General features: G+C 62.5%; 51 protein-coding genes and 2 pseudogenes (2 of these 53 only partly in view). 37 read left to right on the top strand and 16 right to left on the bottom strand.

Annotation, left to right across the window (positions count from 1 at the left end; translation table 11 throughout):
* Positions 1–780 carry the 3' portion of a polysaccharide deacetylase family protein gene (locus tag AX760_RS08195; RefSeq protein WP_071832410.1) on the top strand. Its footprint begins 252 nt before the window's first position, so 780 of the gene's 1,032 nt are visible here — the last part of the coding sequence; its start codon lies off the left edge, out of view; its stop codon occupies positions 778–780.
* Positions 781–803: 23 nt separating this feature from the next.
* Here the strand turns inward: AX760_RS08195 and pdxH are convergent, their stop codons facing one another.
* Positions 804–1,436, bottom strand: a complete 633-nt coding sequence (gene pdxH / locus AX760_RS08190; protein WP_280950764.1) for a pyridoxamine 5'-phosphate oxidase — start codon at positions 1,434–1,436, stop codon at positions 804–806.
* Positions 1,437–1,565: 129 nt separating this feature from the next.
* Here pdxH and AX760_RS08185 point away from each other — a divergent pair, with 129 nt between their 5' ends.
* The 4 genes from AX760_RS08185 to AX760_RS08170 all read left to right on the top strand — a co-directional run bounded on the left by AX760_RS08185 (position 1,566) and on the right by AX760_RS08170 (position 4,985).
* The gene (locus AX760_RS08185) at positions 1,566–2,021 is read left to right on the top strand and encodes an RT0821/Lpp0805 family surface protein (protein ID WP_071832412.1); all 456 of its coding nucleotides are present in this window, start codon (positions 1,566–1,568) and stop codon (positions 2,019–2,021) included.
* 217 nt (positions 2,022–2,238) lie between these two features.
* Positions 2,239–3,345: a DnaJ C-terminal domain-containing protein gene (locus AX760_RS08180; protein WP_071832462.1), complete on the top strand. Its 1,107-nt coding sequence runs from the start codon at positions 2,239–2,241 to the stop codon at positions 3,343–3,345.
* Positions 3,346–3,561: 216 nt separating this feature from the next.
* Positions 3,562–4,380, top strand: a complete 819-nt coding sequence (gene fabI / locus AX760_RS08175; RefSeq protein WP_071832413.1) for an enoyl-ACP reductase FabI — start codon at positions 3,562–3,564, stop codon at positions 4,378–4,380.
* Positions 4,381–4,400: 20 nt separating this feature from the next.
* Positions 4,401–4,985: a histidine phosphatase family protein gene (locus tag AX760_RS08170; RefSeq protein WP_071832414.1), complete on the top strand. Its 585-nt coding sequence runs from the start codon at positions 4,401–4,403 to the stop codon at positions 4,983–4,985.
* Between the two features lie 45 nt (positions 4,986–5,030).
* On the opposite strand, the gene AX760_RS08165 is transcribed toward AX760_RS08170, so the two are convergent.
* Positions 5,031–5,291 (bottom strand): DUF1344 domain-containing protein, encoded by a 261-nt coding sequence (locus tag AX760_RS08165; RefSeq protein ID WP_071832463.1) that lies wholly within the window; start codon positions 5,289–5,291, stop codon positions 5,031–5,033.
* Between the two features lie 254 nt (positions 5,292–5,545).
* On the opposite strand from AX760_RS08165, the gene AX760_RS08160 reads away from it, so the two are divergent.
* The 3 genes from AX760_RS08160 to ribB all read left to right on the top strand — a co-directional run bounded on the left by AX760_RS08160 (position 5,546) and on the right by ribB (position 10,697).
* Positions 5,546–8,248 carry a bifunctional diguanylate cyclase/phosphodiesterase gene (locus AX760_RS08160; RefSeq protein WP_071832415.1) on the top strand — a complete coding sequence of 901 codons (2,703 nt, stop codon included), beginning with the start codon at positions 5,546–5,548 and terminating at the stop codon, positions 8,246–8,248.
* A 220-nt stretch (positions 8,249–8,468) separates the two neighbouring features.
* Complete coding sequence (gene aroC, locus AX760_RS08155) at positions 8,469–9,566, top strand: chorismate synthase (RefSeq protein WP_071832464.1); 1,098 nt, start codon at positions 8,469–8,471, stop codon at positions 9,564–9,566.
* 33 nt (positions 9,567–9,599) lie between these two features.
* Positions 9,600–10,697, top strand: a complete 1,098-nt coding sequence (gene ribB / locus AX760_RS08150; protein ID WP_071832416.1) for a 3,4-dihydroxy-2-butanone-4-phosphate synthase — start codon at positions 9,600–9,602, stop codon at positions 10,695–10,697.
* Positions 10,698–10,734: 37 nt separating this feature from the next.
* Here the strand turns inward: ribB and AX760_RS27130 are convergent, their stop codons facing one another.
* The gene (locus tag AX760_RS27130; RefSeq protein ID WP_175552034.1) at positions 10,735–10,899 is read right to left on the bottom strand and encodes a hypothetical protein; all 165 of its coding nucleotides are present in this window, start codon (positions 10,897–10,899) and stop codon (positions 10,735–10,737) included.
* A gap of 243 nt (positions 10,900–11,142) precedes the next feature.
* Here AX760_RS27130 and AX760_RS08145 point away from each other — a divergent pair, with 243 nt between their 5' ends.
* The 10 genes from AX760_RS08145 to AX760_RS08100 all read left to right on the top strand — a co-directional run bounded on the left by AX760_RS08145 (position 11,143) and on the right by AX760_RS08100 (position 22,276).
* Entirely contained in the window at positions 11,143–12,906 is a 1,764-nt protein-coding gene (locus tag AX760_RS08145) for a methyl-accepting chemotaxis protein (protein WP_071832417.1), read from the top strand.
* The gene (locus AX760_RS08140; protein WP_071832418.1) at positions 12,906–13,385 is read left to right on the top strand and encodes a chemotaxis protein CheW; all 480 of its coding nucleotides are present in this window, start codon (positions 12,906–12,908) and stop codon (positions 13,383–13,385) included. The genes AX760_RS08145 and AX760_RS08140 overlap by 1 nt, the downstream gene beginning before the upstream one ends.
* A 295-nt stretch (positions 13,386–13,680) precedes the next feature.
* Positions 13,681–14,631, top strand: a complete 951-nt coding sequence (locus AX760_RS08135; RefSeq protein WP_071832419.1) for a hypothetical protein — start codon at positions 13,681–13,683, stop codon at positions 14,629–14,631.
* 144 nt (positions 14,632–14,775) lie between these two features.
* Positions 14,776–15,840 (top strand): LacI family DNA-binding transcriptional regulator, encoded by a 1,065-nt coding sequence (locus tag AX760_RS08130; RefSeq protein ID WP_071832465.1) that lies wholly within the window; start codon positions 14,776–14,778, stop codon positions 15,838–15,840.
* Positions 15,837–16,859, top strand: coding sequence for an ABC transporter substrate-binding protein (locus AX760_RS08125; protein WP_071832420.1), 1,023 nt, complete (start codon positions 15,837–15,839; stop codon positions 16,857–16,859). The genes AX760_RS08130 and AX760_RS08125 overlap by 4 nt, the downstream gene beginning before the upstream one ends.
* A gap of 94 nt (positions 16,860–16,953) precedes the next feature.
* A complete protein-coding gene (locus tag AX760_RS08120) occupies positions 16,954–17,781 on the top strand; it encodes an ABC transporter permease (RefSeq protein WP_071832421.1) in 828 nt (275 codons plus the stop codon).
* Positions 17,778–18,557 carry an ABC transporter permease gene (locus tag AX760_RS08115; protein WP_071832422.1) on the top strand — a complete coding sequence of 260 codons (780 nt, stop codon included), beginning with the start codon at positions 17,778–17,780 and terminating at the stop codon, positions 18,555–18,557. The genes AX760_RS08120 and AX760_RS08115 overlap by 4 nt, the downstream gene beginning before the upstream one ends.
* Positions 18,550–19,572 (top strand): ABC transporter ATP-binding protein, encoded by a 1,023-nt coding sequence (locus tag AX760_RS08110; RefSeq protein WP_071832423.1) that lies wholly within the window; start codon positions 18,550–18,552, stop codon positions 19,570–19,572. Before AX760_RS08115 ends, AX760_RS08110 begins: the two co-directional genes overlap by 8 nt.
* A 5-nt stretch (positions 19,573–19,577) precedes the next feature.
* Entirely contained in the window at positions 19,578–20,501 is a 924-nt protein-coding gene (locus AX760_RS08105) for a nucleoside hydrolase (protein ID WP_071832466.1), read from the top strand.
* A complete protein-coding gene (locus AX760_RS08100; RefSeq protein ID WP_071832424.1) occupies positions 20,498–22,276 on the top strand; it encodes an adenine deaminase in 1,779 nt (592 codons plus the stop codon). Before AX760_RS08105 ends, AX760_RS08100 begins: the two co-directional genes overlap by 4 nt.
* 27 nt (positions 22,277–22,303) lie before the next feature.
* Here AX760_RS08100 and AX760_RS08095 read toward each other — a convergent pair whose 3' ends face one another.
* The 3 genes from AX760_RS08095 to AX760_RS08085 form a co-directional block, all read right to left on the bottom strand.
* A complete protein-coding gene (locus AX760_RS08095; RefSeq protein ID WP_071832425.1) occupies positions 22,304–23,242 on the bottom strand; it encodes an MYG1 family protein in 939 nt (312 codons plus the stop codon).
* Positions 23,243–23,381: 139 nt separating this feature from the next.
* Positions 23,382–23,864, bottom strand: coding sequence for a transcription elongation factor GreA (gene greA / locus AX760_RS08090; protein ID WP_071832426.1), 483 nt, complete (start codon positions 23,862–23,864; stop codon positions 23,382–23,384).
* A gap of 105 nt (positions 23,865–23,969) precedes the next feature.
* The gene (locus AX760_RS08085; protein WP_071832427.1) at positions 23,970–25,142 is read right to left on the bottom strand and encodes a M20 aminoacylase family protein; all 1,173 of its coding nucleotides are present in this window, start codon (positions 25,140–25,142) and stop codon (positions 23,970–23,972) included.
* Positions 25,143–25,333: 191 nt separating this feature from the next.
* Between AX760_RS08085 and AX760_RS08080 the strand changes: the two genes are divergently transcribed.
* The gene (locus tag AX760_RS08080) at positions 25,334–26,011 is read left to right on the top strand and encodes a phosphoribosyltransferase (RefSeq protein WP_071832428.1); all 678 of its coding nucleotides are present in this window, start codon (positions 25,334–25,336) and stop codon (positions 26,009–26,011) included.
* Between the two features lie 37 nt (positions 26,012–26,048).
* Here AX760_RS08080 and AX760_RS08075 read toward each other — a convergent pair whose 3' ends face one another.
* The gene (locus tag AX760_RS08075) at positions 26,049–27,380 is read right to left on the bottom strand and encodes a dicarboxylate/amino acid:cation symporter (protein WP_071832467.1); all 1,332 of its coding nucleotides are present in this window, start codon (positions 27,378–27,380) and stop codon (positions 26,049–26,051) included.
* A gap of 225 nt (positions 27,381–27,605) precedes the next feature.
* Between AX760_RS08075 and AX760_RS08070 the strand changes: the two genes are divergently transcribed.
* The 3 genes from AX760_RS08070 to AX760_RS08060 all read left to right on the top strand — a co-directional run bounded on the left by AX760_RS08070 (position 27,606) and on the right by AX760_RS08060 (position 31,847).
* Positions 27,606–29,534: a sensor histidine kinase gene (locus AX760_RS08070; RefSeq protein ID WP_071832429.1), complete on the top strand. Its 1,929-nt coding sequence runs from the start codon at positions 27,606–27,608 to the stop codon at positions 29,532–29,534.
* A gap of 4 nt (positions 29,535–29,538) precedes the next feature.
* Complete coding sequence (locus AX760_RS08065; RefSeq protein ID WP_071832430.1) at positions 29,539–30,885, top strand: sigma-54-dependent transcriptional regulator; 1,347 nt, start codon at positions 29,539–29,541, stop codon at positions 30,883–30,885.
* 74 nt (positions 30,886–30,959) lie between these two features.
* Positions 30,960–31,847 carry a dihydrodipicolinate synthase family protein gene (locus tag AX760_RS08060; protein WP_071832431.1) on the top strand — a complete coding sequence of 296 codons (888 nt, stop codon included), beginning with the start codon at positions 30,960–30,962 and terminating at the stop codon, positions 31,845–31,847.
* 6 nt (positions 31,848–31,853) lie between these two features.
* Here AX760_RS08060 and AX760_RS08055 read toward each other — a convergent pair whose 3' ends face one another.
* Positions 31,854–33,044 (bottom strand): winged helix-turn-helix domain-containing protein, encoded by a 1,191-nt coding sequence (locus AX760_RS08055; protein ID WP_071832432.1) that lies wholly within the window; start codon positions 33,042–33,044, stop codon positions 31,854–31,856.
* Positions 33,045–33,176: 132 nt separating this feature from the next.
* On the opposite strand from AX760_RS08055, the gene AX760_RS08050 reads away from it, so the two are divergent.
* The 8 genes from AX760_RS08050 (at position 33,177) to dxs (AX760_RS08015) (ending at position 41,163) form a co-directional block, all read left to right on the top strand.
* Positions 33,177–33,854 carry an energy-coupling factor ABC transporter ATP-binding protein gene (locus AX760_RS08050; RefSeq protein ID WP_071832433.1) on the top strand — a complete coding sequence of 226 codons (678 nt, stop codon included), beginning with the start codon at positions 33,177–33,179 and terminating at the stop codon, positions 33,852–33,854.
* A complete protein-coding gene (locus AX760_RS08045; RefSeq protein ID WP_071832434.1) occupies positions 33,851–34,459 on the top strand; it encodes an energy-coupling factor transporter transmembrane component T family protein in 609 nt (202 codons plus the stop codon). Before AX760_RS08050 ends, AX760_RS08045 begins: the two co-directional genes overlap by 4 nt.
* A gap of 25 nt (positions 34,460–34,484) precedes the next feature.
* Positions 34,485–35,051, top strand: coding sequence for a biotin transporter BioY (locus tag AX760_RS08040; protein ID WP_071832435.1), 567 nt, complete (start codon positions 34,485–34,487; stop codon positions 35,049–35,051).
* A 280-nt stretch (positions 35,052–35,331) separates the two neighbouring features.
* Positions 35,332–36,258, top strand: a complete 927-nt coding sequence (locus tag AX760_RS08035) for a histone deacetylase family protein (RefSeq protein WP_071832436.1) — start codon at positions 35,332–35,334, stop codon at positions 36,256–36,258.
* A gap of 2 nt (positions 36,259–36,260) precedes the next feature.
* On the top strand, positions 36,261–36,512 hold the full coding sequence (locus AX760_RS08030; protein ID WP_071832437.1) for an exodeoxyribonuclease VII small subunit: 252 nt from the start codon (positions 36,261–36,263) through the stop codon (positions 36,510–36,512).
* Positions 36,513–36,636: 124 nt separating this feature from the next.
* On the top strand, positions 36,637–38,004 hold the full coding sequence (locus tag AX760_RS08025) for an APC family permease (RefSeq protein ID WP_071832438.1): 1,368 nt from the start codon (positions 36,637–36,639) through the stop codon (positions 38,002–38,004).
* Positions 38,005–38,166: 162 nt separating this feature from the next.
* A complete protein-coding gene (locus tag AX760_RS08020; protein ID WP_071832439.1) occupies positions 38,167–39,090 on the top strand; it encodes a pirin family protein in 924 nt (307 codons plus the stop codon).
* Positions 39,091–39,252: 162 nt separating this feature from the next.
* A complete protein-coding gene (gene dxs, locus AX760_RS08015; protein ID WP_071832440.1) occupies positions 39,253–41,163 on the top strand; it encodes a 1-deoxy-D-xylulose-5-phosphate synthase in 1,911 nt (636 codons plus the stop codon).
* A gap of 31 nt (positions 41,164–41,194) precedes the next feature.
* Here the strand turns inward: dxs (AX760_RS08015) and AX760_RS08010 are convergent, their stop codons facing one another.
* The 3 genes and pseudogenes from AX760_RS08010 to AX760_RS28145 form a co-directional block, all read right to left on the bottom strand.
* Positions 41,195–42,337, bottom strand: a complete 1,143-nt coding sequence (locus tag AX760_RS08010) for an OpgC family protein (protein WP_175552035.1) — start codon at positions 42,335–42,337, stop codon at positions 41,195–41,197.
* Between the two features lie 293 nt (positions 42,338–42,630).
* Positions 42,631–43,926, bottom strand: a complete 1,296-nt coding sequence (locus tag AX760_RS08000; protein ID WP_425348826.1) for a methyl-accepting chemotaxis protein — start codon at positions 43,924–43,926, stop codon at positions 42,631–42,633.
* Positions 43,924–44,361: pseudogene (locus AX760_RS28145) on the bottom strand (MCP four helix bundle domain-containing protein); the annotation flags it as partial. The pseudogene AX760_RS28145 and the gene AX760_RS08000, both read right to left, overlap by 3 nt.
* Positions 44,362–44,854: 493 nt before the next feature.
* Here AX760_RS28145 and AX760_RS07995 point away from each other — a divergent pair.
* Complete coding sequence (locus AX760_RS07995) at positions 44,855–45,655, top strand: TlyA family RNA methyltransferase (RefSeq protein ID WP_071832443.1); 801 nt, start codon at positions 44,855–44,857, stop codon at positions 45,653–45,655.
* Positions 45,652–46,902 carry a class I SAM-dependent RNA methyltransferase gene (locus tag AX760_RS07990; RefSeq protein ID WP_071832444.1) on the top strand — a complete coding sequence of 417 codons (1,251 nt, stop codon included), beginning with the start codon at positions 45,652–45,654 and terminating at the stop codon, positions 46,900–46,902. The genes AX760_RS07995 and AX760_RS07990 overlap by 4 nt, the downstream gene beginning before the upstream one ends.
* Positions 46,903–46,955: 53 nt before the next feature.
* Here the strand turns inward: AX760_RS07990 and AX760_RS07985 are convergent, their stop codons facing one another.
* Together AX760_RS07985 and AX760_RS07980 are read right to left on the bottom strand one after the other, a co-directional pair.
* Positions 46,956–47,417: a MarR family winged helix-turn-helix transcriptional regulator gene (locus AX760_RS07985; protein ID WP_071832445.1), complete on the bottom strand. Its 462-nt coding sequence runs from the start codon at positions 47,415–47,417 to the stop codon at positions 46,956–46,958.
* Positions 47,414–48,574 carry an Acg family FMN-binding oxidoreductase gene (locus tag AX760_RS07980; RefSeq protein WP_071832446.1) on the bottom strand — a complete coding sequence of 387 codons (1,161 nt, stop codon included), beginning with the start codon at positions 48,572–48,574 and terminating at the stop codon, positions 47,414–47,416. Before AX760_RS07980 ends, AX760_RS07985 begins: the two co-directional genes overlap by 4 nt.
* A 64-nt stretch (positions 48,575–48,638) precedes the next feature.
* On the opposite strand from AX760_RS07980, the gene AX760_RS07975 reads away from it, so the two are divergent.
* Both AX760_RS07975 and AX760_RS07970 read left to right on the top strand, forming a co-directional pair.
* On the top strand, positions 48,639–49,799 hold the full coding sequence (locus AX760_RS07975) for an Acg family FMN-binding oxidoreductase (RefSeq protein ID WP_071832446.1): 1,161 nt from the start codon (positions 48,639–48,641) through the stop codon (positions 49,797–49,799).
* The gene (locus AX760_RS07970; protein WP_071832445.1) at positions 49,796–50,257 is read left to right on the top strand and encodes a MarR family winged helix-turn-helix transcriptional regulator; all 462 of its coding nucleotides are present in this window, start codon (positions 49,796–49,798) and stop codon (positions 50,255–50,257) included. Before AX760_RS07975 ends, AX760_RS07970 begins: the two co-directional genes overlap by 4 nt.
* A 53-nt stretch (positions 50,258–50,310) precedes the next feature.
* Here the strand turns inward: AX760_RS07970 and AX760_RS07965 are convergent, their stop codons facing one another.
* Both AX760_RS07965 and AX760_RS07960 read right to left on the bottom strand, forming a co-directional pair.
* Positions 50,311–51,561 (bottom strand): class I SAM-dependent RNA methyltransferase, encoded by a 1,251-nt coding sequence (locus AX760_RS07965; RefSeq protein ID WP_071832444.1) that lies wholly within the window; start codon positions 51,559–51,561, stop codon positions 50,311–50,313.
* Positions 51,558–52,358 (bottom strand): TlyA family RNA methyltransferase, encoded by an 801-nt coding sequence (locus tag AX760_RS07960; protein WP_071832443.1) that lies wholly within the window; start codon positions 52,356–52,358, stop codon positions 51,558–51,560. The genes AX760_RS07965 and AX760_RS07960 overlap by 4 nt, the downstream gene beginning before the upstream one ends.
* A gap of 493 nt (positions 52,359–52,851) precedes the next feature.
* On the opposite strand from AX760_RS07960, the pseudogene AX760_RS28270 reads away from it, so the two are divergent.
* From AX760_RS28270 to AX760_RS07945, 3 genes and pseudogenes are all read left to right on the top strand, one after another.
* Positions 52,852–53,289, top strand: a pseudogene (locus tag AX760_RS28270) (MCP four helix bundle domain-containing protein); the annotation flags it as partial.
* Positions 53,287–54,582, top strand: a complete 1,296-nt coding sequence (locus AX760_RS07955; protein WP_425348826.1) for a methyl-accepting chemotaxis protein — start codon at positions 53,287–53,289, stop codon at positions 54,580–54,582. The pseudogene AX760_RS28270 and the gene AX760_RS07955, both read left to right, overlap by 3 nt.
* Positions 54,583–54,875: 293 nt before the next feature.
* Complete coding sequence (locus AX760_RS07945; RefSeq protein WP_175552035.1) at positions 54,876–56,018, top strand: OpgC family protein; 1,143 nt, start codon at positions 54,876–54,878, stop codon at positions 56,016–56,018.
* Positions 56,019–56,049: 31 nt separating this feature from the next.
* Here the strand turns inward: AX760_RS07945 and dxs (AX760_RS07940) are convergent, their stop codons facing one another.
* Positions 56,050–56,726 carry the 3' portion of a 1-deoxy-D-xylulose-5-phosphate synthase gene (gene dxs / locus AX760_RS07940; protein WP_071832440.1) on the bottom strand. It continues 1,234 nt past the right edge of the window, so the window shows 677 of its 1,911 coding nt (coding positions 1,235–1,911); its start codon lies off the right edge, out of view; the stop codon is at positions 56,050–56,052.

The following is a 56,726-nucleotide window of genomic DNA, read 5'->3' as shown; positions in this document are numbered from 1 at the left end:
GGCCATCTTGCGTCCCGCGATCCGCAGCCCGTTGCAGTCTTCACCCTGGACGATGGCTACCGCAACAATCTGGAATTTGCCGCCCCGGTCTTTGCCCGCCAAGCCGTACCCTTCACCGTCTTCGTGACCGGCGGCTTCATCGATCGCACGCACACGCTGTGGTGGGAGACGCTGGCAGACCTGATCGAGAGCAGGCAACACCTCAATTTCGATTTTGGCACCGGCGAAACGACGCTGCCCCTGTCGAACCAGTCGGAAAAACAGGCGGCCTTCGACCGCATCGCCGCCTTCATCCATGAGGGCAGCGAAGCGCTTGCCGTGGCGCAAGTGAACCGCCTGGCGGAAGGCCAGGGCATCGACCCGCTCGGCATCACGGAGAGGCTGACTCTGGGGGAGGCGGGCCTTCGAACACTGGTGGAAAACCCGCTGGCAAGCCTTGGCGCGCATACGATCAGCCACCGGGCACTGGCGCGACTGACTGAGGAGGAAGCACGCCATGAGATCGCCGCTTCCGTTGCGCGGGTCGAACGGATCATCGGCCAGCGGCCGCGCACACTGGCCTATCCCTACGGAGAGCGTTTCGCGGTTTCGGCGCGCGAAACCCGGCTTGCAGAAGCGCTTGGGCTTGCCGTCGCGGTGACGACACAGCCGGGAACGCTCGCCTCCGATGCGCCGCAGACCGCCCTGCCCCGCATCTCGCTCAACGGCTTCTACCAGAAACCGGCCTATGTCAGCGCGCTCGCTTCCGGTATCGCCTTCCGCATGATGCGGCGCGGCTGAACCGCGCCGTCATCGCCATGGCGCTACGGATACATGCGCAGTTTTTCCCAGTTGACATCGCCGTCCCTGCGCCGGAATTCGATGCGGTCGTGCAGCCGGAACGCGCCATCCTTCCAGAACTCGATCGACGTCGGCCTTATGCGGAAACCCGACCAGTGATCGGGGCGCGGAATCTCGCCGACGGCATAGCGCAGGCCGAATTCCGCAACCGCTTTTTCCAGTGCAAAACGGCTCTCCAGCGGGCGTGACTGTTTCGAAGCCCAGGCGCCGATGCGGCTGCCGCGCGGGCGGGTCTTGTAGTACTCGTCGGCTTCCTCGTTGCTGACGATCTCCACTGGGCCGCGCAGGCGCACCTGCCGCCGCAGCGATTTCCAGTGGAAACAGAGGGCCGCCTTCATGCTGCCGAGGAGCTCCTGCCCCTTCTGGCTTTCGAAATTCGTGTAGAAGACAAAGCCGCGTTCATCAAAGTCCTTGAGCAGCACCATGCGGACATTCGGCAGGCCATCGGCATCCACCGTTGCCAGTGCCACGCCGTTGGGATCGTTGATCTCGCTGGCCTTGGCCTCGTCCATCCATGTGCCAAAAAGCGAAAATGGTTCGCTTTGCTCTGTGAAGTCACCAGTTGTTAACCCAGTCTCGCTCATATTGTCTTCCAATGCCGTGACGTGTTGTGCGGCCTGCAATCCGGATCTCCGGATTGTTCGCCCAGTGTGAACAGTGAGGCCCCGCAGATCGCGCCTTGACCGGGCCCTTGCGACCTTTTCTCCGAGTCTTACAGGTATGCCGTGCAAGACATAGCAAAGTGTAGTGATCACACAAAGGGGCTATCCCGTCGCAGGGCAAGCCTCGCTACGCTGTGCCTGATCACGCTCTGTCTCTCGGGCTGCATGAGCGCCGGGCTTGATCTCGCCGACACGGCCAGTGTCGATACCTCGCTTTCGACAGGCTCGGTGCCCCAGTCCGTCAATCGCGACAGCCTGTCCGACGAAGTCACGGTGCGCAATGCGGTGTCATCGGCCGACGTTGAAACAACCGGCGGCAATCCGATCCCCTGGGCCAACTCGAATTCGGGTAGCGCAGGCGTCATCAGCAGCATCGAGGAAGACCGCTCGAACGGCCAGGTCTGCCGGCGGTTCACCACGACACGCCACTCCTACCAGGGCATAGCCAAGTTCGATGGCAACACCTGCCTGCTCGGCAATGGCGAATGGTATCTGACGCGCTTTGGCAAACGCAGCTGAAACCTGACGTTAACCACAGTTTCGCAAACATCCCCCAGATTGCCGTTCAAAGCCTGTTCCAGCCCGCCTAAGCGCTTGCGGCTAACTGATATTTAGCAACTCCTTTGCATCATCGCCTCTCGAGAAACGGAACGCCGATCAGGCCTTGCGTCCTCTTTTCAACAGGCTGGAAGGGTCGCTGGATGCGGCTTTCGGGAGCTCAGAGCCGATGACAACGATGCGCGACCCCTATTCTATTCTTGGCGTCCGGCGGAATGCCGGCCCGGACGAGATCAAGGCCGCCTGGCGCGCCATGGCCAAGGCCGTGCATCCCGACCAGAACCGCGACGACCCGATGGCAACGGCGCGTTTCGCCGAGGCCGGTCGCGCCTATGAAGTGCTGAAAAACCCCAAGCTCAGAAGCCGCTATGACGACGCGCGCCGCGAGGCCGAGCTGCGCCGCATGGAGGAATTGCACCGCAAGCCGCGCGAACCCGAGCAGCCGATCGGCGACGTCGATCCGGAAACGGCGGAGGAAATGGTTTCTCGTATTTTCGGAAGCGAACCGCGCGCCCGAAAGCCAGAACCGGCGGCAACTGCCAGCGCGCCAGTGCGCCCGAAGACACCGACGAAGCCGGACGCCAAGCCGGAGCCGAAAGCCGAGGCTAAGCCCGACATCGCCGCAGACGCCAGGCCCGAGACCAAGCTGGAGACAAAAGTCGACATCGTCGAGAAACCGGCGCCCTTCGCCATTTTCCCACGGTCTGCGGCGCCGGCAGCCGAACTCGTCTCGGCGATCGTGCGACGCATCCGCGGCGCGGCCAGCAAGGCCGTCGAAAAGGTCCCGGACATCGCCTGCGAAGTGACCGTTTCGGTCGAGGACCTTTTCAACCGCACCAAGGCGACGGCGACATTGCCGGATGGCCAGACACTGAAGGTCGCCCTGCCCGGCGGCACCACCGATGGCAGCCTCCTGCGCATGAAAGAACTGGGCTACCGCCTCAACGGCATGCTGCGCGGCGATATCGTCGTGACCGTGCGGGTCCGCCAGGACGGGGCTATGCGCACCGAGGGCCTCGACCTGCGCACGACGCTGCCGATCGACATCCAGAATGCCGTGCTCGGTTGGGAAACAAAGGTCATGACCCTGACCGGTCCCGTCGATGTTACCGTGCCGGCCTGGTCCGGGTCCGACAGGGTCATCCGGCTTGCCGGGCACGGCCTTGCCGATGCCGACGGCAAGCGCGCCGACCTTCTCGTCGAACTTCGGCTGATGCTCTGGGAGAACCCGGACGAGAAGATCACCGACCTGATGCGCAGCCGCCAGCAGGGCCTGTTCCTGTAACGGATTCTTGACGGTCTGACCCATTATTACGGGGACTAACAGTTCCTGATCCGCGCCGTGCTTGAACCACCGGGGTGGCTATGCCATAGGCAATGCTCCAAAAGACGGGCCGCCGTGATTTGACAGTCACAATGGCGCTCGCAGCAGGTTCAACACATGCGGACTTTCCGATCGGCCCTGGCTGACGAAAAGCACAGGCAATAGCGGGGGCATACCATGTCGCAAACATCCGGATTGATGAAGGGTAAGCGCGGCCTCATCATGGGCGTCGCAAACAACCGTTCCATCGCCTGGGGCATCGCCAAGGCGATCCATGCGCAAGGCGGCGAGATCGCCTTCACCTATCAGGGCGAGGCGCTGAAAAAGCGTGTCGAGCCTCTCGTCGCGGAAGTCGGCGGCCTTCTTGCCGGCCATTGCGACGTCAGCGATGAAGCAACCATCGATGCCGTGTTCGACGGACTGGAAAAAACCTGGGGCAAGATCGATTTCATCGTTCACGCCATCGGCTTTTCCGACAAGGACGAACTGACCGGCCGCTATGTCGACACATCCGCCGACAATTTCGCCAAGACCATGCAGATTTCCGTCTATTCCTTCACATCGGTTGCACGGCGTGCCGAAAAGCTGATGACGGATGGCGGTTCAATGCTGACGCTGACCTATTACGGCGCCGAAAAGGTCATGCCGAACTACAATGTCATGGGCGTTGCAAAGGCAGCACTCGAGGCGAGCGTGAAATATCTGGCGGTCGATCTCGGCCCGAAGAACATCCGCGTCAATGCGATCTCGGCCGGCCCGATCAAGACGCTGGCCGCCTCCGGCATCGGCGACTTCCGCTATATTCTGAAGTGGAACGAGTACAACGCACCGCTGCGCCGCACCGTGACGATCGAAGAGGTCGGCGATGTCGGCATGTACATGCTGTCCGACCTGTCGCGCTCGGTAACCGGCGAAATCCACCACGCCGACAGCGGCTATCATGTCATCGGCATGAAGGCCGTCGACGCGCCGGATATTTCCGTCGTCAAGGACTGACGGACTTACAGGGGTTTCCCGTGCTCATCTATGTGATCCGCCACGGCCAGACCGACTGGAATGCCGAACTCCGCCTGCAGGGGCAAAAGGACATTCCGCTCAACGACACCGGCCGCCAGCAGGCGACCGGAAACGGCCAGGCGCTGGCCGCCCGTCTCGGCGCAAAGGCCAGGCACTTCGATTTCGTCTCGAGCCCGCTTCACCGGACACGCGAAACCATGGAGCGCATGCGTCTCGCCATGGCGCTCGAACCCTCCGCCTACCGAACCGACGAACGCCTGATGGAAGTCTCTTTCGGCGACTGGGAAGGCCACACCATGGCCGAGCTGGAACAGCAGGTGCCGGAGCGTGTGGCGGAGCGCGAGGTCTCTAAATGGGATTTTATCCCGCCGGGCGAAACCGCGGAAAGCTACGAGATCCTGTCCTGGCGCGTCTCGGCATGGCTGAAAGATGTGACGACACCGACGGTCTGCGTTGCCCATGGCGGGGTCATCCGGGTGCTGTTCAGGATTTGCGGTGTGATGACGCAGGATGAGGCGTCGGTCGGCCCCATTCCGCAGGACCGGATCCTCAAGCTGGAAAATGGCATGATCGACTGGCTATAGGGTCGGCAGGGCCTGTGTGGGCCGCTGCCAGTCTGCAGGGGTGGATTACTGCACGATCTCGAGATCGTTGATGACGCGCTTGCCGTCGACTTCCGTATAGAAGACCAGGACCTTGACGCCTTCCTTGAGGCCATCGAAGTTGAATTCTTCCGGTGCCTGATAGTTCTTGCCATCATCCAGGGAGAGGCTCAGGCTCTCGGTATCGACGCCTGTGATAACGGCCTCGACATCGGCGCTCTCGGCAAACGCACTCAGCGGTGAGAACAACCCGGCAGCGGCCAAAAGTGCCACAACGACGAAACGCATCTGTCCTGCCCTCTTCAACGACTCGATCAATTTTGTTGTTCCGATCATTTGATCCCCGATTGTGGCAAAAATTGCCCGTGCCTGCGTGATTTCCGGATCTTGAGAAAACACAGCCTGTGGCTGCGCCGTCTCAAGGCCTAACAACCGCCCCTGCGGAAATGACGAATTTCATAACAGGAACAGGCTCTAAAGCCAATATTAAGACTCCGGTCCTACTGTGGCCGCGGGGGCTTTGGGGTGCATGAACATTGAGTATGATCGTCACAATCCGTCGCCACGCCAGCACCATTGCCCGTCTGGCAAAACCGTCTCTCGTGCCAGCCTTCATCGCAGCGGCAGTCGTGTTTACCGGTGGTTATTTCTTCGAGCAGCAGAACCGCGAGAATTTCGGCAGCGATCTTGAGATCAGCGTCCAGAACGAACTCAATCTGATTTCAACCCGCCTGCAGGGCGAGATCAACACCACCATCGCCGCACTGCGCGGTCTTGCAAACAGCGTGTCCGTTGCCCCCGACATGAGTGTCGAAAATTTCGACCGCCTGGCAGCCAAGATGCTGCTGCAGAATCCGCAGATGGTGCGTGTCAGCGCGGCACCCGATGCTGTCGTGAAAATGACCTACCCGCGGCAGGGCAACGAACGCCTGATCGGCACCGATTTCAAGCGGTTCGGCTCGTCGCGGCTGGCGACGGACCGGGCACAATCGAAGGCCAAGCCAATTATCGCCGGTCCCGTCCGGCTTCCCAGCGGCAAGACCGGCTTTAACCTGTTTTTTCCGGTGTTCTCCAAGGTCGGCGGCCATACCGGCTTCTGGGGCTTTATCGAAGCGATCGTCGACGAGAAGAAACTCTATGCGAATGCCAGCCTGATAGAGAAGACCGAGAATGAAGGTGGCGTGTCGTCAGACCATCGCCACATCGATCTGCACCTGGCGATCCGGGATATTTCTGTCGCCAACAGCATTCAGGATCCTTTCTTCGGGGACTTTGAAATCTTCAAGGAAGAGCCGGTGATCCGCAGACTGGCCCTTCCCGGCGGCGTCTGGGAACTGGCGGCGATCCCGGCCAAGGGCTGGGCACAGGAGCCGGGCAACAGCAACGGCCTGCGCATCACCATTCTGGTTGCCGCCGCCGTGGTGATCATCCCGATCTTCCTCACCGGCGGCCTCGTCAGTGAACGCCAGCGCAACCGTGCCAAGATCCGGGCCCGCGAAAACGAATTGCTGACCGTGTCGCACCGGCTCAACCTTGCGCTCGAATCCTCCAAGATCGGCATCTGGGAAATCGACCTTGAAACACAGTCCCGCACCTGGGACGAACGCATGTCCCATCTGCACGGCATGTCGGCGCAGGCGAGCCAGCCGACCTATGAAACATGGCGCAGGACCGTCCATCCCGATGACATCAGGTCGGCCTCGCTTTCCCTGTTCAAGACGCTGGATGAGGGCCTTGAATACCGTTCGCAATACCGCGTCGCCCTGCCTGACGGGACCTTCCGGCACATCCGCAATGTCGGTTCCACCCATGAAGGGCCGGACGGCAAGGCCAAGATCACGGGTATCAGCTGGGATGTCACCGATGACGTGCTGATGACCGAGGAGCTGCGCGCCGCCAAGGCCCTGGCCGACCTCAAGAATGACGAACTGGCGCAGGCGAAGGATCGCATCGAGCACAACGCCCTGCATGATCCGCTGACGGGCCTGGGCAACCGGCGCATGCTCGACAAGGAGCTGAAGGGGCTGTCCGGCGACGCCGGCCTCGTCGACATCGCCATCCTGCACATCGATCTCGACCGCTTCAAGCAGATCAATGACACTCTTGGCCACGCTGCCGGCGACGCGATGCTGGTCCACGCATCGGAAATCCTGCGCTCCAACATCCGCGACAACGACATAGTCGCGCGCATCGGCGGCGATGAATTCGTCATTGTCGTCAGCAATCCACCGGGCAATGTCTTCCTGTCGCAACTGTGCGAGCGGATCATCAGCCAGATGCGCCAGCCCGTCGATTACAACGGTTTTCCCTGCCGGTTCGGCGTCAGCATCGGCATCGCCGTTGCCCGCGAAAAGGCCGTCGACGAGCACAAGCTCCTGGTCAATGCCGACATCGCGCTGTACCGCGCGAAAGAGAATGGCCGCAACCGCCACGAATTCTTCACCGAGGTTCTGCAGGCGGAGATCATCAAGACCAAGCGGATCGCCGACGAGATCCTCGAGGGTATCGAAAAAAACGAGTTTGTCGCCTGGTACCAGCCGCAGCTGGAAGCCGGCACCCTGAAGCTCGCCGGCGTCGAGGCGCTGATCCGCTGGAACCACCCCCGCGAGGGGCTTTTGACGCCTGACAAGTTCCTGAAGATCGCCGAGGAAATGAACGCCATGGCGACGCTCGACCGCATCGTGCTCGACCGGGCGCTGATCGACGGCATGCGCTGGGCCGCCGAAGGCATCATCGTGCCGAAGATCTCGGTCAATGTCTCGGCCAAGCGCCTGCGTGACGAAACGCTGGTCAATTCGCTGAAGGGACTGAGCCTGCGTCCCGGACAGATTTCCTTCGAACTGGTGGAATCGATCTTCCTCGACGAAAGCGACGATATCGTCCTTGCCAATATCGAAGGCATCAAGAAACTCGGTATCGACATCGAAATCGACGATTTCGGCACGGGCCACACCTCCATCGTCAGCCTTTTGAAGATCAAGCCGAAACGCCTGAAGATCGACCGGCAGCTCGTGGCACCGATTCTGCGCGCCCGCAGCGAACAGGCCCTGATCCGCTCGATCATCGAGATCGGCCGTTCGCTCGGCATCGAGACGGTGGCCGAAGGCGTCGAGACCATGGAACATGCCGAGATGCTCGGCCTGTTCGGCTGCGACCTCTTGCAGGGCTACGCATTTGCCAAGCCGCTGAGCGCCGACGACTTCGCACATTTCGCCCGCAACCAGCTCCTGCAACTGGCATCCTGAGCAGCAGGCTGCCTCTGACACAGACCGTTTAACGCGGTGTGGCAACGAAACCGATTTTACTTTTACCGCGCGCACTCGGGAGCGGTTCGTCTTCAAACGGCCGTTTGCGCCAACAGAATGGCTTCCGTTCGGAGACGAAACGCTCTAGTAGTCACGACCGAAGGCGATGGCCGCTTGCCGCCATCTGCCCGCAGCGTTTCAACAGTCGGTCCTGCTCGCCATGTCGCACAACACCTTCGGTCACCTCTTCCGCGTCACCACCTGGGGCGAAAGCCACGGGATCGCGCTTGGCTGCGTCGTCGATGGCTGCCCCCCCGGCATTCGCTTCACGCTCGCCGAGCTTCAGTCCTGGCTCGACAAGCGCAAGCCCGGCCAGTCGCGTTTCGTGACGCAGCGGCGGGAAGATGATCTGGTTCGCATCCTCTCGGGCGTCATGCTCGATGACGACGGCGAGACGATGATTTCGACGGGAACGCCGATCTCGATGATGATCGAGAACACCGACCAGCGCTCCAAGGACTATTCGGAGATTTCCAAGCGCTACCGTCCCGGCCATGCCGACTATACCTATGACGTCAAATACGGCATTCGCGACTATCGCGGCGGCGGGCGATCGTCGGCTCGCGAGACTGCGGCCCGGGTCGCTGCCGGCGGTCTGGCGCGCAAGGTGGTGCCCGGTCTTCTGGTCCGCGGCGCGCTGGTGCAGATCGGCAAGCACAAGGTCAACCGCGACAACTGGGACTGGAACGAGGTCGGCAACAATCCGTTCTTCTGCCCTGACCCGAAAATGGTGCCCATCTGGGAAGACTATCTCGACGGCATCCGCAAGGCGGGCTCGTCCATCGGTGCCGTCGTCGAAGTGGTTGCCGACGGCGTGCCGGCCGGCATCGGCGCGCCGATCTATGCCAAGCTCGACCAGGACATCGCCTCCAACCTGATGTCGATCAATGCCGTCAAAGGCGTCGAGATCGGCAACGGCTTTGAAGCTGCGGAAATCACCGGCGAGGAAAATGCCGACGAGATGCGCGTCAGCGCGTCCGGCGATCCGATCTTTCTGTCCAACAATGCCGGCGGCATTCTGGGCGGCATCGCTACCGGCCAGCCGGTCGTGGCGCGCTTTGCCATCAAGCCGACCTCCTCGATCCTCACCGAGCGCCGCTCGATCGACAGCGACGGACAGGAGGTCGACGTGCGCACCAAGGGCCGCCACGATCCCTGTGTCGGCATCCGCGCCGTGCCGATCGGCGAAGCCATGCTGGCCTGCACCATTGCCGACCATTATCTGCGCGACCGCGGCCAGACAGGTCGCCTGAAATGACCGGTCGTCTGAAATAACAGAGGAAACAGCCTTATGTTCGACCAGAAGCGCGTTGCCGATGCCATCAGGGCTTTCGAAGCCGGCGAAATCGTCGTTGTCACCGATGATGACGGCCGCGAGAACGAAGGCGACCTGATCGTCGCAGCCGTGCATTGCACCCCGGAAAAAATGGCCTTCATCGTGCGCCACACGTCCGGGATCGTCTGCACGCCGATGCCGAGGGAAGAGGCAAAACGCCTCAACCTCAATGCCATGGTCGCGGACAATGATTCCGCCCACACCACCGCCTTTACCGTCACCGTCGATTTCAAGCATGGAACCACAACGGGGATTTCTGCCGAAGACCGGACGCTGACGGTGCGCAACCTTGCCAATCCGAATGTCGGCGCTTCCGACTTCACCCGCCCCGGGCATATCTTTCCGCTGATTGCCCGCGAAGGCGGCGTGCTGATGCGTTCGGGCCACACCGAAGCCGCCGTCGATCTCTGCCGGCTCGCCAGCCTGCCGCCGATCGGCGTGATCTGCGAACTGGTCAACGACGACGGCACCGTGATGCGCGGGCCGCAGGTGGCCGGTTTTGCCGAGACGCACGGCCTGAGGCAGGTTTCCGTTGCCGATCTCATCGCCTACCGGCAGCGCAAGGACAAATTGATCGAGCTGGAAAACAGCTTCGACATCGAAACACCCTATGGCAAGGCCAAGGGCCATGCCTATTCGCTGCCCTGGGATCCGATGCAGCATCTGGCCGTCGTCTTCGGCGATATCCGAGACGGGGTCGATATTCCGGTGCGGCTGCATCTGGAAAATGTCGGTGCCGACGTGTTCGGCAAGGACTGCCAGGTCGACCAGATCATGAAACGCATTTCCGATCAGGGCCGCGGCGTGATCGTCTACCTGCGCGAGGGCTCGGTCGGCGTTGGCGTTTCCACGACGGCCCGCCCCGCCAAACACGAGCGCGAAGGCCATGGCGAAGCGCAGGCGCGCGAAAGCGAATGGCTGGAAATCGGTCTCGGCGCCCAGATCCTGAAAGACCTCGGCATCGCCTCGATCAAGCTCATCGCCTCGCGCGAGCGCCACTATGTCGGGCTGGAGGGCTTCGGCATCGCAATCACCTCGACGGATATCCTGTAGGCTGCGCGCAGACTACAGGCGCCTGTCTCTAACTGTTTCAATTTGTTGATATTTCCATATCCGCCTTGGCATGACTGACCGGCAACACATGCCACGCCCGCCCCATCAGAGCGCTGCCGAAAATACGGTGAATGGCGGCGACATGGCCATACACGCCACGTGCATCGATAGGCGAACAATCGTCGTCAACCCCTTCATACATTCACACTTTCTAAACTGAAACCTGCTATTTTTCGGGTATCCGATGGGCATGGTTATGCCATTGCCGACATGACGAAGGCTTCGGAGCACATGCTCAGCTGATTGGAAGTCCGCTTTCGAGAAAATCCGCGCCGATTTTCACCATCGATCAGGCGGCCGGATTGTCTGTTTGGCATTGTGCCGAACCCGAAGCGTCCGGATACCCGTTGACGCCTAATATCCCGGCAATCAGATGGGAAGGCTCATGAGCATTTTTTCACTAACATCCGATTCCAGCGCTATTCAGGCCGCCCTGAACAAGTCGCAGGCAATCATCGAATTTGACATGAAGGGCAAGATCCTGACGGCGAACGCGAATTTCTGTCGCGCCATGGGATACGAGCTCTCTGAAATCCAGGGGCAGCATCACAGCCTGTTCATCGATCCAGCGGATGCCGCGAGCCCGGATTATCGCGCCTTCTGGGAAAGACTGAATAAGGGCGAGCTCGACCAGCGGCAATACAGGCGCATCGGCAAGGGCGGCAGGGAGATCTGGATCGAGGCCTCCTACAATCCTATCTTCAGAGGGTCGAAACCCTACAAGGTCGTCAAGTTTGCGACGGACGTAACAGCGAGCAAGCTGAAGGCGGCCGAGGATGCTGGCAAGCTGAGCGCCCTGTCGCGGGCACAGGCGATGATCGAATTTACGCCAAAGGGCGAAATTCTGACCGCAAACGAGAATTTCCTGTCCGCGCTTGGCTACCAGCTTGCGGAGATCCAGGGCAAACATCATTCGATATTCTGCGATCCGGCATTCGTCCGAACCGAAGACTATCGGTCCTTCTGGCAGAAGCTTTCGCAAGGCGAGTTCATTGCCGACGAATTCCTGCGGATCGGCAAGGGCGGCAAGCGGGTCTTCATCCAGGCATCGTACAATCCGATCTTCGACATGAACGGAAACGTCATCAAGGTCGTCAAGTTCGCGACCGACGTCACCGAACGGGTGCGGGCCGTGGAGGAGCTGGCAACGTCGCTTCAGGGTCTGTCTGACGGCGATCTGCAACACCGCATCGAGCGGCCGTTCATTCCCGCGCTGGAAAAGATCCGGCAGGATTTCAATTCGGCGGTCGGCAAGCTTCAGTCGGCCATGACCACCGTTGCCACCAATGCACAGGCGATTACCGCAGGATCGAAGGAGATCCGCACCGCCTCCGATGAACTGGCCCGGCGCACCGAGCAGCAGGCCGCCTCGATCGAGGAGACCGCTGCGGCACTCGAACAGATCACCACGACCGTCTCCGATTCCAGCCGACGCGCCGAAGAAGCAGGCAATCTCGTCCGCAAGACGCGGCAGAACGCCGAACAGTCCGGTGTGATCGTCCAGTCTGCCGTATCAGCCATGGGGCAGATCGAAAATTCGTCGCGCGAGATTTCCAATATCATCAGCGTCATCGACGAAATCGCCTTCCAGACCAACCTGCTGGCGCTGAATGCCGGTGTCGAGGCGGCACGGGCGGGCGATGCGGGCAAGGGCTTTGCCGTCGTTGCCCAGGAAGTGCGCGAACTGGCACAGCGCTCCGCCAAGGCGGCAAAAGAGATCAAGGCGCTGATCAACACCTCGAGCGAACAGGTGAAAAGCGGCGTCGCGCTGGAAGAAATCGTTGGCCAGGTGCTGGAGATCAACACCAATGTCGCCGCCATCGTCGAAGGCGCAAAGGAACAGGCCGTCGGCCTGAAGGAGATCAACAAGGCGGTCAACACCATGGACCAGGGCACGCAGCAGAATGCGGCCATGGTCGAGGAATCGACCGCCGCCAGCCATGGGCTGGCCCGCGAAGCGGAATCGCTCTTCGAGTTGATCGGACAATTCAAGGTCGGCAACCATTCGCCCTCGCCACGGATCGCCGAAGCACGACATGATTCAAGACCTGTCGCATCCCCGGCCCGCAAGATGGCCAGCCAGGTCAGCCGTGCCTTTTCTGGAAATGCCGCGACGGCACCGTCGCAGGATACATGGGAGGAGTTCTGATGAGCCTTGCCGACACACAGCCGCGTTTTGAGAATACATCGTTCGAGATCATTGCGTTCCGCCTGCATGATCAGGAATTCTGCGTCCGGACGACAACCATCCGCGAAATTCGCGGATGGGGACCTGCAACGCCAATCCCGCACGCACCGCATGATGTCCTGGGCGTGATGAACCTGCGCGGCTCCGTCATCCCGATCATCGATCTCGCCACCAAACTCGGCATGCCGCGCACGCAGGCCAACGAGCGCAGCGCCATCGTGGTGGCCGAAGTCCACTCCATGGTGATCGGCCTTCTGGTCGACAGCGTGTCGGACATTCTGACGGTGCGCGGCGAACAGATCCAGCCGGTTCCGGAGGTGACGTCGGCGTATGAAAAGAGCATTGCCGACGGCATCATCACCCATGATCACGGGATGATCTGCTTTCTCAATCTGAGCCGGATGTTCCAGGCGCGGGAAATCGAGGATATGGCGGCCTGACCGGTCGCCGGGTATTTGAACGCCTAGGGCTTTAATCGACGCCCCTTGTCCCTGCCCTGTCCTGCCTGTCCTGTCCCTGCCCTGCCCCAAAGCCCGCGCCAGCCATGGCCGGACCATTGCCATGCCTGTCTCGCAAGGACACGCGTGGAGGCGGTGAATAGATCCCGCGTCTCGCGCGTCCCCTGTGGACAAATGCCGGCGCTTTCCTATCATGCCGGCATGCGGCATCGGATTTCGGCACGACGACAACGGTCGAACCGGCATTCGGATGGCACTCCGGGGAGGGAAATGGCGCATGTGGGATTTCGAAATCTGCAGGACCATCGGCATACTCCTGCGCACAATGCCCTTCATCCTGATGCGCATGGCGATCTATTTCGGCATCACCATCGCCTTCATCCTGTCGACCGGGACCGGCGCGGGCATCGGATACGGGCTCGGCGCCTGGAGCAATGATGCGGAATCCTTCACCGTCTGGGGTGGCATTTTCGGCTTCGGCCTCGTTGCCGGTGCGATCTACTGGGTGCGGGAATGGCTGCTCTACATGGTCAAGGCCGCCCATATCGCCGTCATGGTCAAGCTGATCGATGGCCAGCCGATGCCTGATGGCAAAAGCCAGATCACCCATGGGCGCGAGACCGTGGCCGCGCGGTTCGGCGAAACGAACGTGCTGTTTGCGCTCGACCAGTTGATCAAGGGCGTGATCTCGGTGGCGACCGGGCTGATCGGCGGCATTGCGGCCTTCCTGCCGATCCCGGGACTGGATACCCTTGCGCGATTTGCAAACACGGTGATCCGCATTTCGTTGACCTATGTCGACGAGATCATCCTCGGCTACAATATCCGCATCGACAGCCGCAACCCCTGGGAAAGCTCGCGGCAGGGCCTTGTCCTCTACGCCCAGAACGGCAAGACGATGATCCGCAACGCCGTCTGGCTGTCGATCTTCCTCTATCTGCTCGCCATCATCGTCTTCGTGCTGGCGCTCGCCCCGGCTGCGGCCATTCTCTACGTCTTCCCCGGCGAATGGGCCGGCTATGCCTTCGTGCTCGCCATCGTCTTTGCCTGGTCATTCAAGGCCGCCGTGCTTGAACCCTTCGCGATTGCCGCGCTGATGAGCGTCTATTTCAAGGTGATCGAGGGACAGGTGCCCAATGCGGAGTGGGATGCGAAACTGTCTTCCGCCTCCGAGAAGTTTCGCGAGATCAAGGACAAGGCCTTCGGCGGCACCCCTGCTGCGGCCTAGTCCCTCCTTCGCCAGCCTGCCGTGCCGGCGCGGATGTCCAGATACCAGGACCCGTCTTTTCCGTTTTTGACCGAAAGGGCGATAGACAAAGGCGCAGCGTCGTACTACCAATGATTAATCGTTTAATCATTGGTGTCGGATTTCATGGCCTTTGTCCGCTCGGGATCGAACCTCAGCCAGATCGCCGCCCTGCTCGGCGTCTCCGCAGCGACGGTGTCAAACGCGCTGTCCGGCAAGGGTCGCGTCTCCGCAGAGCTTGTCGACAAGATCCGCGCGACGGCGGCGGAGATCGGGTATGTGCCGAGCCTCACGGGACGGGCATTGCGGACCGGCCGCACCGGCGTGCTTGGACTGGTCCTGCCCGATATAGCCAATCCCCTGTTTCCGCAGATCGCCCAGGCCATTGAATTTGCCGCCAGCAGCGCCGGATATGGCGTGCTGATCGCCGATTCGCGCGGCAGCGTTGCCATGCAGACGGACGCGATCAGCAGGTTGGTCGAGCGCGACGTCGACGGCATCGTCATCGTTCCGCGCCGCGGCACGCGGATCACCGACATCGGCTGCCCGGTCGCCGTCATCGACAGCCCGTCGACGCCGGGCAATACGGTTTCGGCCGATCACTGGCAGGGCGGACAGGCCGTCGTCGAGCACCTGGCCGGGCTTGGGCATCGCAGGTTCCTGCTGATCGGCAACAACGCCGCCTCCAACGTCCAGAACGATCGCATCGGCGGCATGAAATCCCGGCTTCCGCAGGGTGGCCATGCCGAGGTGATGTGGATCGAAAGACATGAGGCGCAGTTCGGCAAGGGCGGCCTGCTCGGGCTTGCCGAAAGGGTGGCGGATGGCTTTACCGCCTTCTGCGCCGTTTCCGACCTGCAGGCGCTGCGAGCGCTCACCGAACTGCAGCGCGCCGGCATCGCCGTGCCGGAGGCCGCCAGTGTCACCGGCTTTGACGATCTCGTCTGGTCGTCGGTGATTACGCCGGGCCTGACGACGCTGCGCATGGACATGGCGACGATCGCCGACATCGCCATCAAGGCGCTGGTGCGTGTCATCGAAACCGATGCAGCCGGAACGGCGGTGGCAGCCGACCGCCCAAGCGTGCCGATGACACTGGTGATCCGCCAGACCACTGCCCGGATGGCGGCCTCGGCCGGCACCGTTTCCAATTCGGAACCAGAAACACCGCCTGAAGGAGAACGCAGATGACCAAGATGCTCTTGATTTCCACCACGGCCCTGATGCTGACAGCGGGCTTTGCCCAGGCGCAGGACAAGACCCTGACCATTTCCGTCTATGCCTTTGCGCAGGACGACTTCAAGGCGATCGTCTACGATCCCTTCGAAGCGCTCTGCGGCTGCACGCTGGTCGTCGAGACCGGCAACAGCGTCGAACGGCTGGCAAAGATCGAGGCCAACAAGGCAAGCCCTGTTATCGACATGGCGGTTGTCTCGATGGCCGATGCGCTGTCGGCTGCGCGCAGCGGCCTGATTGAAAAGATCGACACGAGCAAGCTGACAAGCTTCGACAAGCTCTACGACATTGCCAAGGATCCGAACGGCGACGGCATGAGCGTCGGCTATACCTTCTATGCGACCTCGATCGTCTACCGCACCGACAAGATGACGATCGACAGCTGGGCCGACCTGCTGAAGCCGGAATATGCCGGTCACGTCGCCTTCCCGAACGTCACCACCAACCAGGGGCCGCCGGCGCTCTACATGCTCGGCCAGGCGCTGGGCAAGGATACGCCGGATCTCAAGGGCGCGATCGAGGCGGTCGGTGCCGCCAAGGACGATATCGTCACATTCTACGTCAAGTCCTCGCAACTCGTGCAGCTGATGCAGCAGGAGGAAATCTGGGCCGCACCGATCGGCCGCTTCTCCTGGGCGCCATTCACCAAGCTCGACCTGCCGCTCGGCTGGGCGACGCCGAAGGAAGGCCAGACCGGCGGCATGAACGTCATGGTTCTGACCAAGGGCTCGAAAAACCACGACCTGGCGCTGCAGTTCATGGATTTCTGGCTGTCGACCGAAATCCAGACCAAACTCGCCGAAAAGCTGATCGACAGCCCCGCCAACAAGGATGTGCAGGTGTCCGATGCGGTCGCTGCCGACATCACCTATGGCGAGGACACAGCCAGGAGCCTGAAGCTTATTCCCTCCGCCATAGCGCTCGACAACCGCGATGGCTGGCTGTCGGAGTGGAACGCCCGGGTCGGCCAGTAACACGAATGCCTCCCAAGGCAAGGGACGCGGCGCAGAGCCGAATGGCGACCGCCGCGTCCCGACTGATCCTTGAGAATCACGGAGACGACGTTTTATGTTCCAGAACCGGACAGAAGCACTGGCGCTTGCCTTGCCGGCCGCGATCTTTGCGGCGCTGGTCTTTCTCGTGCCGGTCATCCTGCTGCTTTCCGAGGGGTTTCGGGTCGCCGACAGCTGGACGTTTTCCGCCTATGCCGACTTCTTCGCGCAGCCGCTCAACCGCACGGTCTTCCTGCGCACGCTGAAACTGGGCGCACTGGTGACACTGGTGGCTGCCATCATCGGCTATGCCGCCGCCTATGCCATCGTCAGCCTGCCGGCGGGAACCAAGGGGCGGATGATCGGTCTCGTCGTGCTGCCGCTGATGATTTCGCCGGTCGCCCGCACCTATGCCTGGATCGTCATCCTCGGCCGCACCGGCATCGTCAACCACGCGTTGATGGCGGTCGGCCTCAGCGACGCGCCGATCCGCATCCTGTTCAGCGAGACAGCCGTGTTCATCGGCCTGTTGCAGCTGTTCCTGCCGCTGATGATCATCTCGCTGGTCAGCGCGCTTGAAAACCTGCCGAAGGATGTGGTGCCGGCCGCCCGCGTGCTCGGTGCCAACTGGCTGCAGGTGTTCTGGAAAATCATCCTGCCGCTCACCCGCGAGGGCCTGGTCGTCGGTGGCACGCTGGTCTTCACCGGCTCGATGACCGCCTATATCACGCCGGCCATTCTCGGCGGCTCGAAGGTGCTGATGCTGGAAACGCTGATGTACCAGCAGGTGACCGTCGCCAACAATTTCGTTGCCGCCAGCGTCATCGCCTTCATCCTTGTTGTCATGAGCTTTGCCGCCAACATCCTCTTGAAACGCATCGCAACGGCGAGGAACCGGTCATGACCCGGAGACTGTTTGCACCGCTGACCCTGCTTCTGGTGCTGGTCTTCCTGATCGGCCCGTTTTTGATCATCGTCGCCGCCTCGTTTTCGGCGGGCGACACGCTGGCTTTTCCGCCGCAGGGCCTCTCGTTCAAGTGGATCCTCAAGGTCTTCACGGTCGAGAGTTTTCGCGACAGCTTCGTGATGTCGATGTTTCTGGCCATCGGCGGCACGTTTGCAGCACTAATCATGGGCATTCCGGCATCCTATGCGATGTCGCGATACAGGCTGCCGTTTTCGGAGACGGTGCGCACCGTGGTTTCGGCGCCGATCATCGTGCCCGGCATCATCGTCGGGCTGGCGCTTTTGCGCTATTTCGTCGTGCCGATCGGGGTGCCGATCACGCTGGCCCTATTTCTCGCCCATACGGCGCTGGTGCTGCCCTATGCCGTGCGCGTCGTGTCCGCCAGCCTCAACAATCTGCGCCCGGACATCGAGGAAGCCGCCGTGCTGCTGGGTTCCTCGCGGCTCGGGGCCTTTTTCCGGGTGGTTCTGCCCAATATCCGCGGCGGCATCCTGTCGGCTTTCATCCTCGGCTTCGTCACCAGCTTCAACCAGGTGCCGGTGTCGCTGTTTCTCTCCGGCCCCGGCGTGCGTACGCTGCCGATCGACATGCTCGGCTATATGGAGATCGTCTTCGACCCGTCGATCGCCGCCCTCTCCTCGCTTCTCGCCTTCCTGTCCATCGGCATCGTCTTTGCCGCCGAACGTTTCCTGGGGTTCTCCCGTTATGTCTGATCGTTTCCTCGCCCTCGACAAACTTTCGCTCGCCTATGGCAACACGGTTGCCGTTCGGGATCTCGACCTTGAGATCCGCAAGGGCGAGCTTCTGGCGCTGCTTGGCCCGTCCGGCTGCGGCAAGACCACGACCATGCGCTCGATCGCCGGCCTGATGACCCCGGTAGGGGGGCGCATCCATCTCGATGGCACCGACATTACCCGCATGCCGGCCAACAAACGCGCTGTCGGGCTGGTGTTCCAGTCCTACGCGCTGTTTCCGCATCTGAGCGTGTTCGAAAACGTTGCCTTTGGCCTGAAGCTGAAGGGAATGCGCGGCACGGAGCTGGAAACCAGGGTCACAAACGGCCTGAAATCCGTCGGGCTGTCCTCTTTTGCCAACCGCAAGACGCCGGAGCTGTCCGGTGGCCAGCAGCAGCGCGTGGCGCTGGCCCGCTCGATGGTCATGGAACCGAAAGTGCTTTTGCTCGACGAACCGCTTTCCAATCTCGATGCCCGGCTGCGGCTGGAAATGCGCACCGAACTGCAGCGCGTTCAGAAGGAAAGCGGCGTGACGATGATCTTCGTCACCCATGACCAGGTCGAGGCGCTGGCGCTGGCCGACCGGATCGTGGTGATGAAGAACGGCGCCATCGAACAGATCGGCACGCCCGAGGCGATCTACAATCACCCGGTCTCCGCTTTTGTTGCCGATTTCGTCGGCTTTGAAAACATCTTTGCCGTGCGCCATGGCAGGCTGGTGACGGCGGCCGGAGGTGTCATGCTGTCGGGCGCGCTTCCCGATGTGGCCGGGCTTGCCTGGCGGCCACGCTCCGTGTCGCTCGGCTCAGGTCCGCTGTCCGGCACGGTGCGCGGTGTCTCCTTTGCAGGCGGCACGCGCGAATATGTGCTGGAAACACCGCTCGGCACGATCAAGGCGGAGGTCGATGCCGCCCTGCCTGCCCATGGACTTGGACAAACCGTCGCCTTCGACCTGCCGGTGGCCGGTGCCGCTTCCCTCAGACGGTTCGGGTGATCATCATGGGTGTCTGGATCGATACCGACATGGGCTTTGACGACATCGCCGCCATTCTGGTCGTGCGCCATGCGGAGCTTGAAATCGATGGCGTTTCACTTGTCTTCGGCAACACGCCGATCGACCAGGTCCGCCGCAATGCAGCGGGTGCGACGAAAGCCTTCGGCTGGACCTTTCCGATCCATGCCGGCCGGGCGCGACCGGTGATGGGGGCGCTCGAAACGGCGCAGGCGATCCTCGGCGAAACCGGCATCCCGACGGCAAGCCGCACGCTTCCCGAGGCGGACGAACATTTCAAGGACGATGCGTTCACAGCCCTTTGCCGCTGGCTGGAGACGAGCCCTTCGCCGCGTCGAATCCTGGCGCTCGGCCCGCTGAGCAATATCGCGGCGCTTGCGCTTGCCCGTCCGGATCTGGCGGACAGGATCGATGACCTGACCTGGATGGGCGGCGGGCTGACGCGCGGCAACCACACGGCGTCTGCGGAATTTAATGCTCTTGCCGATCCGGAAGCCGTCGCCATCATTCTCGCCCACGGCCTGAAGCTGCGTATGGTCGATCTCGATTTCTGCCGGACGATCCTGGCGATGCCCGAGGATGCCGCCCCGATCCGGGCAGCGGGCGGAGACAATGCCGAACTGCGGGCCGATATGATGGCCGGCTACATTGCCATCGGCACCAGTCGCGGCCGGCCGGCCATGGCGGTCTACGATCCCTCGGCGGCGGTCGCCTTCGTCCGACCCGATCTCGTCCGCTTCCAGCCCGCCCGCATCGACATGGAATGCGCGGGATCGCTGACGCGCGGCCGCACCATTGTCGAAACGCGGCCGACGCAAGGTGCTTTCAACGCCAGCTTCGCGGCCGATGGTGATACTTCAGCGATCAAGCGCGTGATCTTCGAGGCGCTGGCATGGGAAGCGCGAAAATGAACGGCGCAGACATGCCAGACCTGGATGATCCCGACCTGCGCAGCCGCGCAGTTTCTGCCGCCGGCGGCAAGGCCCCCTTCGACACATTGATCGTCAACGGCACGCTGGTCGACATGGTGACAGGCGAGCTTCGGGCTGCCGATATCGGGCTGGTCGGCCCGCTGATTGCCAGCGTGCATGCGGCCGGCACACGGCGCGACGCGGCTAAGATCATTGATGCTGACGGCGGCTTTGTCTCACCGGGGCTGATCGACACCCATATGCACATCGAAAGCTCGATGGTGACGCCGGCGAACTACGCCTGCGCCGTCTTGCCGCGCGGTGTCACCACCGTGGTCTGGGATCCGCACGAATTCGGCAATGTGCATGGTCTGGCCGGTGTTCGTTATGCCGCCGACGCTGCGCGCGGCCTGCCCTTGCGCATGATCCTGCTGGCGCCATCCTGCGTGCCCTCGGCGCCCGGACTGGAGCTTTCAGGTGCCGATTTCGACGCTGGCGTGATCGCCGGGCTTCTGTCCTGGCCGGAGATCGGCGGCATTGCCGAGGTCATGAACATGCGCGGCGTCATCGACCGCGACCCGCGCATGGCTGCCATCCTGCAGGCCGGCCTTGTCTCCGGAAAACCCGTCTGCGGCCATGCGCGCGGGCTTGAGGATGGCGAGCTTGCCGCCTTCATGGCGGCCGGCGTCTCCTCCGATCACGAACTCATCTCCGGCGACGACCTGATTGCCAAGCTGCGCGCCGGCCTGACCATCGAGCTGCGCGGCTCGCATGACCATCTCCTGCCGGATTTCGTCGCGGCCCTGAAGGGTCTTGGCCACCTGCCGCAGACCGTGACGCTGTGCACCGACGATATCTTTCCCGACGATCTCGCTCATGGTGGCGGTCTCGACGACGTGGTCCGCCGGCTGGTGCGTTATGGCTTGCCGCCGCAATGGGCGCTGCGGGCCGCGACGCTGAATGCCGCGCAGCGCCTGCGCCGCAGCGATCTCGGCCTGATTGCTGCGGGTCGCCGCGCCGATATCGTCGTCTTCGAGGACCTGATAGCGTTTCGGACCCGTCTGGTGATTGCCAATGGCGAAACCGTCGCCCGTGATGGGCGGATGCTGCAGGCCCTGCCGACGATCGACGCCACGCCGCTGCTCGGCTCGATGAAGATCGCACCGCTGTCGGCCGATGATTTTCGGATCGCCTCGGCAGCACAAAGCATTCGCATCGCGACGATCGACCAGCCGCGCTTTACGCGATGGGGGCAGATGGATGCGGATGTGCGCGATGGCTTCGTGGTGCCGCCGGAGGGCACGACGATGATTGCCGTTGCCCACCGTCATGGTCGGGCCGACAGCCGGCCACGCCTTGGCTTTTTGACGGGTTGGGGCGCGTGGCGGGGCGCTTTCGCGACCACGGTCTCCCATGACAGCCACAACCTGACGATCTTCGGCAGCGAGCCCGAAGACATGGCGGTCGCGGCCAATGCCGTGATTGCCGCTGGCGGCGGCATGGCCGTTGCTTCAAGCGGCAAGATCGATGCGTTGCTGCCGCTGCCGCTGTCGGGCCTTGTTTCCGGGGAACCGCTTGACGTGGTTGCCCGCAATTTTGCCGCGCTGCGCAGCGCCACCGGCAGGATCGTCGACTGGCATCCGCCCTATCTGATCTTCAAGGCCTGTTTCGGGGCGACACTGGCCTGCAATGCCGGGCCGCACCAGACCGATCGCGGCCTAGCGGATGCTGTGACGGGGCGCCTGCTGGAAAGCCCCGTGCTCGCCGCGATCTGATCCGTTTTTCGAAGCGTTATTCGCCCGCTATGAGTTGCCGGCACCGCCGGCGAGCGCGTCCGCGACGGCAAGTTCCGCCATGGCCAGAACGGCCACACGGGTTTTTGCTGCTGCGACAAAGCGTCCATTGTGGCAGAAGCTTGCGCCGTCCACACCGGACGCGGTCTCGAGATCTGCGCCGGTCAGTCCGGCCCATGCGGCCGGCAGGTCGGCCCGCACCTCGAACCCCTCGTCGGCGCGGCGGATCGTTGTCAGACACCAGTCTTTTTCACGGGGATGGACGACGAACAGCAGGTGATCGGCGCCGGCCTTGACGACAGCGGCCCGGAAGGGCATGCCGAGCGGCAGCTCCAGAATGCGCCCCTCGCCTGCCGTCTCGATCGCCTTATGGACGAGGCCCTCAGCCCGCAGTTTGGCAGCACTCTGGGCGAGCTTCGCCTCGACGAAACTGCGCGCGATGGCGAGCGCCATGTGAAAGGCGCTGTTTTCGGCTTCCGGATCGGTGGCATCGAAAACCGGCTTCAGAGTTTCCAGGAGCACCGGCAGCGTCAGGCCGGCGAGCGGGCCGGCAATGGCTGGATTGAGCGCGCCATTGTCCATCAGATCGATCGGCAGCACGAAGCCAGCATCGAACGACGCATGCACGGCGTCAATATGCGCCTCCGGCAGACCGGTCGCTGCAAGATAGGCGCGGCCATAATGGTTCCAGATCAGTCCGAACGAGCTATAGGGCTGGCCATCGGCGCGCAGCGGCGCACCGCGCTGGTGGTGATCGAAGATCTGCCGGTCCGCATCATAGGCGCCGCCGACATCATAGATGATGCGGTCTGCAGCAGGGGTGATCCACTCCGGCGCGCGGCTGCGCATGATCCGGGCCTGTGGAAACAGCCGGGTGAGGATTACGCTCGACAGCAGTTCGTCGGCATGGAACCCGCCGGAATGGGTCACGAGAAAATCTGGGGTCATGCCGGGATGTGCCTTTGTGTTCGCGGGCGCCGCTTTTTACAATGTCCCCTCAGATAGTCTTTGCCGACGCACATCTCAACCCGCGACCGCCGCATTTCCCAACGCGGCAAGGGCTGCGCGCTGTCACACGCGCCAGGCTCTATCCGATTGCAACGATCTCGATGTCGTGGCCGCCGGTTTCGACTTCATCGCCGACGGTTTTGCCGAGGAGCGCGCGGGCGACCGGGGACATGTGGGAAATCGAGCCGGCCTTCGGATCCGCCTCGTCCTCGCCGACGATGCGATAGGTCTGGACGCGGCCGTCGTCGCGGCTGAAGGTCACCGTGCTGCCGAAGGCGACAATGTCGGTCGATGCCGGATCGGCCATCAGCTGGGCGGTGTGAACCCGTGCTGCAAAATAGCGCACGTCCCGCAGCGGGCCGGCAACCTGTCGTCGCCGCTCGTTGACATCCTCGATCGTGCTCGACGCGTCATAGAGCGTTTTGGCCTCGCCCAGCTGCTGCTGAAGCGCCTTCAACCCGGCCTCGGTGACAAGGTTCGGGTGCGGTGAGACGGGACGGTCAGGCAGCATGGTTTCCGCAGCCGTTTCCGAACTTTCTTCCTTGGTGAAGGCGACACTCACTTCAAAACTCCATTCCGGCGCGCCGAAAGCGGCGCATTACAAAGGGCCATTGCCCATCCGCCCCTATATAGGGCGGCATCCGCCACAATGCTTGCGAAAGCCTGATCATTCCGGCTGCAGCTCCTGCTCGACCAATGCCGTCCAGAAGGCGATGCCGGGGCCGAGTGCTGCGTCGTTGAAGTCATAGGCCGTATTGTGATGCAGCGCGCCGTCGATGGCCGGGCCATTGCCGAGCCAGACATAGCAGCCGGGTGCCTTGTCCGCGAAAAAGGAAAAGTCGTCGCCGGCTGTCGACGGCGGGAACTTCGTGCGGACGCGTCCGCCAAAGACCGTCGAGGCAGCCTTGCACGCCCTTGCAGTCGCGTCCGGATCATTGATGACGGGCGGAATCCGGCGCTCGAAGGCATAGTCGGCCTGGATGCCGAACATGGCGGCAGTGCCCTTGGCCAGACGGCCGATTTCGGTTTCGAGCTGGTCGCGCACCTCCGGTGCATAGGCGCGGGCCGTGCCGCCGATCTCGACCTTATCCGGAATGACGTTGAGCGCCTCGCGGTTGCCGGCCTGGACCGAGCAGGCGCTGACGACAGCGGGCTGCAGCGGGTCGACGACGCGGCCGACGATCGTCTGCAGCGATGCCAGAAACGTGCCGGCGGCAGTGATCGGGTCGCGGCCGAGATGCGGCTTGGCGCCATGCGTGCCAGTGCCGCGAAAGGTGACGCGCCAGCTGTCGGACGAGGCCAGCTGCGGCCCCTCGACCACGGCGATTTCGTCGGGATCAAGGCCCGGCATGTTGTGCAGGCCATAGACGGCATCGCAGGGGAAACGATCGAACAGGCCGTCCTCGACCATGCGCCGCGCGCCGCCACGCCCCTCCTCCGCCGGCTGGAAGATGAAATGCACCGTGCCGGAAAAATTCCGCGTCTGCGCCAGATAGCGGGCGGCGCCCAGCAACAGCACCGTGTGGCCGTCATGGCCGCAGGCGTGCATCCGGCCATCAACCGTGGACTTATGGGGGCGATCGGCTGTTTCCGGCATTGCGAGCGCATCCATATCGGCGCGAAGGCCGATGGTCCGCGGCCCCTTGCCGACCGTGAGCGTGCCGACCACGCCGGTGCCGCCAAGGCCGCGATGCACTGTTATGCCTGCATCTTCGAGGATATCGGCGACGATGCCGCCGGTGCGGACCTCTTCGAAGCCAAGCTCGGGATGGGCGTGCAGGTCACGGCGCAGCGCGGTCAGGAACGGCAGGTCGGCGGACAAAAGGTCAGGCAGGTTCATCGGTCGGGCAATTCCTTGAAGGGCTGTCACTCTTGGAGGCTGGAACGGGCGCCTTGCCCGTATACCCGGACACTGAGCGCATGCTTCGACTTGACGCCCTGCCGGTATAGTGGAAAACCAGCCGGAATCGAAGGCCGATCCTGCTGTTATCGCATGGATATTCGTGGCCTTCGCTGAAAAGGGGAAATACCATGCAGCCGCATGACTTCTGGCAGGAACTGCATCCGCCCGCGACCGTCGATCCGCTGGCCGAGCATCGGGATTTCTATCCCGCAACGCTTGGCGACGGGCGGCACTTGCGCCTGCCGATCCGGCCGCTTGCGGATGGCCATCATGCGCTGGCATCGCTGATCATCAACCAGGCGAGCTTTGCCGTACAGGATGCGCTGTCGGAGCAACTCGCGGACAGGCTCACCGCGTTTCGGCCGGACGTGATCGTCGGGCTTCCGACGCTGGGGCTGACGCTTGCCAGCGGCGTTGCCCGCGCGCTCGGCCACAGCCGCTACGTACCGCTCGGCACGTCGAAGAAGTTCTGGTACGACGCGGACCTTTCGGTGCCGATGTCGTCGATCACCACGCCGGACCAGGTCAAGCGGCTCTATATCGATCCGCGCATGCTGCCGCTCTTGCAGGGCCGCCGCGTGGTTCTGGTCGACGACGTGATTTCGAGTGGCAGCTCGATCGTCGCCGGGCTTTCGCTTCTGGCGATCGCCGGCATCGAGCCTGTCGGCATCGGCGCCGCCATGCTGCAATCGGACCGCTGGCGGGCGCGGCTTGCAGAGCGGGGCGCGCATTGGCCGGACCGCACCCTTGGCGCATTTTCAACGCCGCTATTGTCGAAAACAGCAAAGGGCGGCTGGTCTGCCTGAACAGACTCAAGCCGCCCCCTTTTATCGAAACGTGGCGTTATTCGGCCGGTTGAAGGCCTGCCAGCGGCACCTCGTCCTCGCGCGTGCCGCCCAGGGCTGCTGCCAGCTGCACCGTGTCGAGTTCGTTTTCCCAGCGGGCGACGACGATGGTTGCAACCGCATTGCCGACGAGATTGGTCAGCGCCCGGCATTCCGACATGAAGCGATCAATGCCGAGGATCAGCGCCATGCCGGCGACCGGCACGGCCGGCACGACCGAAAGCGTGGCGGCCAGCGTGATGAAGCCAGCGCCGGTGATACCGGCAGCGCCCTTGGAGCTGAGCATGGCCACCAGCAGCAGCAGGATCTGATCGCCCCAGGACAGCTCGATGCCGGTTGCCTGGGCGATGAACAGGGCCGCCAGCGTCATGTAGATATTGGTGCCGTCGAGATTGAAGGAATAGCCGGTCGGTATGACCAGACCGACAACCGAGCGCTTGCAGCCGGCCTTTTCCATCTTGTCCATCAGGCCCGGCAAGGCCGCTTCCGACGACGACGTGCCGAGCACCAGAAGCAGTTCCTCCTTGATGTAGCGCAGGAGGGCGACGATCGAGAAGCCGTTGTAACGGGCAACCGCGCCGAGCACGACGAAGACGAACAGAAGCGCCGTCACGTAGAAGGTGCCGATCAGCATGGCAAGGTTGGCGATCGAGCCGACGCCGTATTTGCCGATGGTGAAGGCCATGGCGCCGAAGGCACCGATCGGGGCGGCCTTCATCAGAATGGCGACCAGCTTGAACACCGGCGCCGTCAGCGCGTTGAGGAAGTTGACGACGGGCTCGCCCTTCTCGCCGACCATGGCCAGCGACAGGCCAAACAGGACGGAGAAGAACAGCACCTGCAGGATGTCGCCATCGGCGAAGGCGCCGACGATCGTTGTCGGGATGATATGGGTGAGGAAGCCGACAATGCTCTGCTCATGGGCCTTTTCGGTATAGGTCGCGACCGCCGAAGGATCGAGCGAGGCCGGATCGATGTTCATGCCGGCGCCGGGCTGCACTACATTGGCGACGATCAGACCGATGATCAGCGCAAGCGTCGAGAAGGTCAGGAAGTACAGCATGGCCTTGCCAGCGACGCGGCCGACCTTCTGCAGGTCGCTCATGCCGGCGATGCCGGTGGCGACCGTGAGAAAGATGACCGGCGCGATGATCATCTTCACCAGCTTGATGAAGGCATCGCCGAGCGGCTTCAGCTGCGTGCCGAATTCCGGATAGAAATGGCCAAGCAGAATGCCGGCGGCGATCGCGACCAGAACCTGCACATAGAGATGGCGGTAGAAGGGTGTCTTTTCTGCCGGCTTTGCGGCCGCATCGAATGCTGCAATCATGATGTCCTCCATGAGACCCGTCCGGAACGAATTCCGGCCTCCCGGGCCATTTGCTTCAAATCCAACGACGAAGCCGTTGTTGGCAAAACCATTCGCAAGCGCCGTGCCAGTTTCTGCAGATCCTCTAAGCATCTGAAAATAAATGCTTTAACCAGACATCGAAATCTCCGATGAGCTCATTCGTGCGGAAATCCGCACACGACTATTTACAGTCCGTGCAGAAATATGCACAAATCTCCCATGTTTTTTTCCCTCCCCGCCCGGCTCTCGCCACCCGATCCCTTGCGCACAGGCATTCGCCGTTCGTGGATCATCTTCGGCCTTGTCTGCCTGGTGGCCGTCGTCGCGAGCCTTGCGGTCAGCGGCGAGATCGGAAAGCGCCGCGCCGAGACATCGGTGGCGCAGCAGGCGCGGATCGATGCAAGCCTGAATGCCGCTTTGTTGCGGACGGTGCTCGAAAAATACCGGGCCCTGCCCTTCGTCCTGTCCAGGGACAAGGACCTTGCGGCGACCCTTGCCGGCGGCAGCGCAGGCGAGCGCGATCAGCTCAACCGCAAGCTCGAAACGCTGTCGGCGGGAACGCAGGAGTCCGTCATCTATGTCATCGGGCCGGATGGCATCGCGATGTCGGCCAGCAACTGGCGCGAACCGACGAGCTTCGTCGGCAATGACTATCGCTTCCGGGCCTATTTCCAGGGCGCCCTGAACGACGGCCGGGCAGAGCATTTCGCGTTGGGCAGCGTCAGCAAGAAACCCGGGCTCTACATCTCGCAGCGCATCGACGGGGAACGCGAGGGTAAAAAAACGCCGCTCGGCGTCGTCGTCGTCAAGGTCGAGTTCGATGCCGTCGAGGCCGACTGGGCCGCATCCGGCACGCCAAGCTATGTGATCGACGATCGCGGCATCGTGCTGATCACCAGCATTCCCTCCTGGCGCTTTATGACCATCGGCAAGATCCCCAACACGCGTCTCGTGGCGATCCGCGAAAGCCTGCAGTTCGGCGATGCGCCGCTGCAGCCGCTGCCATTCGACACGGATGGGTCTCTAGACGAGCGGGCCGAGCGCGTGCGCATCGTCATGCCCGGCGATACCGGCAAAGCCGAGCGCGTGCGCATCGTTATGCCCGGCGATACTGGAAAGACCCGCTTTCTCGAGGTCGGCCTGCCCGTGGCGGAAACGCCCTGGCAGTTGCAGCACCTGGCGCCGCTCGGACCGACCATCGACGCCGGCATGCGCGAGGCGCGCCTGTTGGCGATGCTGGCCCTTCTGCCTGTTGTGGCGGGGGCTGCCCTGCTTTTGCGCCGGCGCCATGCCACCGCGCTGCGCCTCGACAGGGAAGAACGGACGCGGGCTGAACTCGAACGTCGCGTCGAAGAACGGACGATCGATCTCAGCCGGGCGCGCGACCGGCTGCAAGCGGAAATCAACGACCATCGCAGCACCGAAAGCCGCCTGCAGGCGGTGCAGCAGGATCTCGTCCAGGCCAACCGCCTGTCAATCCTTGGTCAGGTCGCGGCTGGCGTCGCGCATGAGATCAACCAGCCGGTGGCGACGATCCGCGCCTTTGCCGACAATGCACGGACCTTTATCGATCGCGGCCAGTTGACACCGGCCGTGGACAATCTCGAAAGCATAGCAGCGCTGACCGAGCGGATCGGTACGATCACCGACGATCTCAAGACCTTTGCCCGCAAGGGACGCATCGCCGCTGCGCCGACCGACATCGGCAACATCATCGATGGCGCCCTGATGCTGCTGCGCAGCCGCTTTGCCGGGCGCATGGACAGGCTCGACATCGCGCGGCCCTCGCCCGATTTGAAAGTGATGGGCAACCGCATTCGCCTGGAGCAGGTGCTGATCAATCTCGTCCAGAACGCGCTGGAAGCGGTGGCGCCCAAGGCAGCCGACGGGCGGGTCGCCATCACCGTCGACGAGGACGGGGACAGCGTGACCGTGACGGTATCCGACAATGGCCCCGGCATCGCGGCCACCATCCGCGACAACCTGTTCACGCCGTTCAACACCTCCAAGGAAAGCGGGCTGGGGCTCGGGCTGGTGATCGCCAAGGACATTGTCGAGGACTATGGCGGCCGGATCGACGTTTCGAGCGACAGCGACGGCAGCCGCTTTGCCATTCATCTGAAGAGGGCCTGATACCATGGACACGCCAATTCCCGTTGCGCTGATCGACGATGACCGGGACCTGCGCCGCGCCACCATGCAGACGCTGGAACTCGCCGGGTTCTCGGTTTCGTCCTTTGCCAGCGCCAAGGCAGCCTTAGAGATGCTGTCGCCGGATTTCGAGGGGCCCGTCGTCAGCGATATCCGCATGCCTGAAATCGACGGGCTGCAGCTCTTTGCCAGACTGAAGGCCATGGATGCGGATCTGCCTGTAATCCTGATGACCGGACATGGCGATATTCCGATGGCCGTGCAGGCGCTGCAGGCCGGGGCCTATGATTTCATCGCCAAGCCGTTTCCGGCCGAACGGCTGGTGCAGAGCGTGCGACGGGCGGCCGAGAAGCGGCGGCTCGTCCTGGAAAACCGGGCGCTGCGCCATGCGGCCGAGGCTGCGCAGGATGGCCTGCCGCTGATCGGCCAGACGCCGGCGATGGAAAACCTGCGCAGCATCCTGCGCCACATTGCCGATACCGATGTCGACGTGCTCGTGGCCGGCGAAACCGGCAGCGGCAAGGAGGTCGTTGCCCAGACGCTGCATCAGTGGAGCCGGCGCCGGCGCGGCCATTTCGTAGCCCTCAACTGCGGCGCGCTGCCCGAGACAGTGATCGAGAGCGAGCTTTTCGGCCATGAGGCCGGCGCCTTCACCGGTGCGCAGAAAAGGCGCATCGGCCGGATCGAGCATGCCAGCGGCGGCACGCTGTTTCTCGACGAGATCGAAAGCATGCCGGCCGCGACACAGGTGAAGATGCTACGCGTGCTGGAAATGCGCGAGATCTCGCCACTCGGCGTCAACGAGGTGCGGCCGGTCGACCTGCGTGTCGTCGCAGCCGCCAAGATCGATCTCGGCAATCCGGCCCTGCGCGGCGATTTCCGCGAGGATCTCTACTACCGGCTGAATGTCGTGACGATCTCCATCCCGCCGCTGCGCGAACGGCGCGAGGATATACCGTTGCTCTTCCTGCATTTCGCCGGCCGCGCCGCCGCCCGCTTCAACCGGGATATCCCGGACGTCTCCAATGCCGTGCGCCAGCATCTGATGACGCATGCCTGGCCGGGCAATGTCCGTGAACTCTCGCATTTCGCTGATCGCGTCGTGCTGGGGCTGGAGGGCGGCAAAGCTGCACCCGCCGCGCCCGAACCATCCGCAGGAACCCTGCCGGAACGGCTCGAACGCTACGAGGCCGACATGCTGCGCGAGGCCCTGTCGGCCCATGATGGCGACGTGCGCCGCACCCTCGAGGCGCTGGGCATTCCGCGCAAGACCTTCTATGACAAGCTGCAGCGCCACGGGATCAGCCGAAGCCTCTATGCGGCGGGCAAGTAAAAGCGGCATGCCGTCATCGGAGATCGGCTCCGGCTTTCCGCCGACATGCCAGCGACCATCATGGAGAGTAGATCTTGAAACTGTTTCATGGCCTCTGCGCCTTTCCACCGACGCCGACCGATACAGAAGGGCGGGTCGAGATCGAACCGCTGCACGGTCTCTTGGACCGAATCTACACGTCCGGCGCGGATTCGATCGGCCTCCTCGGCAGCACCGGCGGTTATGCCTATCTGTCGCGCGACGAACGCAGCCGCGCCGTTCAGGCCGCCGTCGATTGCGTTGCCGGCCGCAAGCCTGTCATCGTCGGCATCGGGGCTTTGAGGACCGACGCGGTTCAGGCGCTGGCACGGGATGCCGGCGCGGCCGGCGCAGACGGTCTGCTGCTTGCGCCCATGTCCTACACGCCGCTCACCGAGGAAGAGGTGTTCCAGCACTTTTGCGCCGTCGCTGGCGTCACCAGCCTGCCGATCTGCATCTACAACAATCCGGGCACAACGAAATTCACCTTCCGCCCGGCGTTGATCGCCCGTCTCGCGGCCATTCCCGGCATTGCTGCCGTGAAAATGCCCTTGCCGGCCGACGCGGATTTTTCCGGCGAACTGGCCCTGCTGCGCGCGCAAACCCGGCCGGATTTCAGCATCGGCTACAGCGGCGACTGGGGGGCCGCAGACGCCCTGTTGTCCGGCGCCGACGCCTGGTACAGCGTCGTGGCCGGTCTGCTTCCCACGCCTGCGCTGCAATTGACGCGCGCCGCACAGGCCGGCAATGCTGCGGAAACACAGCGCCTGAACGCGACCTTCGAGCCGCTCTGGTCCTTGTTCAGGGAATTCGGCAGCTTCCGGGTGATGTATGCGATCGCCGCCTGTCTCGATCTGTGTCGGTGCGCGCCGCCGCGTCCCGTATTGCCGCTGTCGTCCACGGATTACGGCCGGGTGGAAGAGGCATTGCAGCCGTTCCTGTAGAACATGCTACCCCTGCCAGCCGTCGAGAAAGCGAACGCTCTCGACGCCGGTGAATTTTGCCAGCCGCGCCAGCTCTGCCGCGAGCCGATCCAGGCGCCCGGTGGATGGCTTGACGCCGGGCTCCCACCAGAGGCGCTTGACATCCAGCGTGCCGGCCTTGCGATCGGCTTTCATGTCGATGCGGCCAACGAGGCGGTCGGCTTCAAGCAGCGGAAAGACGTAATAACCGTATTCGCGCTTGGCCTCTGGCACGAAGACCTCGATGCGATAGAAAAACCCGAACAGGCGTTCGGTGCGGTTCCGGTCCCGGATCAGGGGATCGAAGGGGCTGAGAACGCGGATCCGGGCGGGCGGATCGACCAGCGTGCCGAGCGTGTCCGGGAACCCCAGGAAGGCATAGGACGGGCGCGGCTTGCCGCCGTCGGCCGGCGCAATCAGCACCTCGCAGAGTTCGTCGCGATGGGCCACCACCCAGTCCTTGGCCTCTTCGGGCGACACAAGCGCAAAAAATGCCGCGATCTCGCCATGGGTGGCAAAACCGAGACGGGTCAACGCTGCGCGGCAGCACCAGTCGATGAAGGCGGCTTCGCTGACTTCCGGCGCATAGTGATGGGCGGGCAGAACGCGCTCGGCAAGGTCATAGACCTTCTGGAAATTGCGGCGGCCGGCGATGGCGAGCTTGCCGGTGTGCCAGTAGAATTCAAGCGCCGTCTTGTTGGGGTGCCAGTTCCACCAGCCGCCGGACTTGTGGTCGGCGACCTTGATATCGCGCGACATGGTGGGTCCGTTGTCCGTGATGCGCTGCAAGGTCTCCTCGAAGGCCGCGTCAAAACCCTCGCCGTGCCACTTGCGCCAGCGCTCCCGCAGAACCAGTTCGCGGCGGACAAAGCGATGTTTCCAATAGGCGAAAAAGGCGCTCGGGATGATCGAGGCATCATGCGTCCAGTGTTCGAAAAGCGCACCGTCCTTTTCCAGAAGCTCGCTCAGGTCCTCGCGGCGATAGGTCTGGTTGCGGGAAAACAGGATCTGGTGATGGGCTCGCTCGATCGTCTGGATGCTGTCGACCTGGACGAAACCAAGATCCTGGATGAGCGCCAGCAGGCCCTGCTTGCCAAGCGCACGGTTGGGCGCGGCCGCAAGCCCCTGGCGGTTGAGGAAGATCAGGCGCGCATCGCGGTTGGAGACGAGAATCGACATATGTGCAATCTACGCAGATGTTCACTTTTTGTTCAAGAGCAAGACATATCGGTTTACGGCAAGATGCATGGCCGATTTCCATTCGGTGAAAATTCGTCCTATAGAGCCCCGATATCGCGCGGGAGATCACGGTTGGACATATGCTTTGCCGATTCCACGGTCCGTTTCGGGGATCGCATCGCGCTCCATCCGCTGACGCTGACATTGCGCGAGCGGCGCATCGGCATCATCGGTCTCAACGGTTCCGGCAAGACAACCTTTGCCCGGCTGATCAACGGTCTCGTGAAGCCGACTTCCGGCTCGGTCACGGTCAACGGACTGGATACCGTCACGGACGACAAGGCGGTGCTCGGACAGGCCGGTTTCATCTTCCAGAACCCGCAGAACCAGCTCATCCTGCCGATCGTTTCCGAGGACATTGCACTCGGGCTCAAGGGACGCGGGCTTTCAAAGGCGGAGATCGAAGCGCGGACGCAAGCCGTTCTCCTGCGGTTCGGCATCGGCCATCTCGGGTCGCGGCGGGTGCATGAGTTGTCCGGCGGCGAGCTCCAGCTTGCCGCGCTGGCGTCCGTTCTTGTGACTGCACCGGATATCCTGATCATGGACGAGCCGACCAACCAGCTCGACATCCGCAACCGCGCTCTGGTTGGCAGAACCATTGACGGGCTGGACGAGCATGTCATCGTCATCAGCCACGATCTCGACCTGATCGCCGATTTCGACAGGGTGCTTTTGTTTCACGAGGGCCGGCTGTGCGGGGACGGGCCGCCGGCGAAGATGGTTGAACTTTATCGCGAGATCGCGGCATGAAGACACTTTACGTGGACGGCAACACCGCCCTGCACAGGCTGTCGCCGCGGGTGAAACTCGCCGGGCTGATGCTGGCCAGCATCCTTCTGTTCCTGACACGCTCGCCGCTTGCGCTCGGCACGGCGCTGGCGCTTGCGATTTATCTCTACGCCATGCTGCCGCTCGGGTTCAAAGTGTCGCTGCATCGACTACGTCCGGTGTTGTGGACGATCGCCGTGGTCGCGCTGTTCAGTTTTCTCGTCCAGTCCGCCGAAGAAGCCACCGTCGCGCTGCTGCGGCTGAGCGTGCTGATGCTTTTGGCCGCATCCGTGACCGCGACGACGACGGTCAGCGCCTTTATCGAGGTTGCGACGGAGGCCGCGCGGCCGCTGGAACGCATGGGTCTCGTCAACGCGGCCGATATCGGCCTTGCGATCGGGCTGGTGATCCGCTTCGTGCCGGATATCACGGGTCATTACCAGTCGGTCCGCGACGCCCATCTGGCGCGGGGCATCAAGCTACGGCCGTTGACGGTGGTGGTTCCGCTAATCATTCTGACCCTGAAGAGTGCCGATGAGGTGGCGGGCGCCATTGACGCGCGGGGCATAAGAAATCAAAAGGCATAGACCTGCAACGTAAGGAATCGCTTTTATGAGCACGAGAGACCTCGTTCTGACCGCCCTTTTCACCGCCATCATCGTCGCTCTCGGCCTCGTGCCTCCGGTCAGCGTGTCGCTGGTGCCCGTGCCGATCCATGCGCAATCGCTCGGCGTCATGCTGGCGGGGCTGATCCTCGGCGCCAAGCGCGGAACAGCCGCCGTTCTCCTGTTCCTGCTTCTGGCTGCGATCGGGCTGCCGGTTCTTGCAGGCGGACGGGGCGGGCTTGGCGTCTTCGTGGCTCCTCCGGCCGGCTATCTCGTCGGCTTCGCGTTTGCTGCATTCGTCGCGGGGTTCCTGTCGGAGCGCTTCGTTAACGCCCGCCAGTCGGGGTTTGCGCAGATCAGCGGCTTTTTTCTGGCCGCGGTCGTCGGCGGCATTCTGGTGGACCATCTCATGGGTGTGCTCTGGCTCGCCTACGGCCCGACAGGTCTCGGCCTCACCAAGGCAACGATCGGTACGCTGGCCTTCGTTCCGGGCGATATCCTCAAGGCGGGCATCGCCGCGCTCGCCGCCCGCGCGGTTCTGGCCGGCTATCCGTTGCTTCCTCACCGGGCTTGATGGTCGATGTTTGGCGGCCTTGCTTTCCGTCATCCCGGACTTGTTCCGGGATCCAGCGACCCGACGTCTGTCGGGTCAAAAGACTCTTTTCGCCCAAAGACTGGGGCGACTGGATTCCTGTGACGAGCACAGGAATGACGGAGATTGGAGAATGTCTCTTTTCCAATCACCAGACATTGCGGCGCACAGAATGCAGGTTTGTCGTCTTCCCCTGTTGAAAACAGCCGGCCGTTCTACCTATCCCATGGACCTTGAAACCCCCAGCGCCTAGGTTTCCCCCATGACAACCATCCTCTACGAAAACCCGATCTTCCTGGAACACAAGGTGCCGGACGGCCATCCGGAGCGGCCGGACCGGCTGAAGGCGCTCAATCTTGCGCTGGAGCACGAGAATTTCCAGCCCCTGACGCGCCTTCAAGCGCCGCAGGCGAACGAGGACTATGTGCTTCTGGCGCACCCCGAAGCGCACCTGCGCACCGTCATGTCGGTCATTCCGGAAGAGGGCATCAATTCTTTCGAGGCAGACACCCATGCAAGCCCCGCCAGCCTGCAGGCGGCACTGACCGGTATCGGCGGAGCGATCGCCGCCGTGGATGCGGTGTTTTCCGGCAAGGCCGACAACGCCTTCGTCGCGTCGCGCCCGCCTGGCCACCATGCCGAGAAGAACAAGGCCATGGGCTTCTGCTTCTTCAACAATGTGGCGATTGCCGCCCGCCACGCCCAGCAGAAACACGGCGCCGAGCGTGTCGCCATCGTCGACTGGGACGTGCATCACGGCAACGGCACGCAAGATATCTTCTGGGACGATCCGTCGGTGCTGTTCTGCTCGACGCACCAGATGCCGCTTTATCCCGGCACCGGGGCCAAGCACGAGACCGGCGCCGGGAACATCGTCAACGCGCCTTTGTCGGCCAATACCGGCAGCGACCATTTCCGCGAGGCGTTCAAATCGCGGGTGCTGAGTTCGCTCACGGACTTCAAGCCCGATTTCATTTTGATCTCGGCCGGCTTCGACGCCCACCACCGCGATCCGCTGGCACAGATCAATCTGGTGGCCGACGACTTCGACTGGGTCACGGCGCGGCTGATGGAACTGGCCGATCGCACGGCCGGAAACCGGGTCGTCAGCCTGCTCGAAGGCGGCTATGACCTCGAGGGACTGGCCGAATCGGCCGCCATCCACATCCTGCGCCTGATGAGAGGGTAATCATGACCACCGCACCGCAAATCGATGTTTCCACCCTCTCGTTCGAAAAGGCCGTCGAGGAACTTGAGGCGATCGTCTCGGCGCTCGAGCGCGGCGACGTGGCGCTCGACAAATCCATCGAGATCTACGAGCGCGGCGAAGCGCTGAAGAAACATTGCGAGGCCCTGCTGAACGCTGCCGAAAACCGCATCGAGAAGATCCGCCTCGACAGGGCCGGCAAACCTGCTGGAGTGGAACCGCTCGACGGGGCCTAAGGGGCGGTCCGGGAAAATCCCGGACCTCTGTTCGAATGCCTCCTTCACTTTGCATTTCAAAAGGCTAGTTCCCATCAGGTGAGCAGCCGTGCCGGTCATGATCGGCATGTGAAGGGAGATACAAATGGCAACGACGGAATCGGGCACAGCGGGAAAACAACCTGAGTTGAAACGGGTGATGGGCCCGGGGCTGTTGCTGCTGTTCATCATCGGCGACATTCTCGGCACCGGCATCTATGCCCTGACGGGACAGGTTGCTGCCGAAGTCGGCGGTGTCGTCTGGCTGCCCTTTCTGGTGGCCTTTGTCGTCGCCCTTCTGACGGCCTTCAGCTATCTCGAACTGGTGACGAAATACCCGCAGGCAGCCGGTGCAGCGCTCTATACGCACAAGGCCTTCGGCGTCCATTTCCTGACCTTCATCGTCGCCTTTGCCGTGATGTCGTCCGGCATCACATCGGCTGCGACCGCATCGCGGGCCTTTGCCGCAAATTTCTCTGCCGGCCTTGGAATGGACATGGGCGAAGCCGGTGTCATTGCGGTTGCGGTGCTTTTCATCGCGCTTGTTGCGGCGATCAACTTTCGCGGCGTCGGCGAGAGCGTTAAGCTCAATGTCGTGCTGACCGTGATCGAGTTGAGCGGGCTTTTGCTGATCATCGCCATCGGCTTCTGGGCGATCGGCCATGGCCAGGGCGATGTCTCGCGGATCTGGACCTTCGTGCCGCCGGAAGGCAGCAGCGGCGTCTTCTGGCCCGTCGTCGCGGCAACCACGCTCGCCTTTTTCGCCATGGTGGGCTTCGAGGACTCCGTCAACATGGCGGAGGAGTGCAAGAACCCCAGCAAGATCTTCCCGAAGGTGCTGCTGGGCGGTCTGCTGATCACCGGTGCGATCTACATGCTTGTCTCGATCTCGGCGATCACGCTGGTTTCGGCTGAAGATCTTGGCGAAGGCGAAACGCCGTTGCTGAAGGTGGTTCAGGCCGGGGCACCCGGCTTTCCGATCAGCATTTTCGGCCTGATCACCATGCTCGCCGTCGCCAATTCGGCACTCATCAACATGATGATGGCAAGCCGCCTGCTTTACGGCATGGGCCGCGAGGGCGTCATTCCGGCAGTGCTCGGGCGGGTCCACAAAAGCCGCCATTCGCCCTATATCGCGATCCTGTTCACGACGGCGCTGGCCATTGCGCTGATCACCCTTGCTGGCGGCGTGCCGGAACTCGGCGGCACAACGGCGCTTTTGCTGCTCTGCGTCTTTGCTGTGGTCAACATCGCCGTGCTGGTGCTGCGCAGGGACACGGTCGAGCACAAGCATTTTCGCACGCCAACGATCGTGCCGATCCTCGGTGCGATCACCTGCGCGTTCCTCGCCGGGCCCTGGACAGGGCGCGAGCCGGTGCAATATTTCATTGCCGCCTGCCTGATCGGGCTCGGCGTCGTTCTCTGGCTGGCGACGCTCGGCATCATGCGGCGAACGGAAAAGGCGGCGGGATAGACGCCGGGCGCGCAAATATGAGGCATCGGCAACATGCTTCGGCATGATTATGATCGGATCAGCCGCCCGATGATCTGGGAGACGATCAGTCAACGACTGCAACCATTGTTGACCGATATAGAGACGGCCATGGCTGCGAATGGAAAATAGGAGTTGTAACCCATGTCCTTCTTCCCCGGAAACGATCCGAGCGTCGGCGATGCACCGGCCTGCGATGCGATCGAGCATCTGATCATTCCGCGCACCAGCGACATCGGCAATCTTCAGGTGCGCCGGGCGCTGCCAACGGCCAAGCGCCGGCTGGTCGGGCCGTTCATCTTCTTCGATCGCATGGGCCCGGCCCTTCTTAAAGCGGGCGAAGCGCTGGACGTGCGACCGCATCCGCATATCGGGCTGTCCACAGTCACCTATCTCTTCGACGGCGAGATCAAGCATCGCGACAGTCTCGGCACGGAAATGGTTATCGCGCCGGGCGACCTCAACCTGATGACCGCCGGGCGCGGCATCGTGCATTCGGAACGCTCCCCGGAAAACCTGCGCGGAAAACCGCAATCGATTTCGGGCCTGCAGACCTGGCTTGCCCTGCCCGACCAGTATGAAGAGATCGCCCCAATTTTCGCGCATACAGAGAAACGCGATCTGCCGGCGTTTTCCGACAGGGGTCTGCAGGGCCGCATCGTCATCGGTTCCTTCGAGGGCATGGGATCGCCGGTCTCGGTGTTTTCCGATACCCTCTATGTCGATCTGACCATCGAAGCCGGCCGGAGCGCGCCGTTTGCTGCACAGTGGGAGGAACGTGCGCTCTATATTCTCGAGGGCGAGGCGATCATTGCCGGCGACCATTTCGCCAGCAACCAGCTTCTCGTCTTTCGCCCGGGCGACGAGATTACCGTCACCGCTGGTGCGCAGGGGTGTCACATCATGCTGTTCGGTGGCGCGGCCATGGGCTCGGCCCGGCATGTCTGGTGGAATTTCGTTTCTTCCTCCAAGGAGAGGATCGAGCAGGCCAAGGAAGAGTGGCGCAGCGGCCGCTTCGACATCGTGCCCGGAGACGAAGACGAGTTTATCCCTTTGCCCGAACGGTAATATTCGTTAAACTCCCTGTTTGTATCGCGACAAAAAACCGCTTTTGCAATCGATGGTGATTGTGTTTAAAGACGCTTTTTGCGGATATTCATCAGGAAACGCGTCTCATGAAAGGCGCGGGAATGAAGGCCTTTCAGCGTGACACAACTGCCAGTCAATCCGATGCCGGCGACCCCTCTGCTCGATCAGGTGCACATTCCTGATGATCTCAAGAAAATCGACGACAAGGATCTGCCGCAGCTGGCGACGGAACTGCGCGCCGAAATGGTCGATGCGGTGTCGCGCACCGGCGGGCATCTGGGCGCCGGGCTTGGCGTCGTCGAACTGACAATCGCCATCCACAAGGTGTTCAACACGCCGCATGACCGGCTGATCTTCGATGTCGGCCACCAGTGTTATCCACACAAGATCCTGACCGGTCGCCGCGACCGGATCCGCACGTTGCGCCAGGAAAACGGCCTGTCCGGATTTACCCGCCGCGCCGAGAGCGAATACGATCCCTTCGGTGCCGCCCATTCGTCGACATCGATTTCCGCTGGCCTCGGCATGGCGGTGGCAGCCGACCTGTCGGGTGAGCATCGCAACGTCATTGCCGTCATCGGCGACGGTGCGATGTCGGCCGGCATGGCCTATGAGGCGCTGAACAATGCCGGCGCGCTCGATGCACGGCTGATCGTCATCCTCAACGACAACGACATGTCGATCGCGCCGCCGACCGGTGCGATGAGCGCCTATCTGGCGCGGCTTGCCTCCGGCCGGACCTATATGGGCTTCCGCGATCTCGGCAAAAAGCTGACCGCCTATCTCGGCAAGACGGTGGACCGGGCGATCACCCGCGCCGTCGAACATGCGCGCGGCTACGTCACCGGCGGTACCCTGTTCGAAGAACTGGGTTTCTACCATATCGGCCCGATCGACGGGCATTCCTTCGAACACCTGCTGCCGGTCCTGCGCAATGTCCGCGACAATTCCAAGGGCCCGGTGCTGATCCATGTCGTGACGCAAAAGGGCAAGGGTTATCCACCGGCGGAAGCTGCGGCTGACAAGTATCACGGCGTCAATACGTTCGACGTGATCACCGGTGCGCAGGCCAAGGCCAAGCCGAACGCACCCGCCTATACTTCGGTTTTTGCCGAAGCGCTGACGCAGGAAGGCGGCTTCGACGACAAGATCGTCGCGGTCACCGCGGCCATGCCGTCCGGCACGGGGCTCGACAAGTTTGCGCTCGCCCACCCCTCGCGCTGCTTTGATGTCGGCATTGCCGAACAGCACGCGGTGACGTTTGCCGCCGGCCTCGCCTCCGAAGGCTACAAGCCCTTCTGTGCGCTTTACTCGACCTTCCTGCAGCGCGGCTACGACCAGGTGGTGCACGACGTGGCGATCCAGGGTCTGCCGGTGCGCTTTCCGATCGACCGCGCCGGCTTTGTCGGCGCCGACGGCCCGACCCATGCGGGCGCGTTCGATACGACCTATCTCGCCACCCTGCCCGGTTTCGTGGTCATGGCGGCTGCCGATGAGGCGGAACTGAAGCATATGGTGCGCACCGCCGCTGCCTATGACGACGGGCCTATCTCGTTTCGCTATCCGCGCGGCGAAGGTGTCGGCGTCGACATGCCCGAGCGTGGCCAGATCCTGGAAATCGGCAAGGGCCGGCTGGTGAAGCAGGGTTCCAAGGTGGCCCTGCTGTCCTTCGGCACGCGGCTTGCCGACTGCCTGCTCGCCGCCGAGGACCTCGATGCGGCAGGCCTGTCGACGACGGTTGCCGATGCGCGCTTTGCAAAGCCGCTCGACCACGCGCTAATCCTTCAGCTGGCGCGCCACCATGAGGTGCTGATCACGATCGAGGAAGGTGCCGTCGGTGGTTTCGGGAGCCATGTGATGCAGTTTCTCGCCCATGAGGGCCTGCTCGACAGCGGCCTCAAGGTTCGCCCGCTCGTGCTTCCGGATATGTGGATGGAACAGGCCAAGCCCGAGGTCATGTATGCCAAGGCCGGCCTCGACCGCGCCGGCATCGTCGCGACGGTGTTCAAGGCGCTCGGCCAGAAGCAGGTCGGCGTCGGAGTTGCCGGCTGAAGGCTGCACCGGCCCATCCCGCCCAAGGCGTCTAGCGCGTCGCGCCTTTGGCTTCGGCAGGGGCTGGGTGCGACCGTGACAGGGACGTGCAATTCTTGCGGGCTTCCAGATACTGGCCGACAACCAGTTGCAGCAGAACGCCCGCCGTCATCAGAAGGATCTGTTCGGGAAGCGTCAGCGAGCGCGGCAATCCCATGCTCACGGTCATCAGATCCGAAAGCAGGAGACCGGTGATGAAGACCGGCATGCTGTGGCGCCCGATCACGCAGATCGGCTGCAGGAAAGACCCGTCGGCCAGACGCCGGACCGCCTCGATGTTCCAGAGCACGTAGACGATGGCGATCGCATTGACGAGCCGCAGGATGCCGTCATTGGTCTTGCTGGTCATCGCGCGGTAAAGCCATTCCGACGGTGGCTCAATGAAATGAAAGTGGAACAGGATGTTGGCGGGAACTGCCAGAACACAGAAAGCCGCCGCGGCAATAAACAGGGCACGGTTGTAAGGCAGTGCCGGCCGGCCGGTCTTGAGGCGGACGCCGATGACCAGGCCGATCAGGAATATAAGCTGCCAGGACAGCGGGTCGAAGTACCAGTGTCCTTCCGGAAGCGCCGTGTTCACGAAATTGACATGGCCGAAACCGGCACCCAGCCAGACGAGCAACGACCCGCAAATGAGCAGTTTCGGCGCGCGGTCGTTCAGATAGAGGAACAGCGGCACGCAGGCGATGAGGATCACATACATCGGCAGAATGTCGAAATTTCCGGGCATATACCGCAGCAGAAAAATCGACGCGAGATTGCCCAGCGGATCGCTCCAGAAGCCCGTCAGACCGAGAATCGCACTCGCCTGCGCAAAGATCGGCAGATCCTTGGCCAGGCCGACGGAAAACAGGCCGACCAGTCCGACAAGCAAGGCCACATGAACCGCGTAGATCTTCCCCGCGCGCCGCAACGGCTTGGCCGCCAAAGACGGAAAATCAAGCGCGCCACCGCGTGGATAATAGGCCAGGGCTGCGGAAATGCCGGCCATCAGCACGAACAGTTCCGATGCGTCGGCGAAGCCGCGGGAATGCTGCAGCCCTTCCGAAAAGCTGAAACTCGAATGGCCGACGAAGATCAGGAGCAGCGACAGCCCCCGAATCAGATCAATTCTGTTTTCCCGCGCCTTGACCATGCCGATGCCAATTTCCTGCTGCTTCCTCCATGCCCGTTTTTCCGGCATTTATCGAGCGGTGTTTGATTTTCCGGTTAACGCAGGGTCGACAGGTACAGCACCCCGTCAATCCACCAGCGCCGGCAGGCATGGGCCTTTCCGCTTTCCGCAAAAACGCTGGCGACGCAAGCGGCAAAGCCAACGTTGCGCGGCGGCCTGCGGGTCTTTCGCAGCAAAGCCAGCGCGCTCCGCCAGAAAAGACAATCGCCCCCGGACATCGGGAGCGATGATGGCAGGAAACCTGTTGTCCAGGCTCAGGCCGCGCGGCGGTGACCGCTGGATTGCTGGGTGCCGCCAGTGAGCTGGAAGGCTGCGATCAGTTCGCGCAGACGGCTTGATTCCATCGCAAGCGTCGCACTTGCCGCATTGGTCTCCTCGACCATGGCGGCATTCTGCTGGGTCACCTGGTCCATCTGGTTGACGGCGGTATTGACCTCCGCCAGACCGACCGATTGCTCGCGCGACGACGTGGCAATCGCATCCATGTGCTGGTTGATGGTGATGACGTATTGCTCGATGGTTTTCAAAGCCTCGCCGGTCGCCCGCACCAGTCTGACCCCGCCTTCGACTTCGTTGCTGGAGTTGCGGATCAGGTCCTTGATCTCCTTGGCAGCCTTGGCCGATCGCTGCGCCAGTTCGCGGACTTCCTGTGCAACGACCGCAAAGCCCTTGCCCGCATCGCCGGCACGAGCCGCCTCGACACCCGCATTCAGGGCCAGCAGGTTCGTCTGGAAGGCGATTTCGTCGATGACGCCGATGATGCTGGAGATCTGGCTGGAGGATTGCTCGATCTTCTGCATGGCATCGACCGCGTTGGCGACAACGGTCCCGGATTCGGCGGCACTGGCATTGGCCTGGATCGCCACGTTGCGTGCCTCTTCGGCGCGCTTGGAGGAGTTGGAGACGTTGACCGTGATCTGGTCCAGCGCCGCTGCCGTTTCCTCAAGCGAGGCCGCCTGCTGTTCTGTGCGCTTCGACAGATCGTCGGAGCTGCTGCTGATCTCGCGGCTGCCATTGTCGATCGAGCCGGCCGAATGGGTGACGGCAAGCAGTGTCTGGCCGAGCTGGGCGACAGCCGTGTTGAGATCGTGACGCAGCGCCTCGAAATCCGGGGCGAAGGGTTCGTTCAGCTGGAACGACAGGTCACCGGCGGCAAGGCGCTTCAGCCCGGAAGCGAGGCCCGATGTCGCCTGCAGCAGGCGGGCCTGTGCGGCGGCTTCCGCCTCTTGCGCAACCCGGACTTTTTCCGCCTTGGCGAGGGCGCGCTGTTCCTTTCCGTCGGCCTCAAGCCGGCGGTTCTCGAGCGCCGACTGACGGAACACCTCAACGGCACCGGCCATTTCGCCGATCTCGTCACGACGGCCGGCATAGGGCACGGCCGTATCGGCGTCACCTTCAGCAAGACGGGTCATGGAGCCGGTGATGCCCTGGATAGGACGCGCAATGCCACGAACCGCAAAGGTGACTGCGATAATCAGCACCAGCGCCGCGATCCCGATGGAGATGAACACTTCCAGCAGGACAGAATTGTAAGCCTTGGTGCTGGCCATCTGCGCCGCGTCCGAGCCCGTGTTGTTGAGCGCGACCAGTTCCTCGATTGCAGCCGTGATCTTGGTGGCTTCGGCCCCCATCTCACCCTCAAAGAGAACCTTGGCAAATTCCTTGTCGTTGTCACCGGACAGCTCGAGCATTTCGACGCCAAGCTTGCGGTATGCGGCAAAACCTTCGCGAAGCGAAGCCATGAGCAACCGTTCGTTGTCGCTGGAAATCAAAGCTTCATAGACGCCAAGGACATTATCCGTGGCCGCGGACTGATCGGCGACGGCCGTGCCGGCCTTGGTCATCTGTTCCTTGTTGACGGCCAGAAGGTGCCTTGCATAGGCGAGACGCTCCGCGAGCAGCGCGGATTCCATCTTCCGGGCAGCCGAGACGCTGGGCAGCCAGTTGTCCGCAATTTCATTCGTGTTGGCGTTGAGCGTCCGCATGCCGCTGACGGAAAACCACTACAGGGCGGCGACAACGATCGCGATGATTGCAAACAGGCTGATCAGGGTTGTCTTGATGTTCGGACGGCGCATGCGGGACTCCGGCGTTTCAGAAGGAGCGGTGTGCTCCCGATCAATGGAACCGGACAAGTCATCATGTCAGACCGGGCAAATGTTCTCCGACGTCATGCCGGCGACTTTCTGCTACAATTGGCCGATTTTATTCACGCATCGTTAAAATTCACTGAAGCGTAAGCTCTCGATTGCCCGGCTGTGTTCCCTTCCCGGTCAATTCCCGGAAACTGGCCCTGCAAGCAACAGGATCAGGCAAAGCTTGCGCTGGCATGCAGAAGGGTGCCGATGCCGGCCAGCGATCGACGAATTTTTCACGTCCTCCTCAGTTTGCCGGCCAAAACATCGCAAAAGGCCGCATTATTCGGCTTGGGCGCGGCAAACATCTTGCCATGGCGGCCTCGAACAGCCATGACGGGCCATGTCCAACGAACCCAAAACCAGTATCCGCCTCGACCAGCTTCTCCTGAACCTTGGTCTCGTCGCCAGCCGCTCGCGCGCCCGCGACGCGATCCAGCGCGGCACCGTCAAGGTCAATGACCGCGTCGTCATCAAGCCATCCTCGACTTTTCCCGAGGATGTGACGATCACCATCGATGATCCGGTTCAGGCCTATGTCTCGCGCGCGGCGCTCAAGCTGAAGGCCGGGCTCGAGCATTTCGGCCTCTCCCCCGAGGGCCAGGAATGCCTCGACATCGGCGCCTCGACCGGCGGTTTCACCGAAATTCTGCTGCATGCCGGCGCCGAGCATGTGATCTCCATCGATGTCGGCCACGGCCAGTTTCATCCGCGCCTCGATGCCGACGATCGCGTCACCAATATCGAGGGACTGAATGCGCGGGCTTTGGACGAGGATCATCTCGACGGCCGCGCGATTACCTTCATCGTTTCCGACGTCTCCTTCATTTCGCTGAAGCTCGCTCTGCCACCGGCCTTGGACCTCGCGGAACCGGGCGCGCATTGCATCCTGCTGGTCAAGCCGCAATTCGAGGCCGGGCGCGAAGCGATCAGCAAGGCCGGATTGCTCAAGGATCCGTCGACGGCACCGGCGGTCGCTGCCGAACTGGAACGCTGGCTGTCCGAGGACATGGGCTGGGAAAGTCTCGGTCTCATCCCCTCGCCGATCGCCGGTGGTGACGGCAACGAGGAATATCTTCTGGCCGGACGCAAACCGCTGGACGATAACGCACGAGCCGATGAAACGCTGGACGACACCGAATGAGCATGGAAACGCTGACCATCGAGAAGATCGGCCTCTCCGGCGATGGCATTGCACGGGGTCCTTTCGGCCCTGTCTACGTGCCCTTCACGCTTCCCGGCGAGATCGCAGCCCTTGCGGTCAACAAGGACAAGGGCACGGTGATGTCGCTGAGCGGGCTGTCGCCCGATCGCGTCGCGCCGACATGCCGGCATTTCGGCCCTGAAGGCGAAAACGGCAGTTGTGGCGGCTGCAGCCTGCAGCATGCCAGCGACGACTTCTACCAGTCGTTCAAGCGCCAGATCGTGCTCGATGCCTTGAAATCCAAAGCGCTGGTCGCGGAGGTCGGACCGCTGGTGACAGCCCATCCGGGCGACCGCCGGCGCACGGTGTTTACCGCCCGGCGCACGGAAAAATCACTGCTTCTCGGCTACAACGAGCGCGAGAGCCACAATATCGTTTCCATTGTCGAATGTCCCATCGCAAGCCCGGGCATCGTCTCCAGGCTTGCGACCATCCGCACCATCGCAGCGGCAATGGCTGTCAATGCCGAGCCCTTCCGCATCACCGTTCTGGAAACGGCCGCCGGTCTCGATCTGGCCGTCGAGGGCATCAAGGCCCTGCCGGACCGGCAGCGGCGCATGGCTGTCGAAACCGTTCTCGGTGAAAAGGGCATTGCCCGTGTCGCGCTCAACGGCGAGATCGTCATCGAACCGCACAAGCCGGTCATCGACTTCGGCGGCATTTCCGTCTCGCCGCCTGCCGGCGGCTTTGCCCAGGCGAGCAAACCGGCCGAAGACGCCATGGCGGCGCTGGTCACCAGCCATATCGGCAAGGCCAAGCGCGTTGCCGACCTGTTTGCGGGGTCCGGCACCTTTGCGCTGAGGATCGCACGCACGGCGCGCGTCCATGCCGTCGAAGGTGAGGACAAGGCGTTGAAGGCGCTCGATTACGCGGCCCGCAACACGCAAGGCCTGAAGCCGGTGACGATCGAGAAGCGCGACCTGCTTCGCCGACCACTGATGACCGCGGAACTCAAGATCTACGACGCCGTCGTGTTCGACCCGCCGCGCGCCGGCGCGGAAGCCCAGACGAAGGAACTCGCCCGCTCTGGCGTGAAGAAGATCGTCGCCGTCTCCTGCAATCCGGTGACGCTGGTGCGGGACCTGCGCATCCTCGTCGATGCCGGCTACCGCATCACCTCGGTGACACCGATCGACCAGTTCCTCTGGTCGTCGCATGTGGAAGTGGTCGCGACGCTCGAGAAGTAGCGGAACCTGTCAAGCCTTGGCCCGGTGGTTCCATCCTTGCGTTTCGCGACGTTTTAAGCGACCGGATTTCGCCTTGCGTCGAGGACCTTTCGCAAGGTTTCGAGCAGCGGCAACGCTTGAGACAGTGTAGCCACTGGTATTTCAGCGCACAATGCGGCCAGTTCAGGCCCAAGAGCAGTGATCGCGCCGTCCCTGGCCAGACGTCCCGCAGGCATGAGAAACACCCGCTTGGAGCGGCCGTCATGGGTGTCGGGCTCGATCCGGACAAAACCCTTTCCCTCAAGGTGCCCAAGCGTATTGGTCATGGCCCCCTTGGTCACCTGCATCGCCTGCGCGATCGACAAAGGCGTGCGGCCATCGCCCAGGCGGACCAGATGATTGAGCACGGTAAACTGCGACAGGGTCATTCCGTCAGGCATCACCTTTTCAAAGGCATTGCCGGACAGTTGTGCGATGATACCGATCTCGTTCAGGATGCGAAACATTGTCTCGCCATGGTGCGGTCCTGCCGTCATGCACTCCTGATCCGGGTCTCGTAGGGCCAGCGGGGCGCGCCCTTGATATGGGGACCATAGCCGAGCCGAACCAGCATTTGAAGGATCTCGTCCGGCCCGACCTCAAGCGCCTGCCGCATTCCTGCAAAATGCGTCCGCATTTCGGGAAACTCCTGCAAAGCCTGGCTGAACGGATGCATCGACACGCCTGCGGCGGTCGCGGCCAGATTGAGCCTAACATAGTCGCGCCCGGCGGCGATCTGGTCAACGCGGGTGTTACCAGGCGTTTTCTGCCAGAGAAACGCCATGGCCGTATCGAAGGGTTCCTTCAGGATCGGCACCTGCTGCTGAAAGGCCGTCGAAGTCTGGTCGAGCATCTGCTCGCGCGACAGCATGCCTGATATCGCAAGCGTTTCCATCATGGCGCCGGACAGGTCGATACCATCAGGACTGGCCTCGATCTCGGCCCTGCCGATGCGGATGAGATCGATGCTTTCCTTCAACGTATGCGGTGTGGTGATCTCGGTATAATTCGCCTCCCAGGCAAGCGTCCGAAGCGCTGCGACACGGGCTTCCTCATTTGTAAAGGCGATCGATGACGTCCGCGCGGAAGAAGCGATCTGCGCCAGATCTTCTGTCGCAACCGGGCGGGACAGATCGTAGGCCTCCTTGTTGGAGCGTCGGGAAAGCACCTGCGTGAACAACGGGTCAGGTACCACGCCGGCATCTGCTGACAGGCGGATATGGGCCACCGGCCGCGCGTCGAGACGCGGATGCGGTTCGCCGTCCGGAAAGAGCTTGATATCGACGCCATGACCTTCAGCAACCGCGGCCTGCGCGAAAAGCTCGAGAAAACAGCCGAGTCCGATCGTAATCTGCCGATCGAACGGATCGGTGTGCGGCAGGCGTCGGTCTTCCTGACAGAAAAGCGTGACCTCGTTTTCGACCGAGAGATCCGCAAGCCAGGGCTGACGGTTGTGCGGGTTGGGAGCAAGCACGGCATAGGACAGGGCCTTGCGGCGTGGATCGGTTTCCATCCCGCCCGCCATCTCCCGCGCCACGTCCCAGGGTCGCCTGGCCGCGGCCGGATCACGCGTGTTTGCCCAGAGAATACCCCCACCTGCCGCAAGCACGACGCCGCCGCCAATGATGCCCATGAATGACCGTCTCGTTGCCATGCCAGCCTCCATTTGGTTTAATATTAAACTATATAGTTTAATATTAAACCAAATGGAGGCTGGCATGGCAACGAGACGGTCATTCATGGGCATCATTGGCGGCGGCGTCGTGCTTGCGGCAGGTGGGGGTATTCTCTGGGCAAACACGCGTGATCCGGCCGCGGCCAGGCGACCCTGGGACGTGGCGCGGGAGATGGCGGGCGGGATGGAAACCGATCCACGCCGCAAGGCCCTGTCCTATGCCGTGCTTGCTCCCAACCCGCACAACCGTCAGCCCTGGCTTGCGGATCTCTCGGTCGAAAACGAGGTCACGCTTTTCTGTCAGGAAGACCGACGCCTGCCGCACACCGATCCGTTCGATCGGCAGATTACGATCGGACTCGGCTGTTTTCTCGAGCTTTTCGCGCAGGCCGCGGTTGCTGAAGGTCATGGCGTCGATATCAAGCTCTTTCCGGACGGCGAACCGCATCCGCGTCTCGACGCGCGGCCGGTGGCCCATATCCGCCTGTCAGCAGATGCCGGCGTGGTACCTGACCCGTTGTTCACGCAGGTGCTTTCCCGACGCTCCAACAAGGAGGCCTACGATCTGTCCCGCCCGGTTGCGACAGAAGATCTGGCGCAGATCGCTTCTTCCGCGCGGACGTCATCGATCGCCTTTACAAATGAGGAAGCCCGTGTCGCAGCGCTTCGGACGCTTGCCTGGGAGGCGAATTATACCGAGATCACCACACCGCATACGTTGAAGGAAAGCATCGATCTCATCCGCATCGGCAGGGCCGAGATCGAGGCCAGTCCTGATGGTATCGACCTGTCCGGCGCCATGATGGAAACGCTTGCGATATCAGGCATGCTGTCGCGCGAGCAGATGCTCGACCAGACTTCGACGGCCTTTCAGCAGCAGGTGCCGATCCTGAAGGAACCCTTCGATACGGCCATGGCGTTTCTCTGGCAGAAAACGCCTGGTAACACCCGCGTTGACCAGATCGCCGCCGGGCGCGACTATGTTAGGCTCAATCTGGCCGCGACCGCCGCAGGCGTGTCGATGCATCCGTTCAGCCAGGCTTTGCAGGAGTTTCCCGAAATGCGGACGCATTTTGCAGGAATGCGGCAGGCGCTTGAGGTCGGGCCGGACGAGATCCTTCAAATGCTGGTTCGGCTCGGCTATGGTCCCCATATCAAGGGCGCGCCCCGCTGGCCCTACGAGACCCGGATCAGGAGTGCATGACGGCAGGACCGCACCATGGCGAGACAATGTTTCGCATCCTGAACGAGATCGGTATCATCGCACAACTGTCCGGCAATGCCTTTGAAAAGGTGATGCCTGACGGAATGACCCTGTCGCAGTTTACCGTGCTCAATCATCTGGTCCGCCTGGGCGATGGCCGCACGCCTTTGTCGATCGCGCAGGCGATGCAGGTGACCAAGGGGGCCATGACCAATACGCTTGGGCACCTTGAGGGAAAGGGTTTTGTCCGGATCGAGCCCGACACCCATGACGGCCGCTCCAAGCGGGTGTTTCTCATGCCTGCGGGACGTCTGGCCAGGGACGGCGCGATCACTGCTCTTGGGCCTGAACTGGCCGCATTGTGCGCTGAAATACCAGTGGCTACACTGTCTCAAGCGTTGCCGCTGCTCGAAACCTTGCGAAAGGTCCTCGACGCAAGGCGAAATCCGGTCGCTTAAAACGTCGCGAAACGCAAGGATGGAACCACCGGGCCAAGGCTTGACAGGTTCCGCTACTTCTCGAGCGTCGCGACCACTTCCACATGCGACGACCAGAGGAACTGGTCGATCGGTGTCACCGAGGTGATGCGGTAGCCGGCATCGACGAGGATGCGCAGGTCCCGCACCAGCGTCACCGGATTGCAGGAGACGGCGACGATCTTCTTCACGCCAGAGCGGGCGAGTTCCTTCGTCTGGGCTTCCGCGCCGGCGCGCGGCGGGTCGAACACGACGGCGTCGTAGATCTTGAGTTCCGCGGTCATCAGTGGTCGGCGAAGCAGGTCGCGCTTCTCGATCGTCACCGGCTTCAGGCCTTGCGTGTTGCGGGCCGCGTAATCGAGCGCCTTCAACGCCTTGTCCTCACCTTCGACGGCATGGACGCGCGCCGTGCGTGCGATCCTCAGCGCAAAGGTGCCGGACCCCGCAAACAGGTCGGCAACGCGCTTGGCCTTGCCGATATGGCTGGTGACCAGCGCCGCCATGGCGTCTTCGGCCGGTTTGCTCGCCTGGGCAAAGCCGCCGGCAGGCGGCGAGACGGAAATGCCGCCGAAGTCGATGACCGGCTTGTGCGGTTCGATGACGATCTCGCCGTTGAGCGCGACACGGGCAATGCCCTTTTCACCGAGAACGGTTTCGACAGCCATGCGCCGCTGCCGGTCCGGCAGGGCCTTGATGCCCTCGACGGCCAGATCGAGACCGGCGGCCGTTTCCAGAACGGTGATGCGGAAGGGCTCGGCATTGACAGCCATTGCCGCTGCGATGGTGCGGATGGTCGCAAGCCTGGAGACGATGCCCGGGCTTGCGATGGGACATTCGACAATGGAAACGATATTGTGGCTCTCGCGCTCGTTGTAGCCGAGAAGCAGTGATTTTTCCGTGCGCCGGGCGGTAAACACCGTGCGCCGGCGGTCGCCCGGATGGGCTGTCACCAGCGGTCCGACCTCCGCGACCAGCGCTTTGGATTTCAAGGCATCGAGCACGATCTGGCGCTTGAACGACTGGTAGAAGTCGTCGCTGGCATGCTGCAGGCTGCAGCCGCCACAACTGCCGTTTTCGCCTTCAGGGCCGAAATGCCGGCATGTCGGCGCGACGCGATCGGGCGACAGCCCGCTCAGCGACATCACCGTGCCCTTGTCCTTGTTGACCGCAAGGGCTGCGATCTCGCCGGGAAGCGTGAAGGGCACGTAGACAGGGCCGAAAGGACCCCGTGCAATGCCATCGCCGGAGAGGCCGATCTTCTCGATGGTCAGCGTTTCCATGCTCATTCGGTGTCGTCCAGCGTTTCATCGGCTCGTGCGTTATCGTCCAGCGGTTTGCGTCCGGCCAGAAGATATTCCTCGTTGCCGTCACCACCGGCGATCGGCGAGGGGATGAGACCGAGACTTTCCCAGCCCATGTCCTCGGACAGCCAGCGTTCCAGTTCGGCAGCGACCGCCGGTGCCGTCGACGGATCCTTGAGCAATCCGGCCTTGCTGATCGCTTCGCGCCCGGCCTCGAATTGCGGCTTGACCAGCAGGATGCAATGCGCGCCCGGTTCCGCGAGGTCCAAGGCCGGTGGCAGAGCGAGCTTCAGCGAAATGAAGGAGACGTCGGAAACGATGAAGGTAATCGCGCGGCCGTCGAGATGATCCTCGTCCAAAGCCCGCGCATTCAGTCCCTCGATATTGGTGACGCGATCGTCGGCATCGAGGCGCGGATGAAACTGGCCGTGGCCGACATCGATGGAGATCACATGCTCGGCGCCGGCATGCAGCAGAATTTCGGTGAAACCGCCGGTCGAGGCGCCGATGTCGAGGCATTCCTGGCCCTCGGGGGAGAGGCCGAAATGCTCGAGCCCGGCCTTCAGCTTGAGCGCCGCGCGCGAGACATAGGCCTGAACCGGATCATCGATGGTGATCGTCACATCCTCGGGAAAAGTCGAGGATGGCTTGATGACGACGCGGTCATTGACCTTGACGGTGCCGCGCTGGATCGCGTCGCGGGCGCGCGAGCGGCTGGCGACGAGACCAAGGTTCAGGAGAAGCTGGTCGAGGCGGATACTGGTTTTGGGTTCGTTGGACATGGCCCGTCATGGCTGTTCGAGGCCGCCATGGCAAGATGTTTGCCGCGCCCAAGCCGAATAATGCGGCCTTTTGCGATGTTTTGGCCGGCAAACTGAGGAGGACGTGAAAAATTCGTCGATCGCTGGCCGGCATCGGCACCCTTCTGCATGCCAGCGCAAGCTTTGCCTGATCCTGTTGCTTGCAGGGCCAGTTTCCGGGAATTGACCGGGAAGGGAACACAGCCGGGCAATCGAGAGCTTACGCTTCAGTGAATTTTAACGATGCGTGAATAAAATCGGCCAATTGTAGCAGAAAGTCGCCGGCATGACGTCGGAGAACATTTGCCCGGTCTGACATGATGACTTGTCCGGTTCCATTGATCGGGAGCACACCGCTCCTTCTGAAACGCCGGAGTCCCGCATGCGCCGTCCGAACATCAAGACAACCCTGATCAGCCTGTTTGCAATCATCGCGATCGTTGTCGCCGCCCTGTAGTGGTTTTCCGTCAGCGGCATGCGGACGCTCAACGCCAACACGAATGAAATTGCGGACAACTGGCTGCCCAGCGTCTCGGCTGCCCGGAAGATGGAATCCGCGCTGCTCGCGGAGCGTCTCGCCTATGCAAGGCACCTTCTGGCCGTCAACAAGGAACAGATGACCAAGGCCGGCACGGCCGTCGCCGATCAGTCCGCGGCCACGGATAATGTCCTTGGCGTCTATGAAGCTTTGATTTCCAGCGACAACGAACGGTTGCTCATGGCTTCGCTTCGCGAAGGTTTTGCCGCATACCGCAAGCTTGGCGTCGAAATGCTCGAGCTGTCCGGTGACAACGACAAGGAATTTGCCAAGGTTCTCTTTGAGGGTGAGATGGGGGCCGAAGCCACCAAGATCACGGCTGCAATCGAGGAACTGGTCGCGCTCAACAACACGGGCTCGGACGCGGCGCAGATGGCCAGCACCAAGGCTTACAATTCTGTCCTGCTGGAAGTGTTCATCTCCATCGGGATCGCGGCGCTGGTGCTGATTATCGCAGTCACCTTTGCGGTTCGTGGCATTGCGCGTCCTATCCAGGGCATCACCGGCTCCATGACCCGTCTTGCTGAAGGTGACGCCGATACGGCCGTGCCCTATGCCGGCCGTCGTGACGAGATCGGCGAAATGGCCGGTGCCGTTGAGGTGTTCCGTCAGTCGGCGCTCGAGAACCGCCGGCTTGAGGCCGACGGAAAGGAACAGCGCGCCCTCGCCAAGGCGGAAAAAGTCCGGGTTGCGCAAGAGGCGGAAGCCGCCGCACAGGCCCGCCTGCTGCAGGCGACATCGGGCCTCGCTTCCGGGCTGAAGCGCCTTGCCGCCGGTGACCTGTCGTTCCAGCTGAACGAACCCTTCGCCCCGGATTTCGAGGCGCTGCGTCACGATCTCAACACGGCTGTCGCCCAGCTCGGCCAGACACTGCTTGCCGTCACCCATTCGGCCGGCTCGATCGACAATGGCAGCCGCGAGATCAGCAGCAGCTCCGACGATCTGTCGAAGCGCACAGAACAGCAGGCGGCCTCGCTTGAGGAAACGGCAGCGGCGCTGGACCAGATCACGGTCAACGTCTCCAACTCCTCCAAGCGCGCCGAAGAGGCACGCAACGTGGCGATCCAGGCCAATGCCAGTGCCGCCGAATCCGGGACCGTTGTCGCCAACGCGGTCGATGCCATGCAGAAGATCGAGCAATCCTCCAGCCAGATCTCCAGCATCATCGGCGTCATCGACGAAATCGCCTTCCAGACGAACCTGCTGGCCCTGAATGCGGGTGTCGAGGCGGCTCGTGCCGGCGATGCGGGCAAGGGCTTTGCGGTCGTTGCACAGGAAGTCCGCGAACTGGCGCAGCGATCGGCCAAGGCTGCCAAGGAGATCAAGGACCTGATCCGCAACTCCAGCAACGAAGTCGAAGGCGGGGTCAGACTGGTGCGGGCGACCGGCGAGGCTTTGAAAACCATCGAGCAATACGTCATCACCATCAACCAGCACATGGATGCGATTGCCACGTCGTCGCGCGAGCAATCGGTCGGTCTGGCGGAGGTCAATACCGCCGTCAACCAGATGGACCAGGTGACCCAGCAGAATGCCGCCATGGTCGAGGAGACCAATGCGGCAAGTGCGACGCTTGCGATGGAATCAAGCCGTCTGCGCGAACTGATCGCAGCCTTCCAGCTCACTGGCGGCACCCAGCAATCCAGCGGTCACCGCCGCGCGGCCTGAGCCTGGACAACAGGTTTCCTGCCATCATCGCTCCCGATGTCCGGGGGCGATTGTCTTTTCTGGCGGAGCGCGCTGGCTTTGCTGCGAAAGACCCGCAGGCCGCCGCGCAACGTTGGCTTTGCCGCTTGCGTCGCCAGCGTTTTTGCGGAAAGCGGAAAGGCCCATGCCTGCCGGCGCTGGTGGATTGACGGGGTGCTGTACCTGTCGACCCTGCGTTAACCGGAAAATCAAACACCGCTCGATAAATGCCGGAAAAACGGGCATGGAGGAAGCAGCAGGAAATTGGCATCGGCATGGTCAAGGCGCGGGAAAACAGAATTGATCTGATTCGGGGGCTGTCGCTGCTCCTGATCTTCGTCGGCCATTCGAGTTTCAGCTTTTCGGAAGGGCTGCAGCATTCCCGCGGCTTCGCCGACGCATCGGAACTGTTCGTGCTGATGGCCGGCATTTCCGCAGCCCTGGCCTATTATCCACGCGGTGGCGCGCTTGATTTTCCGTCTTTGGCGGCCAAGCCGTTGCGGCGCGCGGGGAAGATCTACGCGGTTCATGTGGCCTTGCTTGTCGGACTGGTCGGCCTGTTTTCCGTCGGCCTGGCCAAGGATCTGCCGATCTTTGCGCAGGCGAGTGCGATTCTCGGTCTGACGGGCTTCTGGAGCGATCCGCTGGGCAATCTCGCGTCGATTTTTCTGCTGCGGTATATGCCCGGAAATTTCGACATTCTGCCGATGTATGTGATCCTCATCGCCTGCGTGCCGCTGTTCCTCTATCTGAACGACCGCGCGCCGAAACTGCTCATTTGCGGGTCGTTGCTCGTCTGGCTGGGTGCCGGTTTCGGCCATGTCAATTTCGTGAACACGGCGCTTCCGGAAGGACACTGGTACTTCGACCCGCTGTCCTGGCAGCTTATATTCCTGATCGGCCTGGTCATCGGCGTCCGCCTCAAGACCGGCCGGCCGGCACTGCCTTACAACCGTGCCCTGTTTATTGCCGCGGCGGCTTTCTGTGTTCTGGCAGTTCCCGCCAACATCCTGTTCCACTTTCATTTCATTGAGCCACCGTCGGAATGGCTTTACCGCGCGATGACCAGCAAGACCAATGACGGCATCCTGCGGCTCGTCAATGCGATCGCCATCGTCTACGTGCTCTGGAACATCGAGGCGGTCCGGCGTCTGGCCGACGGGTCTTTCCTGCAGCCGATCTGCGTGATCGGGCGCCACAGCATGCCGGTCTTCATCACCGGTCTCCTGCTTTCGGATCTGATGACCGTGAGCATGGGATTGCCGCGCTCGCTGACGCTTCCCGAACAGATCCTTCTGATGACGGCGGGCGTTCTGCTGCAACTGGTTGTCGGCCAGTATCTGGAAGCCCGCAAGAATTGCACGTCCCTGTCACGGTCGCACCCAGCCCCTGCCGAAGCCAAAGGCGCGACGCGCTAGACGCCTTGGGCGGGATGGGCCGGTGCAGCCTTCAGCCGGCAACTCCGACGCCGACCTGCTTCTGGCCGAGCGCCTTGAACACCGTCGCGACGATGCCGGCGCGGTCGAGGCCGGCCTTGGCATACATGACCTCGGGCTTGGCCTGTTCCATCCACATATCCGGAAGCACGAGCGGGCGAACCTTGAGGCCGCTGTCGAGCAGGCCCTCATGGGCGAGAAACTGCATCACATGGCTCCCGAAACCACCGACGGCACCTTCCTCGATCGTGATCAGCACCTCATGGTGGCGCGCCAGCTGAAGGATTAGCGCGTGGTCGAGCGGCTTTGCAAAGCGCGCATCGGCAACCGTCGTCGACAGGCCTGCCGCATCGAGGTCCTCGGCGGCGAGCAGGCAGTCGGCAAGCCGCGTGCCGAAGGACAGCAGGGCCACCTTGGAACCCTGCTTCACCAGCCGGCCCTTGCCGATTTCCAGGATCTGGCCACGCTCGGGCATGTCGACGCCGACACCTTCGCCGCGCGGATAGCGAAACGAGATAGGCCCGTCGTCATAGGCAGCGGCGGTGCGCACCATATGCTTCAGTTCCGCCTCATCGGCAGCCGCCATGACCACGAAACCGGGCAGGGTGGCGAGATAGGTCGTATCGAACGCGCCCGCATGGGTCGGGCCGTCGGCGCCGACAAAGCCGGCGCGGTCGATCGGAAAGCGCA

The sequence above is a fragment of the Pararhizobium antarcticum genome (assembly GCF_001885585.1).
Classification (GTDB): domain Bacteria; phylum Pseudomonadota; class Alphaproteobacteria; order Rhizobiales; family Rhizobiaceae; genus Pararhizobium; species Pararhizobium antarcticum.
Note: the sequence above shows the minus strand (reverse complement) of the source record. Positions and strands in the feature narration are given on the sequence as shown.

What these genes read in the sequence shown, in the direction of transcription:
- AX760_RS08180 (WP_071832462.1), top strand. Translation starts at nt 2,239, where the DNA reads ATGCGCGACCCCTATTCTATTCTTGGCGTCCGGCGGAATGCCGGCCCG.
- fabI (WP_071832413.1), top strand. Translation starts at nt 3,562, where the DNA reads ATGTCGCAAACATCCGGATTGATGAAGGGTAAGCGCGGCCTCATCATG.
- AX760_RS08165 (WP_071832463.1), bottom strand. Translation starts at nt 5,291, where the DNA reads ATGCGTTTCGTCGTTGTGGCACTTTTGGCCGCTGCCGGGTTGTTCTCA.
- AX760_RS08160 (WP_071832415.1), top strand. Translation starts at nt 5,546, where the DNA reads ATGATCGTCACAATCCGTCGCCACGCCAGCACCATTGCCCGTCTGGCA.
- aroC (WP_071832464.1), top strand. Translation starts at nt 8,469, where the DNA reads ATGTCGCACAACACCTTCGGTCACCTCTTCCGCGTCACCACCTGGGGC.
- ribB (WP_071832416.1), top strand. Translation starts at nt 9,600, where the DNA reads ATGTTCGACCAGAAGCGCGTTGCCGATGCCATCAGGGCTTTCGAAGCC.
- AX760_RS27130 (WP_175552034.1), bottom strand. Translation starts at nt 10,899, where the DNA reads ATGTATGAAGGGGTTGACGACGATTGTTCGCCTATCGATGCACGTGGC.
- AX760_RS08145 (WP_071832417.1), top strand. Translation starts at nt 11,143, where the DNA reads ATGAGCATTTTTTCACTAACATCCGATTCCAGCGCTATTCAGGCCGCC.
- AX760_RS08140 (WP_071832418.1), top strand. Translation starts at nt 12,906, where the DNA reads ATGAGCCTTGCCGACACACAGCCGCGTTTTGAGAATACATCGTTCGAG.
- AX760_RS08135 (WP_071832419.1), top strand. Translation starts at nt 13,681, where the DNA reads ATGTGGGATTTCGAAATCTGCAGGACCATCGGCATACTCCTGCGCACA.
- AX760_RS08130 (WP_071832465.1), top strand. Translation starts at nt 14,776, where the DNA reads ATGGCCTTTGTCCGCTCGGGATCGAACCTCAGCCAGATCGCCGCCCTG.
- AX760_RS08125 (WP_071832420.1), top strand. Translation starts at nt 15,837, where the DNA reads ATGACCAAGATGCTCTTGATTTCCACCACGGCCCTGATGCTGACAGCG.
- AX760_RS08120 (WP_071832421.1), top strand. Translation starts at nt 16,954, where the DNA reads ATGTTCCAGAACCGGACAGAAGCACTGGCGCTTGCCTTGCCGGCCGCG.
- AX760_RS08115 (WP_071832422.1), top strand. Translation starts at nt 17,778, where the DNA reads ATGACCCGGAGACTGTTTGCACCGCTGACCCTGCTTCTGGTGCTGGTC.
- AX760_RS08110 (WP_071832423.1), top strand. Translation starts at nt 18,550, where the DNA reads ATGTCTGATCGTTTCCTCGCCCTCGACAAACTTTCGCTCGCCTATGGC.
- AX760_RS08105 (WP_071832466.1), top strand. Translation starts at nt 19,578, where the DNA reads ATGGGTGTCTGGATCGATACCGACATGGGCTTTGACGACATCGCCGCC.
- AX760_RS08100 (WP_071832424.1), top strand. Translation starts at nt 20,498, where the DNA reads ATGAACGGCGCAGACATGCCAGACCTGGATGATCCCGACCTGCGCAGC.
- AX760_RS08095 (WP_071832425.1), bottom strand. Translation starts at nt 23,242, where the DNA reads ATGACCCCAGATTTTCTCGTGACCCATTCCGGCGGGTTCCATGCCGAC.
- AX760_RS08085 (WP_071832427.1), bottom strand. Translation starts at nt 25,142, where the DNA reads ATGAACCTGCCTGACCTTTTGTCCGCCGACCTGCCGTTCCTGACCGCG.
- AX760_RS08080 (WP_071832428.1), top strand. Translation starts at nt 25,334, where the DNA reads ATGCAGCCGCATGACTTCTGGCAGGAACTGCATCCGCCCGCGACCGTC.
- AX760_RS08075 (WP_071832467.1), bottom strand. Translation starts at nt 27,380, where the DNA reads ATGATTGCAGCATTCGATGCGGCCGCAAAGCCGGCAGAAAAGACACCC.
- AX760_RS08070 (WP_071832429.1), top strand. Translation starts at nt 27,606, where the DNA reads ATGCACAAATCTCCCATGTTTTTTTCCCTCCCCGCCCGGCTCTCGCCA.
- AX760_RS08065 (WP_071832430.1), top strand. Translation starts at nt 29,539, where the DNA reads ATGGACACGCCAATTCCCGTTGCGCTGATCGACGATGACCGGGACCTG.
- AX760_RS08055 (WP_071832432.1), bottom strand. Translation starts at nt 33,044, where the DNA reads ATGTCGATTCTCGTCTCCAACCGCGATGCGCGCCTGATCTTCCTCAAC.
- AX760_RS08045 (WP_071832434.1), top strand. Translation starts at nt 33,851, where the DNA reads ATGAAGACACTTTACGTGGACGGCAACACCGCCCTGCACAGGCTGTCG.
- AX760_RS08040 (WP_071832435.1), top strand. Translation starts at nt 34,485, where the DNA reads ATGAGCACGAGAGACCTCGTTCTGACCGCCCTTTTCACCGCCATCATC.
- AX760_RS08035 (WP_071832436.1), top strand. Translation starts at nt 35,332, where the DNA reads ATGACAACCATCCTCTACGAAAACCCGATCTTCCTGGAACACAAGGTG.
- AX760_RS08030 (WP_071832437.1), top strand. Translation starts at nt 36,261, where the DNA reads ATGACCACCGCACCGCAAATCGATGTTTCCACCCTCTCGTTCGAAAAG.
- AX760_RS08025 (WP_071832438.1), top strand. Translation starts at nt 36,637, where the DNA reads ATGGCAACGACGGAATCGGGCACAGCGGGAAAACAACCTGAGTTGAAA.
- AX760_RS08020 (WP_071832439.1), top strand. Translation starts at nt 38,167, where the DNA reads ATGTCCTTCTTCCCCGGAAACGATCCGAGCGTCGGCGATGCACCGGCC.
- dxs (WP_071832440.1), top strand. Translation starts at nt 39,253, where the DNA reads ATGCCGGCGACCCCTCTGCTCGATCAGGTGCACATTCCTGATGATCTC.
- AX760_RS08010 (WP_175552035.1), bottom strand. Translation starts at nt 42,337, where the DNA reads ATGGTCAAGGCGCGGGAAAACAGAATTGATCTGATTCGGGGGCTGTCG.
- AX760_RS08000 (WP_425348826.1), bottom strand. Translation starts at nt 43,926, where the DNA reads ATGGCCAGCACCAAGGCTTACAATTCTGTCCTGCTGGAAGTGTTCATC.
- AX760_RS07995 (WP_071832443.1), top strand. Translation starts at nt 44,855, where the DNA reads ATGTCCAACGAACCCAAAACCAGTATCCGCCTCGACCAGCTTCTCCTG.
- AX760_RS07990 (WP_071832444.1), top strand. Translation starts at nt 45,652, where the DNA reads ATGAGCATGGAAACGCTGACCATCGAGAAGATCGGCCTCTCCGGCGAT.
- AX760_RS07985 (WP_071832445.1), bottom strand. Translation starts at nt 47,417, where the DNA reads ATGACGGCAGGACCGCACCATGGCGAGACAATGTTTCGCATCCTGAAC.
- AX760_RS07980 (WP_071832446.1), bottom strand. Translation starts at nt 48,574, where the DNA reads ATGGCAACGAGACGGTCATTCATGGGCATCATTGGCGGCGGCGTCGTG.
- AX760_RS07975 (WP_071832446.1), top strand. Translation starts at nt 48,639, where the DNA reads ATGGCAACGAGACGGTCATTCATGGGCATCATTGGCGGCGGCGTCGTG.
- AX760_RS07970 (WP_071832445.1), top strand. Translation starts at nt 49,796, where the DNA reads ATGACGGCAGGACCGCACCATGGCGAGACAATGTTTCGCATCCTGAAC.
- AX760_RS07965 (WP_071832444.1), bottom strand. Translation starts at nt 51,561, where the DNA reads ATGAGCATGGAAACGCTGACCATCGAGAAGATCGGCCTCTCCGGCGAT.
- AX760_RS07960 (WP_071832443.1), bottom strand. Translation starts at nt 52,358, where the DNA reads ATGTCCAACGAACCCAAAACCAGTATCCGCCTCGACCAGCTTCTCCTG.
- AX760_RS07955 (WP_425348826.1), top strand. Translation starts at nt 53,287, where the DNA reads ATGGCCAGCACCAAGGCTTACAATTCTGTCCTGCTGGAAGTGTTCATC.
- AX760_RS07945 (WP_175552035.1), top strand. Translation starts at nt 54,876, where the DNA reads ATGGTCAAGGCGCGGGAAAACAGAATTGATCTGATTCGGGGGCTGTCG.